Raw genomic sequence first — 56,202 nt, forward strand, 5'->3', positions numbered from 1 at the left:
ATGGTGTCTGGTTCGGCGGCTTGATCGCCGACAAAGCCTTCGACAGCAACACCATCATTGCCGATCTGAATGAGCGCGGCGCCAAGATCGTTATTTCACAGCACTCACGTCGTACTTTTCCGCTGCCGCTCGACAAGGAACTCTACAAATGGCGCCACCTCATCGAGAACTTCTTCTGCAAACTCAAGGAATTCAAACGTATCGCCATGCGAGCTGACAAAACCGACCAGAGCTTCGCAGCCTTCATCAATCTCGCAGCCGCCGTCATAAATTCACGCTGAATCTCAACAAGCCTTAGAGCGACTGAGGTAGCGTCACTGTCATTCGGCTGCCTTCTGAAGCTTCCCGAACACAAACAGCTTTCCTCTGCGCACGCTGTCTTCAAGTGATCTCACATTCGCCAGATGCGCGGCGATCGCGCTGGCCAGCATGCACCCCGTCCCGCGCATCGACGCGGCAAGGCGGGGCATGTCGAGGCGGATTGGTTCTTGATCGTGGCGCAACAAAATATCCGTTGACCGAGGTCCCGCTGCATGGCCGCCCTTGAGCAGTAGCGCTTGTGGTCCGGCGGCAAGCAAACGCTTTCCCTGCCGCAACGTGTCTTTGTCATCCGAGGCCAAGGCAGAGCCGGTAAGGACCGCCAGCTCGATGAGATTTGGCGTGACGAGACGGCAAAGCGGCATCAGATCGCGAATCATAAGGCCGATTGCCCGCGCTTGCAGAAGCTGCCTGCCGGACGAGGCGGCGAGCACCGGGTCGAGAATTGCCGGCACGTGCGGATTTTCGCGCAGAACGCTGGCTACAGCAACGACGGTCTCAGCCGTCGCCAGCATGCCGATCTTGATCGCCGCCACCCTATTGGCCTGAAGTGCCGCCCGCATTTGATCGGCGACCAGCCTTGGTGACGAACGGTGGATTTCGGTCAGGCCATCGTGCGTCTGCACCGTCAGCGCCGTGATAGCCAGGCAGGCGCGCACGCCAAGGGAAGAAATCGTCTCGATATCGCGTGCTATTCCGGCACCCCCGCTGGAGTCCGACCCACCGACGACAAGCACATACGAGTCTCGCTTCAGCGCCATTGATCTGTCTTTTTGAGCCATTCTCGCGTGCGCGCTTCGGGGGCGTCGTTCAGCGTGATGTCGGTGACCACCGCCGCGCTGTCCGCGCCAGCCTCGAAGACACCGTCGAGCCGGTCAGGATTGAGGCCGCCAATAGCGACCAACGGGATCGGCGTGACCCGGCACCTCCACTCGCCGATCCGCTCAAGTCCTTGCGGCGCCCACTTCATCTTCTTCAGGATGGTGGGATAGACCGGTCCGAGCGCGATGTAGTCGGGTTTGGCCGCCATGGCCGTCTCCAGTTCGGCATGATCATGCGTGCTGAGCCCGAGCCTCACGCCGGCCGCCCGTATCCGCGCGAGGTCGGCGGTCTGCAAATCCTCCTGACCGAGATGAACGAAGTCGCAGCCTTCCTCGATTGCCAGGCGCCAATGGTCGTTGACGATGAGGTGGCATTGTTGCTCGGCGCACAGGGCCTTCGCCTTCCGGATTTCGGTGCGCAACCCGGCCTCGTCCATGGTCTTGATGCGCAGTTGCACCAGCCTGACGCCGAGCGGCGCCAACCGCCCAATCCAGGCGGTGCTGTCGACGATCAGGTAGAAGGGATCGAGCTTCATGAGAAAGCCGCCCTGCCGATCGTCGGCGTCGACGGCACGGCGACCTCGCGCGGTTCGAGCACTCCCGAGCTGAAAGCTTCACGGCCGGCATCGACCGCCTTGCCGAACGCACGCGCCATGCCGACCGGATCGGCCGCCTTGGCGACCGCCGTGTTCAGCAGCACGGCGTCAAAGCCGAGCTCCATGACGGTCGCCGCGTGCGATGGCCGCCCGAGGCCCGCATCCACAATCAGCGGGACGCCTGGGAAATGTCCGCGCATCGAGCGCAGCGCCGTAATGTTGACCGGCCCGAGGGCGGAACCGATTGGCGCGCACCACGGCATCAAGACCTTGCAGCCCGCTTCCAGCAGCCGCTCGGCCACAACAAGATCGTCGGTGGTGTAGGGGAATACCGCAAAACCGTCCTCGCACAGGTTGCGGGCGGCTTCGACCAAGCCGAACACGTCTGGCTGCAGCGTGTCATGGTTGCCGATCACTTCGAGCTTGATCCAGTTCGTGCCGAAGACCTCGCGCGCCATTTTCGCGGTGGTGACCGCCTCCTTGACGGAGTGGCAGCCAGCGGTATTGGGCAGGACTTTTACGCCCAGCGAGCGGATCAACGACCAGAATTGTTCGCCAGCCCTCCCGCCTGCCATCTCACGCCGCAACGAGACGGTGACCACCGAGGTGCCCGACGCCTTGACGGCATCGGCAAGCATGGCCGGCGAAGGATATTGAGCGGTGCCGAGAAGCAGGCGGGAGGCAAGCTTAGCTCCACAAAGCTCGAACATGGTCTAGCCTCCCTGCATGGGCGAGAGGATTTCGATCCGGTCGCCGTCGTTCAACCGGAATTCCGCCCGGTTGGCCTTGTGCACCAGGTCGCTGTTGACGGCCGTTGCCAGCCAATCGCCCTCATAGTCGAGCGCGGCAAGCAGCGCCGCCAGCGTTGTCGCGGCAATTTCAAGCGCCTCGCCGTTGACCATCAGTTTCATGAACGAGTTCCTTGGTTCTGTCCTGATTGAAGACAAGGTCGGCAGCCTGGCGCGCCATTGCTGGGGCGAGGAGAAAACCGTGACGATAGAGCCCGTTGATCGCGATGATCTCACCGTTCGTTTCGACACGCGGCAGGTTGTCGGGAAAGGCTGGACGAACACCGGCGCCGGTCTCGATGATGCCAGCCTCGCCGAAGGCCGGATGGAGGGCATAGGCAGCACCTAGAAGCTCCATCAACGAACGCGCCGTGACCGGTCCAGTGGACTGGCTCTCGATCATCGTCGCGCCAACCATGAAACGGTGGTCGTTGCGCGGCACTATGTAGATCGGAAACCGCGGATGAAGCAGCCGGACTGGGCGCGACAGCGAGATATCAGGCGTGCGCAGGATCAACATCTCGCCGCGAACGCCGCGCAGCCGATCATCGACCGCTGCCATTCCCGTGCAGTCGATCCGGCGATCGAAACCGGTAATCTGCCGGGCATCGGCCCCAAAGCGGAATTCGACGCCCATCGCCGCCAGTCTGTCATGAAGTGCCGCCATCGCCTGGCGCGGGTCGAGATGCGCCTCGTCTGGGAAATGCAATCCGCGGCGGAAGCGGCCGGCGAGGTCGGGCTCGAACAACGCGATTTCATCTTCATCGACACGCCGATGACCCGAGGTGCGGCTGGCGAACCGGTCGAGCTCGCCCGCATCGCGCGGCGCGGCCACGACCAGCGTTCCGGCCCGCGTCACTTGGCCGGGCGTTGCCGCCTCCCACCAGTCTGCGGCATTGCATCCGAGATCCAGCACCGGCTGCTCGGCGCTTTCACGCTCGCACCATGGCGCCAGCATGCCGCCGGCGAACCACGACGCATTGCCGCCGAGGGCATGTCTTGTCTCGGCAACTGTAACCGACGCGCCGCGTGTGGCGAGTTCGAAAGCGGCGGTGAGGCCGGCGACGCCGGCCCCTTTGACCAGCACCCTCATGATGACGTCTGCACCCTTGGCATAAGTGGTGCACCGGTCTCGTCCGCCGGCACATAGAGATCGCCGCCTTCGCGATATTTCGCCGCCATCGCCGCCATGCCTTCCTTCTGCGCCTCGGCGCGGATGTCGTGGGAGATACGCATGGAGCAGAATTTCGGTCCGCACATCGAGCAGAAATGCGCCACCTTGTGCGCCTCCTTGGGCAAGGTCTGGTCGTGGAAGGAACGCGCGGTTTCGGGATCGAGCGACAGGTTGAACTGGTCCTCCCAGCGGAACTCGAAGCGTGCGCGGGAAAGGGCATCATCCCTGACTTTCGCCGCCGGGTGACCCTTCGCCAGGTCGGCTGCATGGGCGGCGATCTTGTAGGTGATCACGCCGGTCTTGACATCGTTGCGATCGGGAAGGCCGAGATGTTCCTTCGGCGTGACGTAGCAGAGCATGGCGGTGCCGAACCACCCGATCATCGCCGCGCCGATGCCGGAGGTGATGTGGTCATAGCCCGGCGCAATGTCGGTCGTCAGCGGCCCCAGCGTATAGAACGGTGCTTCGCCGCAGACGGCGAGCTGCTTGTCCATGTTCTCCTTGATCTTGTGCATCGGCACGTGGCCAGGCCCCTCGATCATCACCTGGCAGTCCTTGGCCCAGGCGATTTTCGTCAGCTCGCCGAGCGTCTCCAGCTCGGCGAATTGCGCCGCGTCGTTGGCATCGGCGATCGAGCCCGGACGAAGGCCGTCGCCGAGCGAAAAGGACACATCATAGGCGCGGCAGATGTCGCAGATTTCCGCGAAATGCTCGTAGAGGAAGCTTTCCCGGTGATGGTGCAGGCACCATTTGGCCATGATCGAGCCGCCGCGCGAGACGATGCCCGTGACCCGGTCAACGGTCAGCGGGATGTAGTGCAGCCGCACGCCGGCGTGGATGGTAAAATAGTCGACGCCCTGTTCGGCCTGTTCGATCAGCGTGTCGCGGTAGACCTCCCAGGTCAGGTCCTCGGCAATGCCGTTGACCTTTTCGAGCGCCTGATAGAGCGGCACCGTGCCGATCGGCACCGGCGAGTTGCGCACGATCCAGTCGCGGATGTTGTGGATGTTGCGGCCGGTCGACAGGTCCATCACCGTATCGGCGCCCCAGCGGATCGCCCAGACCATCTTTTCGACCTCTTCGGCCATCGAGGAGGTGACGGCCGAGTTACCGATGTTGGCGTTGATCTTGACCAGGAAATTGCGACCGATAATCATCGGTTCGCTCTCGGGATGATTGATGTTGGCGGGAATGATCGCGCGGCCGCGCGCCACCTCGTCACGCACGAATTCCGGCGTGACAAAATCGGGAATAGCGGCGCCGAAGCTCTCACCGTCGCGTGGCGGCTTGCCGCGGGCAATCTCGCGTCCAAGGTTCTCGCGAATGGCGACGAACTCCATTTCGGGCGTGATGATGCCGGCGCGCGCATAGGCGAGCTGTGTCACCGCCTTGCCCGATTTGGCCCGGAGCGGCCGGTTGCGGACCGGAAATTCCGGCGTCAGGCGCTCGCCCGCCGCAAATCCGTTGTCTTCCGGCCGGACATGACGGCCGTCATAGGCTTCGACATCGCCACGCGCCGTAATCCATTCATGGCGAAGCCGGGCGAGGCCCTTTTCGATGCTGGTTTCGACCGTCGGGTCGGTATAGGGACCGGACGGATCGTAGACCGTCACGGGCGGTTCGCCTGCCGTCGGGTGGACGGAGATTTCGCGCATCGGCACCTTGATCTGCGGATGGAGGCCGCCGGACTTGTGGATTTTCCGTGAGGCAGGCAGCGGTCCCGTTGAGACGGCTGGGGTTTGGGCATTCATCGTGAGGCTCCTTTGCTCATTGCATTGGAGACCCAGTTCTGTGCCGGAAGGATGAAAAGACGCTTTGATATACCTGCTTGGAAACAGGTCTTCGGGCGTAAACTCCCGCAATGCGCTTGCACCGTCCCTACGCCAGTATGAACTGGATCAGGTTCAACGGGTCACTGCGCCGCGAAAGCCAGCAGTATCTCAGCCCCTTGCCGGGACTCCCCTGGTGAATGCGCCGAATTGAAAGGGCCGGCGCTGCTTTGTCAAGTGCCTTCGGCCGGCGTGACGACCGGCGGCTAATCAGAACCGGCCGCTGAGTTCGCGCAAGTATCGCGAGCAAGGTACGCCTAGCGGAGCGGCGAAGCGCCCAGGATAGGCGAGCCATCACGCGGATTCGAAACCTTTCCAGCACGGCATTTTCGGCTTGCCGAACCGACGTTGCTATCGCCCAGGGATGAGATTGCTTTAGATGTCTGTCTTGCTCGCCATCGGCAATCCTCCCGCGTGGACTAGACGCCCCGTTTGTTTCCCCAAAGCAGAACATGAAGCTGCGGCAGTACACGCGCCTCGAACCACCTGTCGCGGGTCACCTTTTCGACCAGCCATTCCATGCGTTTCATCACACCAGCCATGTCGATGAGCGCGTCTTCGTGACCGGGACGCGGCGGCGTGTGATTGCCGGGCTGTAGATAGACGAGCAATTGCGGGTAGCGCGCCGCGGCGTCCTTCGCGTAGGCATAGTCATCGTCATCGAAGACGACGAGCTTGAGCGCCATCTGCGGCTTGGCCTGCGCCGCCTCGATGCAGGCGTCGAACGCGGCCCAGTCTGTCGTCATTTCACTTGAGGGCGGCTTGGGGCTCAGCACCAGCACGTCGAGATCAGCGAACCATTGCTTCGGCACCGAGCCTTGGGTTTCCAATGCAAAACGGTAGCCCTCGCCATGCCCGCGGTCGATCAGCGGGCCAAGCGGCTGGATAGCCGGATTGCCGCCCGACAGCGACACCATCACGGGCTGACCGCCGGAAAGCGCAATGACCTTGTGCCAGACCGCGTCGGGAGACATCATCTCCCAATCATGGCGGAAGCGACTGTCCACCGCATGCAGACTGTCGCACCAGGAACAGCGATAATCGCACCCGCCCGTTCTTACGAACACTGTCGGCAAGCCGATCAGCATGCCTTCGCCTTGAATGGTCGGCCCAAAAATCTCGCTCACGCGGATTCCAGGATGCAAGGCGCTGGTCATGGCCGGTATTCCGCCCAGGTTTTCGGTGTCTCGCTCACCCACACGGCGGAGGTTTCGGGTAGCCGAACCTTGCACCAGTCGTGGAAGTGGCGGGCCAGACATTCCGCTGTGACACGGTCATGCCCCAGCACCTCGTTAAGATGCCGATGGTCGAACGTTCCATCGATGTAGTGCTTGAGCGCCGTTAGGTCTTGATAGTCGCGGACAAAGCCATGTTCGTCCAGTTCGCCACCTGAAAGCTCTACCACGACTATGTAGTTGTGGCCGTGTAGACGCGCGCACTGATGGTCTGGTGGCAAGGAGGTGAGCTGATGTGAGGCCGAGAAATGGAACTCTTTGGTAATGCGGAACATCACGCGCTCCTTGTCTGGACAGCGTGGAGCCAGAAGTCCGCGTCCTCATAGTCTGTCGGGTCGGCAATGCCGGCCAAATCGAATGCTTCGCGCCGTTCGACGCATGTCCCGCAGCGACCGCAGTGACGTGCGCCGCCCTTGTAGCAGGACCAAGTCGCCTCGAACGGCGTGGCATACTTTGCCCCCTCGCTGACAATGTCAGCCTTCGACATATTCACATAGGGTGCGTAAAGGCCGATATCGGCGTAGCCTGCGAGCGCATGGTTCTGCATCGTCTGAAAGGCGTCGATAAAAGCGGGCCGGCAATCGGGATAGATGAAATGGTCTCCGCCGTGGACTGCAGTGGCCACTGCATCAGCCTTCTGCGCGTCGGCAACCCCGAAGGCGATAGCCAGCATTATGGCGTTCCTATTCGGCACCACCGTGATCCTCATGGAGTCTTCGGCATAGTGCCCGTCGGGCACGTCCACATTATCAGTCAGTGCCGAGCCGCTGAGGCTCCGGCCGACATCGCGGATATCGATGATCTGGTGCGGAACACCCAGCCGTTTGGCGCAGATAGAGGCAAAGCCGAGTTCCTTTTTGTGCCTCTGGCCGTAATCGAACGAAAGCAGGCCAATGAGTTTCTGCTCGGTCGCCACCTTGTGAGCGAGCGAAACAGAGTCCAATCCGCCGGAGCAGATGACGAGGGCATTCATGGTTTGAGTCCTTGTTTTGACCGGGTAAGGCTGCGACCGGAGATTTCTCTGCGCTCCCAATACTCCACGAAGCTGGTTTTGTGAATGGGCTGGACGCGATTGAGATGCACGTACCTTGATGTCAGGGTCCCCAACATGGCTTGCACGCGATTTGCCGCGCATCTTCGACCGTTAGCGGCTGGGGCCGGCACTGCGTATAGGCGGAGAGACGATAGAGAAATCAGCCAACATGCGGTCCCGGAATGGGGCGATGCCGTTCAGCTCGCGCACTTCTCTGCCGATATCATCGAGGACTACAAGCGCTTGATCGCCACTCTGCAACGGATTGCGGACGGGCTGAAAAACCTCGGAACCAGCGAATGACACAGGCGTCGCGCCATAGGCCGAACTCCTACACGCGTGCCGCAATGCATTGGAGAAAGCCGCGTGCCGTCGAGATCCTTTGAGAAGGACGTTCAGATACCGCTACAGGATCTTGCTGCAGCGACCTTGGTGCATTGGCAGGAGATCCCGAAGCGGTGCGCAGCGCGATTGTCGAGACGGCGACAAGCGGTGCATTCCCCGACAAGCCGCGCACCACTTCATTGCACGAACAAATCGCGCGGCTTGTCCGCTACAGAGGGGAGAACCGCGCCTAGTGCCCAGTGCCGCTGATGCTTGTCCTAGAGAGTCGAAGATCGCACGCGGTTCGGACGCATGCAAACGTCACCCCAGCAAGACAAAACGCGGTCGGGACAATGGTGGTCTCCCGAGCGACGAACTCGAAGATCGCGAGGTCGACCCCTTCGAGTATGAGCCTGCTCATTGAACCAGCTTAGCCTATCAGGCGTCGAAACAGAGTCCGATTGCCAACCGCGACAATTGCGAAAACATAGATCACGTTAGGTCGGCGGTGTCCTAAGCGAGCATCGTGTTTTTCGCTACCTTCGAATTTCCGATTCCCAACTGGGCTGTCCAATTTTGCGGTTGAAATTTACTTTTTCCGAAGTGTTCGGTGTTAGGGGACCAACACGCAGCTACTACTCTAGCGTGGGGGGTGAAAGAGTGATGCAGCGTCTGTATGCCGCAAGGTTTGGTGACCTTCTGGCGGGAGATCTGCGCGTTTTTGGCGGGCCCTCGACAATCGAACCACTTGCCGGTCGCATTAGGGCGGAGCAGGTCAGTATCGTGCTTCGCAACACGCCTCTTGGCATGGTTGCGAACATCCTCAATGCTGCCACTTTTGTTATGGCGGTTTGGGGCTCGCCCGACCAAACGAAAGCCATCTTCTGGGCGAGTGTAATCATCGTCGCCTCTGGTTTCGTCGGCCTAAGAGCGAGATCATCGTTTAAGTCGGTCAAACCAAGGACAGTGTCTCGCCGGACAACGCAAAACCTGGTGCGCAACGCCTTCCTGTTCGGTACCTGGTGGGGCGCGCTTCCCGTTCTGTTCTTCAGCGGGGCAACAAGTGCCGCCCAGGTCGTCATTACCTGCCTGAGCGCCGGGATGATCGCAGGCGGCGCCGCTTCCTTTTACACGATTCCTATTGCGGCCATCGCGTATACGCTACCGATTTTCGTCGGCTCAGCGGTCGCGATTGTGTGGGTGCAAGACGCAGTCAACCTGCCCGTCGCGATCCTGATAGTGAGTTACGCCATCACGCTGTTTCGTGCAGTGCTTGCTCACGCGGTCGAATTTACCCAACGCTTCATTCTGCAAGCAGAAAGCGAAAATGCCATTCGCAGGGATGTTCTAACCAGTTTGCCAAACCGGTTCAGCTTCAACGAGCGGCTGGAGAACGCGTTGGTGGACGCACGGCAATTTGACCAGCACTTTGCGCTGCTTTTGTTCGATCTTAGCAATTTTGACGAGGTGAATGATCACTTTGGCCGAGCCATGGCGGATGCCGTTCTGGTCGAAGTCGCTGCGCGACTTCGCAAATCGACACGGGAGAGCGACGGCATTGCGAGATTGGAGGGCGGCGAATTTGCAATAATCGCTGCGCGCGAAATCAGGCCAGATCAAATCAGGTCCTTGGCCAAGCAGATCATAGATGCCATGCGCGGCCCCTTCTTGATCGAAGGGCGCGAGATATACTGCAGGCCCTCTCTCGGCATCGCTTTGGCGCCCACTGACGGTTTGGATGCCAACCAACTCCTACGGTGCGTCGACACCGCGCTACACAGGGCGAAGACGCTGGGGGCGGGCTCCATCCAGTTTTTCAGCCCAGGCGACGATGAAGCAGCTGCAAGGCGCCATGCTCTTGAACGCGATCTGGCTTCTGCGCTGGCCAATGACCAGCTTTCGCTCGCTTTTCAACCCTTTCTCGATCTCGCCAGCGATCGCATTCGAGGTTTTGAAGCCCTGCTGCGGTGGCAGCATCCGACCCTTGGCGCGATCCCTCCGTCGGAGTTCATACCCATCGCTGAAGAAACGGGTTTGGTTCACTCCATCGGACACTGGGTCGTCAAAACGGCTTGTTTGGCGGCTGCGCGCTGGCCGCGCGACTTGCGGGTCTCCGTCAATTTGTCGGTAGTGCAGCTTAAGGACAAGGCCTTGCTGGATGGAATTGAAGTGGCCTTGGCTGAAGCCGGGTTGGAGCCCCGAAGACTGGAGGTAGAGATCACAGAAACTGTGCTGATTTCGAATTTTGAGGAAACGATTTCATTATTACAATCGTTAATTTCGCTATCCGTCACAGTGGCTCTTGACGATTTTGGCACCGGCTATTCGTCGCTCACTTACCTTCGTAAACTGCCTCTTTCGCGGCTCAAGATCGACCGATCTTTTGTCCAGGACATGCTGACCGATGCCGACTGCGCCGCGATTGTAAGCTCATTGATTGAGCTGGCGCATGAGCTTCGAATTGAGGTAACAGCCGAAGGCGTGGAAACTCCCGAACAGCTCGACTATCTGCGCCGCGTCAGATGCGATGAAGCTCAAGGCTATTTGATCGGGAAACCTGTCCGGATAGACGACATTCTTGGCATTGCTGCGAAGACGCCTGGTCAGGAGCTGAATCCTTGAACTGCCGCCAGCGCGGGCGCAACGTCGAGTAGTCATCAAAACGAATAATGTAACTTGGTAATTAATTACGATAGAGGCGTTTTGCGACGGGCGGGCCCGCAAGCCGGTCGCCCCTCGTCCGGTACTACGCAACCAACTTGCCTGTTGTCTCCAGGCAGTCACGTGCGCCTGCGCGTCTGCGGCCAGCGCTGCTTGAAAAGGTGCTCTCAACCGAGCGTCGTCAGACGGCCGGCCTCGTGATTACAGCGCCGACGCACAGTCCGGCAGGGCCGCGCGGCAACGTCGAGAGCGGCGAGCTTCTGCTAACGCGAACATTTCTCCGCTATTGCGGCGATGCATTCCTCCAGACGCTCCAGGCGGAATTTCGCAATACGAAGTTCATTCCCCGCTTCGAAACGTCGATGGCGTCCCTGAGGTGTGGCCGCCATGAGGTTGCGCTCCAGTTCCGCAATGTGCGCACGCACTTGCCGGGCATCGTCCTGACGCAACCCCTTGATCCATCCACGCCCGCGCATCAATCTTCCTGCCAGGTACCCCGAAAGCCATGCCGAGTTATGCCACCGAGACCCTAATTTGCGGCAAGTCGAAACACTCGAAATTTAACTTCTGCTAATCCGAGGAAGACGAAAAACCCGGCAAGACGGTCAAGGAAGCGACACGGTCCTCTGAGGCGGCCATCTTCTCGCCAACAAGGCCGAGCCCGAACCGGAAAACCAACCGGATACATGTGCCAGGAGCGTGTCACGACACGAAACAGCGACCGGAGATGCTGGCGAGAAATCCGTGTCCGGTCGAATCCCTCCAAGAGAAAGCGTTCGATGCGAAGGTAGCTCAAGCGGTGGCCTTTTGCGGTTGGCTGAACGTATTGTCAGGGCGGGGCAGACCGAAATGGTCCCTCAGCGTTAGCCCCTCATAGTCGTGCCGGAAAAGTCCGCGCCTGCGCAGGATTGGCACCACCTCATCGGCGAATACGTCGAACCCGCCCTGCAGATAGGGCGGCATGACATTGAAGCCATCCGCTGCACCGTTGTCGAACCATTCCTGGATATTGTCGGCGATCTGTTCGGGCGTCCCGGCCTGGACCCAATGCCCGCGTGCCCCGGCGAGACGGTGGAGCAACTGGCGGATGGTTGGATTCTCGCGCTCGATGATGTCGAGTACGACGTGAAAGCGGCTGCTCGCACCGCGCTCGCCCTCGACACGGATGAGCTCCCGCGGAAATGGCCCGTCCAGATCGTAGCTCGAAAGGTCGGCGTCTACGATGCGGCGCAGCTGATCGAGAGAATATTCCGGCTGCGTCAACTCGTTGAACTCGTCGTGCAGCGCGCGGGCCTCCGCCTCGGTTGAACCGATGAACGGACTGATGCCGGGCAACACCTTGACGTGGTCAGGGTTGCGGCCAACCGATTTCACGCGCGCTTTGATGTCAGCATAAAATTCCTGCGCGTTGCCGAGTGTCTGATGGGCTGTGAATATCGCCTCGGCATAGCGGCTTGCGAGCGAACGTCCGTCTTCCGACGAACCCGCCTGGACATAGACCGGCCGCCCCTGCGGCGAGCGCGGAAGCGTGAGCGGTCCCTTCACCCGATGATATTTGCCGACGTGGTTGATTGGGTGGATCTTGTCGGTGTCGGCAAAAATTCCAGACTCCCTGTCCGCGACGAGCGCGTCGTCCTCCCAGCTGTCCCAGAGCTTGGTCACCACATCAACGAATTCGCTTGCCCGCTCGTAACGGTCTGCATGGGTTGGATGTCGGTCAAAGTCGAAATTCAACGCAGCGGACGCATCCCCCGTGGTGACGATATTCCAACCTGCACGCCCGCCGCTCAGATGATCAACAGAGGCAAACAGCCGGGCCAGGTTGTAGGGTTCGTTGTAGGTGGTGGAGGCGGTCGCGATGAAGCCTATTCTTTTCGTCACGGCGGCGAGCGCCGAAATCCATGTCAGCGGCTCCAGCCTGAAGCGGCTCGCGTAGCGGATGTTGTCGGCGAGAGCAGGCCCATCGGCAAAGAACAGTGCGTCGAACTTGCTCGCCTCGGCCTTTTTCGCCAGTTCCTGATAATAGGCGATGTCCAGCACTCTCTCAGGGGCAGAATCCTTGTAGCGCCAGCCGGCTTCATGATGGCCGCCGGGATAGATGAAGAGGTTGAGGTTCAACTGTCGTGATTGGGCGGGCATCTTATTGGTCCTCCTGTGGGTCTCCTGGGGGGTGACACTGAGCCACAAGTCTTCGGCCGCTCAGACGGGCAGCACGGGGCTTGTCTCGACGCCGAGATGGCGCAGAAGTTCGAAGCGGACCTCGCCGAACCGGCGGTTGCCATGATCGCGTGGCGTGGGGACATCGATGACGATGTCGGCGGCGATCGCGCCATTGTCGAGCACCAAAACCCGGTCCGCCAGCGTCACGGCTTCGTCCACATCATGGGTGACCAGCAGGACGGCCGGCTGGTGACGGGCGCAGAGCTGTCGCAGCAGATCGTGCATTCGCAGGCGGGTCAGCGCGTCGAGTGCGCCGAACGGCTCGTCCGCCAGCAGCAGCTCAGGATCACGAACCAGCGAGCGCGCCAATGCCACGCGCTGCTGCTCGCCACCCGAGAGTTCGACCGGCCATGCGGTCTCGCGGCCGCCCAAGCCAACCTCTTCGAGAGCTACCCGTCCGCGTTCGGCGGCGTCGGACAGGTTGAGACCGAGAACCACATTCTCCAGCACTCGTTTCCATGGCAACAGCCGGGCATCCTGGAAGACGACTGATTTCTTGTCGGGCGTTTCGAGTCGCCCTGACCCGGTGACTTTGTCATCGAGATCGGCGAGCGCGCGCAACAATGTACTCTTGCCCGACCCGCTACGGCCGAGAAGGGCGACGAACTCTCCCTTCTCGATGTCGAGACTGAGGCCGTCGAGGATGGTTCGCGGCCCGAAACGCCTCACGAGGCTTTCGACCCGCACCACGGGCGCGCCGCTCAATCCGCCAAGGTGCGACGCCATGACAGGGACCTTTCCTGGAAGAAGCGGACGATGCCGTCGGAGGCGAGACCGAGCAACGCGTAGACGGCAAGACCAACGATGACGATGTCAGTCTGGCCGTAGTTGCGTGCGAGATCGATCATGTAGCCGATGCCGCTGGTGGCATTGACCTGTTCGACCACCACCAGAGACAGCCAGGCGTAGGTCACCGCGAAACGCAGGCCGAGGAAGAAGCCCGGAAGGGCGCCCGGCAGGATGACCTCGCGAATGAATTCGCCATATCCCATGCGCAAGGTCTGGGCCAATTCGACATAACGGTTGTCTATGCCGCGCAAGCTGCTGTGGGTCTGGATATAGATCGGGATCAGGACGGCCAGCGCGATGGTCGTCACCTTCATGCCCTCGCCAATGCCGAACCACAGCATCAGCAGCGGGATCAGAGCCAGCGTCGGTATCGCCCTCTTGATCTGAACGGGACCGTCGATGATCGCCTCGCCCAGCCGGGATAAACCTGAAATGAGAGCAAGGGTGGTTCCGATCAGGATGCCGAACACCAGCCCCTGTGCTGCCCGCCAGGCAGACGTCATCAAGTGATCCTGAAGCTTCCCTGCGGCTATAAGATCGATGGCAGTGCCGACAACGGACCAAGGCGCCGGCAAGGTTCTTGGATCGATCAGGCCAGCGATGCTGCCGATGGACCAGAAGAGGAGAAGAAGTGCGGGGCCGATCAGTGCGCCAAACGGGATCGCCCGCCCAAGTGCGAGGCGACGCCTGGGAGCGGCCTTGCGGGCCTGTACAGCGGGCGCAATAAATCCCCTTTTATCCGATGCGTAGGGAATGGGGAGTGCAACCGCGGCGGTTTGTGAGAGTGCGTTCATCTGCATCGTCTCCACTGTTGCAGGGCGTCAGGACGCGTTCAGCGCATTTGCGGCGATCGTCTCGAAGCGCCTGTCGAAAAGATCCTCGGCCTTGATCGGGGGCTTGTTCAGTTCCCTGGCCAGAAGATCGATCGTCGCCTGCTGGCGCGCGATCACGTCGTTCCAGTCGGACGGGATGTCGAACTGGCCGTCGGCGTTAACGAGATACTGGCCATCTTCGCTGGTGAGACCCTGGGTGGCCACGTAGTAGCCGTCGATCCACTCTTTGGGATGTTCTTGCACCCAGCGGGTCGCAAGTGCCCAGTAGCGCACATACTCGCCGAGAGCGGCAGCCTTGGCCGGGTCGTCAAGCACGGCCTGCGGTGCATAGAGATGGTCAGGATCATCGCGCAAGCCATGCGGGATCGTGGTGGCGCCGTCGGCACCATACTGGCGCAGATAGTGCTTGACGAGGACGCCCCAGATCGGTGCGACATCGACTTGCTTGCTGGCAAGCGCCACCGGATAGGCATCGCCTTTGCTCGGCAGTTCGATGAGATTGACATCCTGCTTTGTCAGGCCGGCGGCCTGCAGGACCCTCAGCACCAGCGCGCCCTGCGCCTGACCAGGGCTGAAGGCGATCCGTTTGCCGCGCAAATCCGCGAGCGTCTTGACGTCGACGCCCGGCGCAATGCCGAGTTGATAAATCGGGTGCGCAACCGGTTCCTTACGGAACTTCGACGCAATGATCTTGACCTTCAGCCCCGTCCAGGTCGCGTGAATGGGCGGAATGTCGGCGACGGCCCCGACGTCCAATGCATCGGCGCGAAAAGCTTCGATTGTCTGCGGACCGCCGCTGATGTTGGCCCATTCGACCTTGAAGGGTAGTCGATCGATCAGCCCCGAGAGCTCGAGTGCCCTTTGGGTCTCGGGATCGCCGATGCGAAGCATGGTGCCCTCCGGGATCTGGGTCGGCAGTTTACCCGCGTCCGGACTGCCCGCCTGGGCACTGAAAGGGGAGGAAGAGGCCACCAAGGTTACCGCCAAAGCGGTGACCAATGCACCAAACTTCCGTCTCGAAAATCTCTCCACAGCCAACATCATTGTCTTCCTCCAGTTTGGGAAATGGCTCCTATTTGCGCTGTTCAGTATGTCTATCAATTCTGTAGACGATAAAGTAATGGATGCTGTTCTTTGACGCCCGAGGGAAACGCTGTTCGTCTCCAATGCTCATTTGGGGCAAGTATCCCTCATATGAGAGGGTCGGGTCGCGGCAGCGCAGGTGGCGCGGGTGCCAGCCTTGAAGCGGCGGCTGCCGCAATGGCGACGCTGATAGTGGCGCGCTGGTGCCGGAGAGGAAGAGGGCGGGCGGGTTGCGGTGGCGGGTGAAGGTCCGGGAGAGGGTCTCCCGGCGCCCGCCAAGGAGCAACACCCATGACCCAGATGGAAATTCTTGCGCCCAAGCGCAACGAACGTGCCGGTTACAAGGTCGACGTCGGCCGCGGCCAGCGTATTGGCCGCGTGTCGTCAGAATGGTTCAACCGGCCGGCGGACGAGCGATACCTGTCGCTCAACGAGCTCCGGAATTCGGTGAAGAGCCGGTCGGAGCGCAGCAAGACCCGCATCGTCGAAAGTGAGCTGATCCGCGTCGAGGCCAGCCGCGACGATCCGGAGCGTCTGAGGCTAATGCTACCCGACGCGCCTGCCCCTGTTGCCCCCACGCACTGGAGTTTCGGCCAACTCGCCAGCCTAATAGGCGCGCCAGCCACCTATCTGCGGCAGCTTCCAGCTCCGCTCGCGGCGATCAACCTTCAGCACGGTGTCCTCAACCACCGCGCCGAACAGGTTAAGACCCTGGAAATCGAGAACGGACGCCTTGAGTTGCGGGCGGTAACAGGCCCTGATTACGGCAGAATATTTGACTCAGAACTCGTCGACGCCGTGCAGAAGATCGCCGGCAACGGTACCGGCGACACGCGTTGGAAGGTGCCCGGTGTGCTCGACTGGTCGACAGGTATCTACAATCCGCACGTCGACATCTCCCGCGACACCACGACGCTCTACGCTTCTGATCGCGATATCTTTGTGTTCCTCGTCGACGATCTGAACCCGATCGAGGCCGGACGGCTGCCAAATGGGGAACCGGATCTCTATTTCCGCGGCTTCTATTGCTGGAATTCCGAAGTCGGAGCCCGCACGCTCGGCATCGCCAGCTTCTATCTGCGCGCAGTGTGCCAGAACCGTTGCCTGTGGGGCGTGGAAGATTTCGAGGAAATCACCATCCGCCACTCGAAATACGCGGCCTCCCGTTTTGCCCTGGAAGCCGAGCCGGCGCTGATCCAATTTGCCGATTCCTCGCCCATGCCGTTCGTCAACGGCATCAAGACGGCGCGGCAACGGATCGTTGCCAGAGACGACGAAGATCGCCAGGACTTCCTGCGCAAGCGGGGCTTTTCCAAGTCCGAGACCACGAAGATCATCGATACTGTGCTGCTTGAGGAAGGCCGCCCGCCAGAATCGATTTTTGATTTCGTGCAGGGCATCACGCGGGTCGCGCGCGACAAGCCGCATCAGGATGTCCGCCTGGAAATGGAAGGCAAAGCCAAGAAGCTTCTCGACTTCGCCGCCTGATCCTGCGCAGGCCGGCAGCGCAACTCGTGACGTTCGTTTGGATCACTGGCCCCAGTGATTCCCCAAGCTGGCCCGCTCCCGAAAGGTGGCGGGCTTTTTTGCGCCTCGCAAGGCGATCAGCCTGAAACCAGGGTTGGGCCCAGCGGTTTGTGCCCTGGCTCTTCATGCCAGATGACCTGCCGCAGATCACGCATGTCGACCTTTTGCCCGCAGTAGGGGCAATTGTAGAAATGATCGCGTTCGTCCTCTACGGGTGTGCCGTGCGGCTTGCCGGGGATGGGTGGTCCTAGGTCCCGTATGTTCGTCATCGCTACCAAACTTTCAATTCGTCTAAAACGTTCCGGAACTATTTCAGTGCATGCTAATTTACTCGCGGTCTGTGAGAGTTCCGTGCATGCGTTTGAAGTTCGTCGCGCCCTTGATGCCGACCCTTGTTGAGCAGCCTCCCGAGGGCGATGGTTGGAGTCACGAGGTCAAGTTCGACGGCTACCGTTCGCAGCTCATCATCGATGAAGACGGCACCAGGATCTACACGCGCAACGGGCACGACTGGACAGCAAAATATCGCGACCTGGTGAAAGAGCCCAGAGTCTCGGCGCCGAAAGCGCTATTGTCGACGGCGAGATCATCGTGCTCAACGATGCCGGCTTGTCGGACTTCGGCGAGCTTCGCAAGGCGATCACACGCCGCCAGCACGACCTCTATTTCGTCGCTTTCGATCTGCTGCATCTCAACGGCCACGATCTGCGCGACATGCGGCTGGAAGAGCGCCGCGAGATCCTCGCCGGCATGGTTGAGCCCGGCGGACGCATCCAGTTCAGCGAAGCGCTGCCGGGCGAAGCCAAGGCCATCTTTCATCTGCTGGACAAGGCCGGGTTAGAGGGCATGGTGTCGAAGCGGCGCGACAGCAAATACCGGAGCGGCCCGTCAACGAACTGGCTAAAGGCGAAATGCTACACAGTCGACGAGTATGAATTGCTGGGCGTCGAGCGCGAAGCAGGCAAGCCGGCCTTCGCGCTGATGGCCGATCTTGTGACTGGGCGATATGTGGGCTCGGCATTCATCAATTCGCGCGGCGCCATCCGAGACCGGCTGTGGAAGCGTGTCCAGGAACATGCCGGGCCGCCGCCCGAGGGCATGAAGCGGCCGGCGACGCAATGGGTCAAGCCGGGCCTGATCGGCCGCGTGAAGCACTTGCGCGGCGAGGAAGACTTGCGGCACGCTTCGCTGCAGGATTTCAGGGAGGTCGACCATGCCGATTCGACGAAAGGCAACTGACGCCGGAATCTTCGACGCATCCGAGTTGGCCTTGCTTGGGCGGGTTTTTGAACAACTGAAATGAAGCTAGACAGTCAGTCGCCAGATGCCCGCGAGGCAATCGCTTCCCGTATCATCGCGAACTATATGCCGGCGTGACAGATGAAGCTGAGCTGGTCTCGCTGTCCAGGCAGCCGTTGGGAAGGTAGGTGGCACATGGCCGTGGCTAAGAAGGATCAAGAGCGTGTCACCTACGCGTGGATGTATGGCGCCCAGGCCCGCAAGGATGGCAAAGAGCGCGATGTCCCGGCTGTTTGGGAGGAGTTTGCCGACGCGTGGCTGCAGGGCTTCGATGGCGAGCAATTGGCCGGTGCCAGCAAGGCCAGGCCGATCAGCGATCAACTGGAAGCGGAGGTCCACGAGGCAGGCGTTAGCAAATCCTAGAGCGGCTTGCCCGCGCGCATCATGGCCCGCGCTATGGCGAGCTGCGCTTCCGTCTTGGCATTCTCTTTCAGGGTCATGTTGTCGGCGGCAATGAGCCGCTTCAGAGCCCGCAGCGTCTCGCCTCGTGTCCAGCCCACTTCCAACATGCAATCGACAATCGCCTGAAAGCCGGGCTCCATGGCCTCCTGGCAATCAATGTGGCGGTCCTGATATTCTTCCAGTCCTTTCGGCGGGTTGATCATCTTGCCCCCTGCAAATAGCGGTCGCCGTGCTCCCGGTGCCCGAAACAAAACCAGTGCGGTTCTTGCCTTGGCTTGGCAAAGCCGAACGGAGCGCGCATCGCGCATCCGGCAAACTCGCAAAGGTGATTTTCGATCCGCGACCGCTCGCGCGTCGCTGGCGTCATGCCTTCGGCAAGCCTCAAGGGTTCGTCACTCATGACGAAAAGATTCCACAAGCTGACTTGACGAGCAAGGAAAATGTTCCCTATTCGTTCTCATGGCGCACGATCCGATAGACACGCTGGGCAAGGCGACCCGGCACAATATGCTCGTCAAGGCGGAATGCAGTTGCGGCAACGTTCGCTACTGCCGATCGGCCGACCTGATGATGGTCTATGGCGGTGGCGTCGATCCGCTGACATTGAAATTCGACTGCAGCCGCTGCAAGCCGCAGATCAAGATAACGCTGATCGAGGTCCATCCCGAGCATCTGCCGAAACGGCTGATGATCCATAAGCCCATGAAGATCGATGGCAAGATCCATTGGCACACCGAGCGGTTCCGGGGATAGATTGGCCTGCCGCGATGACCATGAAATATCAATTTGTAGAGGACACGCTCGGCAAGAAACTACGGGCCGGATCGGGTCTCTCGGTCGATTGCATGACGTGCCGCCGAAGTGTGACGCTCGACGTCCAAGCGCTCGTCGACCGATTGGGGGAAGATCACGGCTGCATGCACTGGGACCTGATCAAGGTGCTGTTCTGCCGGCCCTGCCGGGATGCGGGACGAGGCGACCGGAACCTCGCCTTCACCAACCATGCCGTGACGCCGGGCCAGCGGTGCTAAACGAATTAGGCCCGGCGCCAGGGTAAATGCGCCAGAAAATGGCCGACGCGGTTGCCGGTGAGAGCGCGTTGCTAAAACCGCGTCGGCCACTGCGGCACGGGATTGTCGCCCCGCGATCGAGTGCTCGCCAACACCCCGAGAACGATTGGTACGCATCCGTACAGGTTTTGCTCTTGATCGCCAAATTTCGGCGATCATATAAATTTGGTGATTTGTCCCATTGCGGGAGGCAATGCGATGGATGACGTGATGATGAATGGCAAGGTCCACCCTTGCATCGAAGTGGTCGAAGCCTGCGGCGAGTGGCACGTTCGCGTGGACCGAGAAAAAACCCTGACTTTCGAAATGGAAGCCTACGCCCTCGCCTTTGCAGAAGGCCAGCGGATACGCCTCGGGCTTGCCGACTTCAAACGGCTTTAGTGCGCCAACGAAGGCAACCGACCCCTTCGGCGCTCGTGGTTTCAGCGCACTCCGCGACTGCCCGTCTTCCCAAAGGCGGGTTTTTTCCTTTCGGTAGACAGCCTTCCATGAGTTGGCACTGGCTGGAGTGCGAGACAAGACAGGCGCCCGAAAGTTGGAAGTCGCGCCGAGATCCGCGAGCCAGGCCCGGGTCGGCGTGAGGCCTGGAGGCAGAGGGAGGAGGGGAGGATTTTTGACGGGCTTGGAGGTTCGGGGAGAGGCCCCGGGCCGCCCGTCATGGAGAACCTGACCATGGCAAAGAACGCCATTCAGAAGATCGCGATGAACGCCGCGGAGAATATTCCCTATGACAAGCTAATGCTGTCGCAGAAGAATGTCCGCCGCATCAAGGACGGCGTGTCGATCGAGCAGTTGGCCGAAGACATCGGACGGCGAAAGCTGATCCAGAGCCTGAACGTCCGTCCCGTGCTCGACGGCGAGGGCGAGGAGACCGGCACGTACGAGGTGCCCGCCGGCGGCCGGCGTTACCTCGCGCTCGGCATCCTCATCAAGCAAAAGCGCCTGGCGAAGAACGAGCCAATCCCCTGCATCGTCAACCGGGGGCAGGAGACCTCGGCCGAGGAGGATTCGCTTGCCGAAAACCTCCGGCGCGCCGACCTGCATCCGCTCGACCAGTTTCGTGCCTTCAAGACGCTCAGCGATCAGGGCCTCGATCCGGAAGAGATAGGTGCCCGCTTCTTCGTCTCGCCGGCGACGGTGAGACAGCGACTGCGGCTCGCATCGGTGTCGCCGAGGCTGCTCGAGCTCTATGAGAAGGATGAAATCCGGCTCGAGCAGATCATGGCGTTTTCGATCTCCGATGATCACGCGCGCCAGGAACAGGTCTGGGAGCGGATTGCCAGCTCGCACACGCAGGAACCCTATTACATCAGACGCCTGCTGACGGAGACCACGGTGCGGGCCGATGATCGCCGGGCGGTCTATGTCGGCGCCGATGCCTATGAAGCGGCCGGCGGCGTCATCCTGCGCGATCTGTTCGAGCAGGATTCCGGTGGCTGGTACCAGGATGCAGCTCTCCTAGAGCAGCTTGTCTTCGACCGGCTGAAGGTGGATGCCGAGGCGATCCGCGCCGAAGGCTGGAAATGGGTGGAGGCGGCGATCAGCTTTCCCTATGGCCACACCTCCGGCATGCGGCGCATCTACGCCGAGGCGCAGGAGCTCAGCGCCGAGGAGATCGAACGCTACGGCGCGGTGAAGGCCGAATATGACAAGCTGGATGCGGACTATGCCAAGGCCGAGGATGCCGACGAAACAATCGAGGCGAAGCTCGACCAGCTGGGTGCCGAGCTCGATGCGATCGATGATCGTCCTCAAAGCTACGATCCCGCCCAGAAGGCGATTGCCGGTGCGTTCCTTACGCTTGCCGCGAACGGCAAGCTCCAGATCGACGCCGGTTTCGTGCGGCCCGAGGACGAGCCGCGGACCGAGACCGGCGACGTCGATGAGGGCGAGGAAGGGAGCGCCGACCGCGGAACCGGATCCAATGGCGACGACGATGGCGATGGTGTTGTCGTCAACGGCCAGCCGATGAACGACAGCGCTAGCGACGACGGCGAGGACGATGGCATCAAGCCACTGCCTGATCGGCTCGTCTTCGACCTGACCGCGCAGCGCACGCTGGCACTGCGCAACGCGCTCGCCGGCGACGTCGACATCGCCTTCGTCGCCGCACTCCATGCCTTCGTCCTGCAGGTCTTCTATCGCTTCGCGCCGAACACCTGCCTGGAGATCAGCCTGAAGAGCGGCAGCTTCAGCCAGGTTGACGGTCTTGCCGAGACCTCCTGGGCCAAGGAGATCGCCGAGCGGCACGAAGCCTGGGACCGCGATTTGCCCGATGAGGCGGAAGGGCTGTGGGACTTCCTTCTCGGCCTCGATGAAGCAAGCCGCAAGGCGCTGTTCGCGCACTGCGTCTCGCTGACCCTCAATGCGGTGGTCGAACCCTGGAACAGGCGAGCGAAGGCGCTCGAGCATGCAGACGTGCTTGGCCACTCGCTCCAGTTCGACATGGTCGACGCCGGCTGGACGCCCACGGTCGAGTTCCTCGGGCGGCTCACCAAGGCACGGATTTTGCAGGCTGTCCGTGAAGCGCGTGGCGCAGACTCCGCGCAGCTGATCGACCACATGAAGAAGGACATCATGGCCCGTGAAGCCGCCCGTCTTCTCGAAGGCTCGAACTGGCTGCCAGAGCCGCTGCGCGCTGAGGTCGATGAAGTGTCTGCCGATGCTGCCGACGCGGCCGCCGGCGAGATGTCGGAGGAAGCGTCTGTCGACGGCGATGCCGCCGAGCTTCCGGCCTTCCTCGCCGACGATGCGGATCCGTCCTCCGATGCTCCGGTGACCATCGACGGCGACGAAACGGACCACCTCCAGGCCGCCGAATAGTCGGCCTCCCGGTCCCACCGGTCCGGCACCTTCGCCGGACCCTTTTCAGTTCCAACTCACTCTCAAGCCCGGGATCGCCATCGCGACCCGGGCGGTTTTTTTCATGGAGATCGACATGTTCGACTGGAACAGAAGCTGCTCCTACGACGAGCAGCAAAAGAGACGTTTCCACGCCACAGCCCGTTCACGCCTGAAGAAACTTGCCGCTGAATTAAACTTGCCATCGGGCAGCTTTGACCTGCGCTCAAACAAGGCAGGCATCGCCGTTTGCGGTGAAATTACCCTGCACCATGACCGTGCCTATATCCAGGTCGGCCAGTTCGGGCTGTCCTCTGGTCACGGCATCCTGATCAGGACCTGCAAGGGCCGTAAGGACTATACCGGCGGGGCCAACCACTTCGTCGCACTCGGCATGCTGGATGATGTTCCGGCGCTCGCCGCCGCCGTCCGTGCCATCACTGGGGTTGGTCGAGACGTTTCGCGTTCCTCCGAGCGACGCGCCGCCTGAACCCTGTAAACCCCATCATCGCCAGTGCACGTGCCGGCCGCAGGGCTCGGCCCGTCGCCAGCCACAACACAGCAAGCAGTTGCCATGGCGCGGCAATGCCGCGCGTGGCCGAGCTGCGTTCAGGAGAACCTCATGACCGCACATCCACCCTTCAGGAAGGTGCTCGACGGCGTCGCCACCCGCGAGCAGATGTTCCAACTGTTCAGCCGTCACAAAGACACTCCCGGCATCGATCCCAATTCCGGCACTCCCTATTCAGGCGAGTGGTTTGAGATCACCGCGTCCGAATATCACTTCATGCTCGATTTGTTGCCGCCCTCTTCATGCGCACCGGCATGTTCGGCATGTCGGAGTATAAGGCCGGCAACGTCACCAGCGTATTCTTCGCGATCCGAATCCGGGGCCGCGAGCGCTGGTTTCATGGCTTCTGCGATCTCACCGATCGGCAGTCGCCAGACCAGATGCGCGCTGCCATCATCGCCCACGAGACCGGCGCGAGCGACAGCATGACCCGCTCGGAAAAGCTCGAGGCGATCTGGAACATAACCCCTGTCGAACTCAGGGGGACCGCCCGCAATACAGATCCCGAGACCGGGTGGGCCGAACATCAAGGCAAACGCACGATTCTCGCCAACGCCGGAAGGCATGATGCCGGCTTCAAGCTGCTCGATGATCTGTCGGATCTCGAGATCGACGAATTCCTGTCCAAAGTGCGATCGCGTCGGAGCTCACGAAGGAAGGCGACGATGGATATCTATGAGAACCGCGCCTCGACGGCGAAACCTCTCCATCACGGTGACCGACTTTCGCTCAATGGATGCACCCTTCCATCCTCAAGCTGTTGAGACATGCGAGACTGTATGGCCAACTGCCCCGATACAAGCATCCGGCCCTCAGCAAAACTTGGGGTCAGCGCCTGCCACGCGGGAGGTACCCGGCATTGCGTAAAGCGCCGATGAACAGGCTGGCCGGGCCGGCGATACTCGTTTTGGCCTGCATTGCGAGGGGCAGCGTGTCCCAGTCCTCCAAGGGAGCGATAAAGCTGGAGAAAGTGCCATTGACCATGCAATGGCTGGTCAACAAGCCATGCTTATCCAGCACCAGAACCCCTGTCTGCTTGCTTGGATACCGGATGGCGGCGACGCGCTGAAGTTCCATGTCGCCATCGATGCGCAAATTGAAAAGCAGGACGCCGTGGCTTCTGTGGGCGACTTCCGCGACTTTTTCCGCGAAAGGAACAGAAAGCGCACGAACGCTGTCGACCGCCATCCCGAAAACAAGCGCGTCCAGCTCATCCGCCGCCATGAGAAGATTAGTTCCCAAGAATATAAGGATTGCAATCGCTCCAGCCGGATTGTGCACAGTCATCGCACTCCCCCGGCTAGACGCCTGAGCCATGGCATGTATGAGGCAGCTCTCTCTCGGTAGGCATGTTTGCCCCCGTTGATTGAGCCGGTTGCCCCAGGGCCCACGACACACCGCTTGCTCGTTGCGAGGCTTCTCCGATAAAGCACGGCGAGACCGATAGGATACGTCGGGACCCGCTAACCCAAACTGCGACTTGGCTTGCAAGTCATGCTCACATCAAGGAACAGACTATGAAGCGCCAGATCCGGCCATTCATCGTGGAAACGAAACAGAGGCGCGGTAAGCAGAAGCCAAGCCATTCGATCTGGGGCGATCTCGACCTGTCCAAGATTGCTACCGAGATGACGCAGCCGGCTCAAGCTGCTCCGCTCCCAAATTCGGAGGTCATTGACTTCAGTATAAGACCCCTTGATGCTGAAGAAGGGGATAAACCACAAGCGGAGTATATGATGGCCGATTTTCAGGACGCTCAGACTGTTCAGACGACAGTAGCGCCAGCCAAAGTGGAAGTGCCTGAATCCAAGAAGAAAGTTCCGCGAGCAAAGAAAGCGAAGGCGGAGCTCGTAAAGCCGGCCCGCAAGAACGGAGCGAAACCTGCGCCCCAGGCTGCGGAAGCTCCCGTGGCAGCGAAGGCCGCCCGCAAGACATATTCCGAGAAGGAACGCTCCCAGAAGCTTGCCCAGATCGAGAAATCGATCGCTGCCGGCGCGACCAGCAAGACTGCGGTCGGCCAGGCCGGCATATCCGAGCAGACCTACTATTATTGGAAGAGGGCTGCCGCACCTTCTTCAGACAGCGGCGATCTCCGTGATCTTGTCGCGCTCGAAGAAGAAAACAAGCGCCTTAAGAACCTGCTTGCCGACCGTTTGCGCAAGGAAAATGCCGAACTCAAGAAGAAGCTGGGCCTTGCCTAAGGCATAGTGAGCATCGCTGGAAATCCGGAACGACACTTAAGGCGGTAGCGGCGGCATATCGCCTTCGCCGACCCGCCACACCCAGGAGCCGATCTCCGGGCGCGCGGCGATCATTTCGTCGAGCGACACTTCGAAGTTCTGGTCCGCTCCGGCCGGAACGACAAACAGCGCGATCGGCTCGTCCCTGTTCTGAAGCAACGCATTGGCGATCGGCTGGTCGGGTTGCAGGTCAAAGCGCAATCCCTTCACGCTCTTCTCGCGAAGGCGGGCGAGCCCATCGACGAGCCTTTTCTCCGGGACCGTCTCGTAGGGAATCCAGTTCTCGGACACCACCATCAACGCGACCTCCTCGACAATGGCGAGGCCGGCCGGGTTCAGTCCGAACGTCGCGATCGTCATCAGATGTGAGCTGGAATCCGCTGCCCACAGGGACAATTCTTTTTCAAAACGCGCCTGCAAGCGGCGATGCAAGGCATCGTCGATGATGAAGGGAAAACCGGGCAAATGCCTGATGACGAGTTTCTGACCGGAGCGGGCGGGCACGATCTCCTTCACTTCGCCGACCACGACGAGCAACTTTCGTGGACCTGATTTCGGCGGGAGCGCCGTGCCGAGAACCGCGTTGCGACGCTGCTCGATGGCTTGCCTGTTCTCGGCCCGAAACGGCTCGGGCACGAACAGGATATCGGCGAGCGGTCCGCCTCTCACTGTCATTTGCCCGGCAGCCTCGAGAAGGTGCCAGCGGACATTCCACCAATGCCGTTTGCCGGCCCACCTCGAGGTCCAGACCGTCAGTTCGGCCTCGTGCCAGAGATAATGAAGCAGGCCACGCAGCGACATTCTCTTAGGATCGGCGGTTACGCTGGCGGAATTTTGCCCCGCAGGCACCGATGCCGCGCGGCTCCCTGTCTTCGACAGGCTGAAGCCCAACTTGAGGGCCGCCAAGCCGTTTTGCGGATCGAGCTGTATCGCGCTGCCCATCAAGGCGCCCAGCCCGGACAGTTCGTAAGGCGATTCATAGGAATCACAGGATGGATCATGCTCGCCACCGCTGAGTGGCATGCGCTTCATCAGATGAACATCGCCGATGCGGGCGATGTACATCGGGCAGCCCGGCTCGCGGCACAGGCATAGCGGACGCTCGGTGCGGACATAGGCGCTCGCCAGCGCCGCCTGCAGGTCAGGCGCTGCCTCCTCGTAGACCGCACTGCCAATTCTAAACCGTCGCATCACCTCGACAGCTCCAGGTCGCCGCCGCATCGCGCGCATTCAAGGCATGGCTTTGCACAGAGCGCAACCCCTTTGGTGCATCGGCGCCAGAGGCAGAGGGGAGCCGGGAGGAGTGTGGCCCGGCTGGCGCGCAGAGAGTGTCGGCGCGGGCGCCACTCCCCTCTTGCGAAGGACATTTCCATGAACATCGTTTCGACCACACCCGCCGTTGCGCGGACTGCCGCTCCCCTCGACGCGCCGACGCCGGCCTCCATCAACACTGCCGAGGCGATTCATCAAGCGGCAACGCTGCTCCTGCCTTTCCTCGAGCAGGGTAAGCCTGTCACCACCGCCGCACTGCGCACCGCCATGACGACAAGTTTTGGCGGCAGCGATGCGCAAGGGTTCTGGGTTTGGAAGGACGGCTATGAGGCGCTCGAAGTCGCCCAGGTGCTGTTTCTGCGCCGGTTCGGCCCTGCGATCCTGTCCCGGTCCACCTCGCCGCAGGCAACGCTGGCGATGATCAAGCGCATCGCCGATCTTCTTCCCACCCATACGCGACGGTCCGACGAGAGCCAGGCCCTGCAGCAGCTCTCCACGCCCTTGCCGCTGGCCTTCGTCACGGCCCACGCTGCGGCGATCGGATCTTGCGACCTCGTTCTGGAACCCTCGGCCGGCACCGGTCTGCTCGCCGTCCACGCCGAGATGGCGCGCGCCTCGATCGCCCTCAACGAGCTTGCCGCGACGCGGGCCGATCTCCTCGGCCTTTTGTTTCCACGGGTTTCCGTCTCGCGGCACGACGCCGCCCATATCGATGATCATCTCGACGCGGCCATAGAGCCGTCAGTCGTGCTGATGAATCCACCGTTCAGCGTCGGCGCCTATGTCGACGGCCATGTCACTGACGCGGCGTGGCGGCATCTTTCCTCCGCATTCGCACGCCTACGCGCCGGCGGGCGCCTGGTCGCCATCACCGGCAACGGACTGTCTCCCGAAAACCCCAAATGGCGGCCGGCCTTCGAACGCCTGCAGCAGCAGGGCACCGTCATCTTCACCGCGGCGATCGACGGCCGTGTCTACGCCCGCCATGGGACGACGGCCGAGACCCGCCTGACAATTATCGACAAGGTACCCGCCGCCGATCCAAAAAGCTTCGTCCGGTCGACCGGCAAGGCCACGGATGTCGAAACGCTGCTTACCTGGATCACGGATCTGCCCCGGACACCGGGCGGGTTTCCGGACTCGATCGGCGCGCTGTCCAGGGGCGTCCTGCGCAATGACGCCATACACATGGGCGGCCGATCGGGGGCGAGAGCCGCACCCCTCGCTGTCTCAAAGGCTGCTCCGAAGGCCATCCAACCGGTCCGTACGAATGCGCGGGCGAAACCCGCCCGCCAGGTCAAGGCAAACAGCACGCCTGCGGTCTCCCTCGCCTATGAGCTACGCGACTGGATGCCGGAAGAGGGCGGCCGGCTCACCGACACGATCTACGAACCCTACGCGCTTCAGTCGATGGACATTCCCCGCGCAAAGCCGCATCCGACGCCGCTCGTGCAGTCGGCCGCAATGGCCGCCGTTGCGCCACCAAAACCTTCCTATCGGCCGCTTCTTCCTGATGCGATCATCGACGAAGGCCTGCTGTCGGACGCCCAGCTCGAAAGCGTCATCTATGCCGGCGAAGCGCATTGCGGACATCTCGCCGGCACCTGGACGGTTGACGAGACCTGGGATGTCGCTTCGGCCGCCCCGGAAGGGGCTGCGAATGCTGTCCGCTTCCGCCGTGGTTGGTTTTTGGGTGACGGAACCGGCTGCGGCAAGGGACGGCAAGTCGCGGGCATCATCCTTGACAACTGGCTGCAGGGCCGCCGCCGTGCGATCTGGATTTCCAAGTCGGACAAGCTGCTGGAAGATGCCCAGCGCGATTGGGCGGCACTTGGCCAGGAAAAACTTCTCGTGCAGCCACTGTCGCGCTATCGGCAGGGCACGCCGATCCGCCTTGCCGAGGGCATCCTGTTCACAACCTACGCGACGCTGCGCTCGCAGCAACGGGAAGGCAAGAAATCCCGGATCGCCCAGATCCTCGACTGGGTGGGCCAAGAGTCAGGCAGGGTCGAAGGCCCGACGGCGATTAAAGAAAGCCCGACGAGGATTGGTGCAAACCCGTTGGCGGGGAAAAAATCTTTCGATGGCGTCATCGTCTTCGACGAGGCCCACGCGATGGCTAACGCCGCTGGGGGCAAAAGCGAGCGTGGCGACGTCGCCCCGTCGCAGCAGGGCAGGGCGGGACTGCGGCTGCAGCACGCCCTTCCTGACGCGCGGGTGGTCTACGTCTCGGCGACCGGTGCGACCGCGGTCGAGAACCTCGCCTATGCGCAGCGTCTCGGCATCTGGGGTAGCGAGGATTTTCCCTTCGCCAACCGCGCCGAATTCGTCGCCGCGATCGAGGATGGCGGTGTCGCGGCGATGGAAGTGCTCGCCCGCGATCTCAAATCGCTCGGCCTCTATGCGGCGCGTTCGCTGTCTTATGACGGGGTCGAATATGACCTGCTCGAGCATGCGCTGACCGAGGAACAGATCCGCATCTACGACGCCTATGCCGACGCCTTCCAGGTCATCCACAACAACCTGACCGCCGCGCTCGAGGCGACCAACATCACTAGTGAGGCCGGCACGCTGAACCGCGACGCAAAATCGGCCGCCCGTTCGGCCTTCGAAAGCACCAAGCAGCGCTTCTTCAGCCATCTCATCACCTCGATGATGACGCCAACGCTGATCGGCGCGATCGAGCAGGACCGCGCCCACGGTCATTCGGCGGTCGTGCAGATCGTCTCGACCGGCGAGGCGCTGATGGAACGGCGCCTTGCCGAGATCCCGACCGAGGAATGGTCGGATCTGCATGTCGACGTCACGCCGCGCGAGTACGTCGGCGGGTACTTGATGCACTCCTTCCCCACCCAGTTGTTCGAGGAATATTCGGACGCGGAGGGCAACGTCTGCTCGCGGCCTGCCCACGATGAAGATGGCAACCCGGTTCAATGCCGCGAGGCGGTTCGCCGGCGCGACGAGATGGTCGAGCGGCTTGGGTCGTTGCCGCCGGTCGGCAGCGCGCTCGACCAGATCATCCATCACTTCGGCACCGACACCGTCGCCGAGGTGACTGGCCGCGCGCGGCGTATCGTGAAAAAGACTGGCCGCGACGGCATAGACCGGCTGGCCGCGGAAAACCGCCCTGGCTCGGCCAATCTCGCCGAGACCCAGAGTTTCATGAATGACGACAAGCGCGTACTGATCTTTTCGGATGCCGGCGGCACAGGCCGCTCCTACCACGCCGATCTCGGCATCAGGAATCAGAGGCTTCGCAAGCATTATCTGCTCGAGGCCGGCTGGCGCGCCGACAACGCCATCCAGGGTCTCGGGCGGACCCACCGCACAAATCAGAAGCAACCGCCACTGTTCCGGCCCATGGCCGCGAACGTGAAAGCCGGCAAGCGCTTCCTGTCGACGATCGCCAGGCGTCTCGACACGCTAGGTGCGATCACGCGCGGCCAGCGCCAGACCGGCGGGGCAGGGCTGTTCCGCGCCGAGGACAATCTCGAAAGCCCCTACGCGCGGGCCGCGCTTCGCCAATTCTACATGCTGCTGCATCAGGGCAGGATCGAAGGTTGCTCGCTGACGACCTTCGAGACTGTGACCGGACTGTCGCTGACGACTGACGAGGGCGGGCTGCGCGACGAACTGCCGCCCATCACGACCTGGCTCAACCGCCTGCTGGCGCTGCGCATCGAAACCCAGAATCTGCTGTTCGAGGTGTTCGAGCAACTGATGACGGCGAAGGTCGAGGGCGCGATCGCTGCCGGCTCCTATGACAAAGGTCTGGAGACGATTACGGCGGAGAGCATCGTCGTCACCGATCGCCGCACCGTATACTCGCACCCGGTCTCGGGCGCGCAGTCGCATGTGCTGACCGTCGCGCGCAAGGATCGGATTCGGCCGCTCAGCCTCGTCGACGCGCTGGCTATCGTCCGGGCCGAGCCGCAAGCGGTTCTGCTGGTGAACACGCGGTCGAACCGCGCGGCGATACAGCTGCCGACGGCGAGCCTGATGCTCGACGACGGCGCGATAGAGCAGCGCGTGCGCCTGCTGCGGCCGACGGACGAACTGCGCTTCGGTCTCAACGCCCTTGCCGAAACCCACTGGCAGCCGGCCGAACGAAAATTGTTCTGCGACCTCTGGCAGGCAGAAGTCGCCGCCGTCCCGGAGTTCACCACCAGCACCTTTCACATCGTGACGGGTCTGCTGCTGCCGATCTGGCGGCGCTTGCCGGATCATGATTGCCAGGTCTATCGGATCCAGACCGATGCCGGCGAACGCATCATCGGGCGTCACATCGCGCCAACCCTTGTCGCGACCATGTTGCGCAATCTGGGTCTCGCCGATGCGCCGAGGCTCGCGCCGGAAGATGCCTGGACCGGACTCCTTGAAGGCAGAATCGGACTGCAGCTTGCCGACGGCCTGATCCTGCGCCGCAGCCGCGTCATGAACGACTACCGCGTCGAATTGATCGGCTTCACCGACGCTTTTGTTCCGCGGCTGAAGGCGCTGGGACTGATCTCCGAGATCATCTCCTGGAAGCTCCGGCTGTTCATCCCGACGGCCGCGCAAGGGCCGTCCATCCTCGCCTCGCTGCTCGATCGCCATACGCTGATCGGCGTCACCGACCGCGATAGGGCTTGAACGGAGGCGATCATGACCGGCTCGGCTTCCGAGCTGGCACGCCGCCTGGGCGAACATGCCGAGGCAGTGTGCCGCGAGTATCTCTTCAATGGCCATCGCTCCGGCAATCACTGGATCGTCGGAGATGTCCGCAACACGCGCGGCCGCTCCATGCATGTGCGGCTGAAGGTCAACGCGAAGGGCCCGGCGGGTCGATGGGTCGACGAGGCGACGTCTGAATTTGGCGATCTGCTCGATGTCATCCGAGAAAGCTGCGGCCTCGTCGACTTCCGCGAGGTCGCGGATGAAGCACGTCGCTTCCTCTCCCTGCCGCTGCCACCGCCCCAGCCCCTTGGCGCGCAGCGCCAGCCTGCCGCAGCCCGCGGCTCCCCCGATGCCGCGCGTCGCCTGTTCGCCATGTCGCAGCCGATCGCCGGCACCCTCGCCGAGCGATATCTTGCCGGGCGCGGCATTCTGCTCCCCACGCATGAGCGTGCCGTCCGCTTCCATCCCGGCTGCTACTACCGCAATCTCATCACCGGCGAGACGCAGACGCTTCCGGCGTTGATTGCCGCTGTCACCAGCTTCGACGGTCAGATCACCGGCCTGCAGCGCACCTGGCTCGATGCATCGGGCGATGGAAAGGCGCAGCTCGCCGATCCCCGTCGCTCGCTGGGTCATCTCTTGGGCAACGCCATCTGGCTAGGCCACGAGTCCGGTGCGCCTGTTCCTGTGATGGCCGCCGGTGAGGGGTTCGAGACGATGGCGTCGCTTAAGGTGGTGATGCCGGCGCTGCCGGTTGCCGCGGCCACCTCGGCCAATCACCTCGCCGGCCTGCTCTTCCCGCTTGGCTGTCGTCGCCTCTACATCGCGGCCGATGCCGACGCCGCCGGCCGGCACGGCATCGAGCGTCTCAGTCAGCGTGCAGGCGAGGCCGGGATCCTCGCCCTGGTGCTTCGTCCGCAGCTCGGCGATTTCAACGACGATCTGCGCCATCTCGGCCCGGCTCATCTTGCAGCATGGCTCGCCGATCAGCTCCTCCTGGAGGATGCCCGTCGCTTCCTGCCGTCCGGATGAACGGCCCGGACTGGCAAGCCGGCAGCGGACACGTAACCCGAAAGCTTGCAGGCCATGGCGCAATCCGCCGGAGAGGCCGCGCCCGCGGCCTGCCTGAGAGGCGACCCCTGCCACCCCCCGGTCACGGCCGCAACGGCTGCGCCGTCCTGCGCTCGCGCTCCGGCCTTCGGTGCGGCCGGGCCCGGGGCGCGGCCGGGATGCGCTGTCAGGCCGCGATTGGCGTGGCCACAGCCGACGGAGACATGCCATGACCTACGAGCTTCCTTTCGACGACGCCTACGAGCCCTACCACGCCTCCTCGCCGACCGACCGCGTCATCCTCGAACTGCAGATGTACGGCCATCGCCCGCATCAGGACGAACCTGATCCTCGACCACTTCCCGACGACGAGGTGATCCGGGTCGGCCTCGCCGGGATCGTCGAGACCTTCGCCGGCATGCTTGGCGACACCAGGCTCGAACCCGATCTCGACGACCTGCTCTGGTCCTTCGCGAACGTCTTCCACCGTGCCGCCGAGCGCGTCGCCCGCAGCCTCGACCGCAACGAGGAGGCGCAGCGTTCGAGCCAGCAGGAGCAGGACGGCTCGGAGGTGAAGTCCGTCGAGCTCGAGCGGCTGACCGCGGAAGGCATCAGCTATATCGAGCGCCGCAACGTGCTCGAAATCATGCGCGATGAGGCCGCCGACCTCTACGAGGCGCAGACCGGATCGGCATGGCGACCGCGCACTGGCTCCAAGGTCTCCCACCAGGCGATGACCGCGTCGGTGATCGACTCCAGAGACTTCCTCGCTGCCCGCCGTCGCGCCGAAACCGAGGTGCTCGTTCCAGCCGGCACCAAGATTGCCTTCGCCGGAGGTCTCGACTGCAACGATCACGACCGAATCTGGGACGCCCTCGACAAGGCCCGCGAAAAACATCCCGACATGGTCCTGCTCCACGGGGGCAGCCCGCGCGGCGCCGAACGTATCGCCGCCTGCTGGGCCGAAAACCGCAAGGTCACCCAGATCGCCTTCAAGCCGGACTGGAACAGGCACGCCAAGGCGGCGCCGTTCCGCCGCAACGACCAGCTGCTGTCGGTGGTGCCCTATGGCGTGATCGTCTTTCCCGGCTCCGGCATCACCGACAACCTTGCCGACAAGGCGCGTCGGCTGGGCATTCCCGTCTGGCGGTTCGTGGAGGGCGGCGCGTGAGCGCCGTTTTCTTGCAAATCAAGAAAATCTGGATAATATGGAGATCAACAAGGAGTCCAGCCATGCGTCAGTTCACGACGGGGGATCTCAACAAACAGGTTGGCGACGTCACCGACGTTGCCAGCCGCGAACCCGTTATTCTCACCAAGCACCGGAAACCCCGGTTCGTGTTGATGAGTTACGAGCACTACGAACGGATGCGCACCGGCGGCGATCCCCGCCGCGCATACCATGTCTCCGAGATGCCGGAGGAACACGCGGAACTCTTCGCCGCCGAGATCGACCGACTGGCGCGCGGGGAGGGATACGATGATGAGCGGTAGATTTCTGCCCGGTCAGGTGATCTCCTACCCCTATCTTTGGGCATGGCAACACGAGCGCGGCGAAACCGAAGGCCGCAAGAGCCGGCCGACCTGCGTGGTCATTGCTGTTCGCGGCACGAGAGACCGCCTGACCCATCTCGCGCTCCTGGCGATAACCACCCAGCCACCGCCCGCCGATCGGGTCAGTTTGGAAGTCTCCACCATCGAGTGCCGCCGCGCTGGTCTGACCGATCTCAAACGGTGCTGGATCGTGGTTGACGAATACAACTACGATATTGCCGAACGCTCCTGGTACATCGAATCCGACGGCAAGCCCCTCGGTCGTTTCAGCAAGGCATTCATGATGAAGATCGCAGGCGCCTTTATCGAAGCGCGCAGCGAGGGCCGCCGCGTCAGCCGTCTGGATTGATGTTCTCTTTTCGCGGCCACGTGAGCCCCTGGCTGGCCAACAAAGACCACTAGCCCCAAGCGCGTAGCGCCACTAGCCAGATGCGCGAAGCGCCTCCGGCAGCGGCAGGGTCCGGGCGCGCCGGCCTTCGCCCGGCCGGGCTCTCGTCGCGGCGTCCCGCCGCTCCCCGAGCCGGCTTTGCCGTCTCGGCCTTCGGGTGACGATCCCTCGCGCAAGGCCAGGGGGAGAGGGCGGCCGGCGCGGGGCGGGGCGCTGGAGAGAAGGGAAAGTCACCATGTCGATGATATTCATAGGCGGATCATGCGAGATATTCGAGCTGCCGGAACCTGCGATCGCTCGCATCGGCGCAATCGTTGCTGCCGAGCACGGCGTGCTGGTTGGCGACGCGCCCGGAGCCGATGCCGAGGCGCAGGGCCTGCTCGCGGGCTACAAGTACGAGCATGTCGGGGTCTTCCATGCCGGCAAGGAACCCCGCAACAATCTGGGCGACTGGGCCGCCTACCATGTTCCTTCTCCTGAAGGAGTTCACGAGCACTGGTTCCACGCCGCAAAGGACCGGGAGATGGCGCGGCGCGCCGACTTTGGCATGATGGTCTGGGACGGCGCATCACCCGGTACGGCCGCCAACGTGCTTCGGCTCGCCATCGCTAACAAGCCGTGCGTCATTTACGATCTGGCCAGGGGCAGCATGGCGACGACGTACAATGTGGAGGACTGGTGCGCCATGCTCCGCCATGCCGGTCCGGACATTCGACGCCAAGCCGAAGCCCGCATGACGCCGGACGAGCGTCTGGCGTTGCCAGGATGATGGATGCGGCCCCGCCGACAGCCCGGCGGGTTCAATCAGATATGTTGATCCGGCTCCTCGCCGCCTACTCCACTTGTGTGAGCGGAGGGATCCGGCCCCTTTCGCAACCGGGCCACGCGCAGGGCCGCAGGGCTTTGTGCGGATGATCATCTTTTCTCGCCTCTGAAGCGGGTGCAAGCGTGCCGAACAACATCCTGGCTTGCCGGGTCATCCAACCTGACTGCGCGGTATCATCCCCCGAGGGCGTGAAGGCCGCCGCCAACCGGCCCCGATCTCGAAACCGCTATGCCGCCATACCGAACACGCAAGGCGGTCACGCGCCGGGCTGCTGTTCGATGTGTTGGCAATGCCGACGGTATGACCCGAGAGGCCGCAGCATGTTCCTGCGATCCGGCAGCGTTGCGTCGGCGGTCTGGCGATGGCGGCCTGAGTTCTTTTCCTTCGGTCGCATCCGGGACCATTCCCGTTTCATGTCGCCTTTGTAGACGACCGCCTGCTTTGTGCGGTCAACCCCCGTTGGGGGTACACTCGGCGAATATTCAGGAAAATTCGATTTCTGTTTTTGTCTGCGGGCAGGCGAAGGGCCTGCCCGCAATTTTTCGGCAAATAGAATTTTCCAGAATTTTCGCCGAGATGACCGCAGCAGGACGGCCCTCTCCTTTGGCGCCATCGGGAATGGTCCCGATGCAACCGAAGGAGAACTACCATGGCCACCACGATCGCTAACCTCACCACCAAGGCCGACGGCTCGATGGAAGGCGTCTTTGCCACGCTCCGGGTCAATGCCCCGATCACCCTTATCCCGAACACCAACAAGTCGCGCGAGGACGCCCCCGACTACCGGATCGTCAACAAGCGCACAGGCTTCGAGATCGGAGCCGGCTGGCACCGCATCTCCCAGCGTTCGGGCGAGGAGTACCTCTCGGTCAAGCTGGAAGCCCCCGAGATTGGCGTCATCTTCGGCAATCTCGCTCCCGCCCCGGGTGGCGAGGAAAACAAGAAGGTCATCCTCTGGAACAACCCCCAGTGAGGCATCGGTGGCCGGCCCCGCAAGGGGCCGGCTCCCCACCGGCAAGAGGAGGTTGCAATGAGCCGCTACACCATCACTGTCACTGGCGCCGTCACCGGACAGGTCCGCTCGGATCCAGAAGCTGTCATCGGCTACGATCCACCACTTCGGACCTACTTCCTGCAGGCATTCCCGCACGAAGAAACCGACGAGCCCGGTCTTTGGCTCGGCACCCACGATCGAGCGTTCGAAACGCTTGAGGATCTTCACCGCGCAGCCATCTCACACGGCTACGACTTCATGCCGCTGTCGCCCAAACTGGCCGCAAAGCTGGCCGACGACAAACCGGCAGCCAGCGGGCGTCCGGTGCGAGACACAATCTTCGGCCAGGTGCTGAAACACCTCAACCAACCCAAGTAGGCAACACGTCTCAGGGCCCGCCACGGAGTGTTCCGTCGCGGGCCTTTTTTGCGCGTCGCAAAAGAGCCACGAATATCACCCGCTACAGCAAGAGACAGCGACTCCAAACCGCCGATTATTCCTTCGGTAGTTTGTGCTTATGAATGCGGATATAGTCCTGGACAGCCTTTCGCAGCAGTTCGGTCATGCTGTGCCCGTTGCTGATCGCCAGCAACTTGAACTGGCGCTGCTCCACGGCCGTCAGATAGTAGCCGCAGCGAACCATCTCCTCCTCGCGAATCTTCTTTCCGGCGACGGGGTCCTTTTTCTGACCCTGCCGCAGCAGCTTGCGGAAATCGGGCCCGACTGCCGGGGACGGCTTTGTTGGCTCCTGCATCGGTGGCGCAGCCTGCTGCTTGATCCCTGACGGCTCGGCCTTCGGCGGGATGAACATGCTCGGCAGCGCCGGCGGCTGCGTGGAGATCGCCTTCATCATGCGGGCTTTCTTGTCGTCACCGGGTTTCGGCACGGGTTCTTCACTCATGCCGCGTTCCTTGTGGCTTCGATGAAGGTTTGCAGAAGGTCGTCAAAGACGCCTTCGCTCTCGGCAACCGCCTTCGCGTCAGGCACCTCGGGGCTGTAAAGGGTCTGCCCCGTCTGAAGGTCGCGGTAGGCAACGCGATTGTGCAGGACGTGTTTTGCAATTGGCGTGCCGTTGGCCTGGATGATGGCGCGCAGTTCGGTCAGGGCTCGCGCCCTGCCATCGATGATGGTCTGCTTGGTCAGCACGAATATCGCGGGCAGCGGTCTACCCCGGCTCTCAACCGCCAGCGGGATGTAGTGGTCGGTGATCTGGATTGCGGCGGTCACATCGTCGAGGGCAAAATAGACCGGCACGACGACAATGTCGGCGGCGAAGAGCCCGGCCATGAGGTTGTCATTTGTGGTGCCTTCCGTATCGATCAAGACGACCGAGCGTTCCCCGTTGTGAGTGGCTGCCGCGCGAAGGATTTCCTGCGGCGTCATCGCGCTCACCATCGTGAGTCTGTCAGGACGATTGCCAGCTTCGCCCAGCATCTGGAACCAGCGGTTCATGTTCTGCCGCCGGTCGCCATCGATAAGAGTGACCGAATAGCCCCGATGCAGCGCGACGGATGCGAGGGTGCGTAGCATCGTCGATTTGCCAGTGCCGCCCTTTGGGATCGCAGCGGAGATGATCATGGGGCCTCCTTCCGGCGTTGTCTCCTTGTTTCCATGTCAACATCGAAACAAGTCATCATGGGCACATGAAACGAAATCACGGTCGCAACATGGTGACATTGTCGACGGGGAAGACTGGTTTGGCAACCCAGGCGCGCATCGATAAGGGCTCGCTAAAGGGGCAGTTTTTGCGCAGCTGCTGTCTTCAGCAAAAAACAGGTCCGGTGGCCCATCGACTGCGCATTTTCCGACAACGGTTTTCCGGCTGCGCATCAGAGGGCTGACTTGTTTCCATGTTAACATGGAAACAAGTCGTCAGCGCATCATAGACACATCGCATCAAATCACGATGGGAACATTTCGCCCGCGCCGCTGCCGCTGACGACTGGGCTGGTGAGAAGACGGGCCCATAATTTACTTTCCTCCTCACTTCTTATTTGGCAGGATAGCCTATTTTGTGATACACACAAAATAGGCGGCGCGGCCCTGGCGGGCCTTAGCGCCCGCAAGCGGGCTTGAGAGATGGATGCAGACGCCCATAAAGCAGCGGTGAAGAGCGCGTCACGACGCTATGGCGAGGTGACGCACATCCGTTTTTCGGCTGACGAGCTGGCCAACCTCAAAGCCATTGCGGAGCGGGACGGCGTTACCGTCAGCGAGGTCGTCCGGCGTCTCGTGCGGGCAGAGGTCGGGCACCTGCCTGTCGCGTCAGACGCGTTGCGGCCGGCGATCGTGGACATGACCGATCAGCTGCGGCGCGTCGGGGTCAATTTCAATCAGGCCGTGCGCGCCCTGAAAGACCGCCGAGTTGCCCATGATGAGGACCTTGAGCAGGCGCTGATCGCCGTGGGCGACCTCGTGCGGCAGTTTCGCGATGAACTGAAAACGATGACCGCCGGCTCTCGCAAGGCGAGGGAAGCCAGGCCATGAGCGGTCGTCTTGCTGGCTACGCGGCCGAAATCGAACGCTATCTACGGGGCGAGTCCGGCGTGAAGCGCGAGGAACTGGACGACGACAAGTCCGCGACGAGCGCCCGACGCGCGGCCAGCGAATTTCAGGCGATGAAGGGTTATGAGCGGACCGGTGGCGGCGGACGCCTCGGGCAAGGACAAGCCGGCTCGACCGTAGGTGGCGGCAGACGCGCCGCTCGTTCATCGCCGGCAGGATTGGGGGCGGCGGGGGGCTCCGTCTCCAGCGGTGCACCGAAGTCCACTGCTGCTGCGAGCTCGCACAAGGCCGCTAGCGCGCCGATCATGGTTTATGGCGCCACGCTCGCCGGTTTCCGGTCGGAAGAGGAGGAGGAAGACTGGAAGCGGCGCGGCGGCGGCGGCGGCCGTGGCGCTGGCCGCTCTGGCGCTACAGGGCGAGCGGCGCGGGCGGGCTATCAGGCGCGGGCCGTGGCGGCACGAGCAGGCTATGCGGCGGGTGCGCAGCCTGCGGTGTTCAAGGTCATGCCCAATCCGCCATCGACCAGGGAGGCCGCCGCGCGGCTGCTCAATTACATCGGCAAGCGCGAGGACGAAAAAGGCGAGAAACACGACATCGAGATTTTTGACGAGGACGGGCAGGTCCTGGCGACAGGCGGCGCAAGAAAGGCGTTCCTGGAGATATTTTGCGAGACGTTCGAACCGCCCCTGGAAAACACCAATTTTCTGGAGGTTCGTTTCGAGCTCGCCGGCGAGGTCACCGATGCCGCCTTGAGCGATGCGTTGAGCAAGGCCTTCGCGGCAAAACCGTTCATCTATGCGCAGGATGGACAGACGGTGGAGGTTTACGCGCACACCGATGAGAGGGCCGGACCGCTTGTCAAGGTGGTTGCCGGTGGTCGAGATAACTCGCGCAGCAAGGCGCTCGACAAGATCGAGGCGCGTTTGTCTGAGGCGATGGGCGCGGCTGGGGTGGTCGCCAAGGCAGAGGTGACTGCGGCCGTCAGCCGTGAACCCAAAGCGAGATATTTCCTTCAGAAGTTCATCCGCACCCACAGTCAAATCCGCCACGCCAATGGCGAGCCCGTGCCTGGGGTGAAGAATTCCACGAAGGCGGCGGCTTCGGTCTACGAACAATGGCGCCCGCAGTTTTCGGGGCGTGAGCGCCGCAATGCCTATCACCTGCTTTTCTCGGCAAGGGCCGGCACCGATGCCAACGCCGTCATGGCTGCGGCGCGCGCCGTGCTCGAGGAGCGCGCGCCAGGATACAAGTTCGTCCTGGCGCATCACAAGGACACCAAGCACATCCATATCCATGCGATGGTGCAGGCGCGCTCTGCCGACGGCGAGCGCCTGAAATTCTACAAGCCGGATCTCGCGGCCTGGCGCGAGACCTTTGCGGAAAAAGCACGCGAGAACGGCATTGCGATGGTGGCGACGCGGCGCATGGATCATGCGATGACGCGGCCATTCACGAAGGAGCATGCCGGAGCCTATAGCCGCGCCCAGAGCGATCCGCGCTACCAGGTCAGCGCCAGGACGATCGAGCGAGTGGAGGCCAAGCGGCAACGTCGTTTAGATGTGCAATCCCTCGTCGTGAACGGCGATGCAATCGCTGGCGCATGGCATAAGACTGTGACGACGATGCGGACCGCGGGCATAGTCGGTCAGGCTCTCACGGCAGCGGAGTCGATCGGCAACAATTTGCTGCGGGTCCGTCGCGATCGGACAGGCGAGGGGCAGCCAGGTACCGCGGATCGCGGAGCTGATCAATCGGGGCAGAAGTCTTTCCTGTCCCATCCCGGTATGCGAGAATTGAATGCACTGATAGGAGATTTGAACATGGCGCAAACCCCCTTGGAAATGCGGCGTCAGATGGCCCGCGTCAATCAGGCCCTGGACAACATACGCGAGACGCTGCCGCCGGCGCATCAAGGACAGTTCGAACAGTATCGTGAAGAGGTGAACGACAAGATGCACGATCGTCTGGCGCGGCTGCAGTTTGAACGGCAGCAACAGCGTCGTGGTGGTGGCGGTGAGGAGCCAATCCCCGAGCGCGAGGCGCGAGGGCGAGACCTCCCAACGCGGGACGATCCCCGCCAGCCGGTTGAGCCGCGCACCGGCACCGAGCAGGAGAAGGTGAGTGCCAAGCAGAAGGACGCCAACAAGCAGAAGGCACGGCAGTCGGAAGAGCAGGACCGCAAGACCCAGCGCTCAAACGATAACGATTACGAGCGTTGAGCAAGGGCCAACCCAGCGTCGTCGCGCGGCGGTCTATCGAAACGGCGCATTCGCCACAGAATGATCAGTCTAGATGGCAGCAATGCGCCTTTGTTTCAGCTACTCGGCCGATCAAATCGATTTCCTGAAAGCTGCCAGTATGCAAACAGATCGGGTCGTTTTCACTCGAGAGTATGAACTGCCGGCAGACCTGCGATGTACCGGTCGGGATCGAGCAGAGAGGAATACATCAAGATCTTGTTGCCGCCGTGCAGGGGTAGCTCGCGAGTTTCCCAAATCATCGCGTCGACGAAATTGGCAAGACCGGGGTGGCTCTCGAAAAGGTCTGGAATGGCATTCTCGCCTTCCTCCGCCGTTTGGTAAAGAACTCGAGTTGCGAAGCCGGTACGGCCTGGATTCTTGAAGTCCAAGGCAGCGGCTGAAACATACGAGCCTCCAGACAGGTAGAGTACCAGGAAGTGCTCGTCGATGACCACAGTGCTGCCGAACCGACAAGATGAGCCACTGCTCTGATTAACCACTACCAGCGGCACGAACCTAGGCGCCTCGAGAGCCGTCCGGCGGAGCATGGCAGGGATTCTGAAGTGATCTTCGCTGAGCCATTGCGCCTTGCGTCGTGCCTGTTCACATGCGCTTTCTAGCTTGTGGACATAGTTGTGTCGCTCCACGGGTTCGGCTGGGGCCAGAAAACATTTCACCTCCATAACGAGGATGGTCTTCCCGATTCGCACGAGCGCATCGATATCCTCGCCCTCCTTGACTGACACCAAGGTGACGTCGCTGGATACCTCGCTCAACAAGGGATTTGAGCGCAAAGCTGACTGGATTCGTTCGCGCACCGAGATTTCGTGCGCCTTTCCGGTTGGCGTTTCAGACAGGTCGGCGTCCTGCTCGGCACCCTTCAGCCACCTTTCCACGCGTCTTACAGGCGCACCCCAGAGCAAGGAACCAAGGAGCATGTATAGTTCCGTGCCGTCCTGGTTCGAGATAAGCGGACGGTGCCACAACCCATCACGGAACAGTGGGTTCAGTGGACCGAAAGCATCCGAGGTCAATTGCGTTAAGCATCCGGAAGCGAGTCCTTCGTCGATCTCTAGGGCTCGGCTAATGAATGACTCCAGATCAGCGGCTGCAAATGCACAGCGGAGCCGATCGATATCGGCTTGACTGCGGTACTCGACATCAGCCCGCTCAGGAAGCGCGAATTCCGCAAGGTCCTGAAGAACACCAAGTACCAAGGTCAGCAGCCGCGGCGTCATTCCAGGGTTGTTGGGAGACAGTGCTTGGTCCAGAAATGAACCGAGGTAAGACCGATCGAGCAATTCTATTGCACTCAGGTGTCCCTTGGTCTGCCACAATGTGGGATCGCCGAGCACAGGTCGCATCCGCTCCTCCATCGTTTCGATCCCTGTGGCTGTCTGGCGAACCAGTGGGGCCGGTGTCTTCCGTAGTGCCTCCTCGTCATGACGTGACAGCATCGTGCGCTGGACCAGATTGACTTGATCGCGAAGTGCCCAAGCCCGCCATAAGGAATGCGATCGCTGGTCCGGTGGGCCGACCTTCCAATCGGCCTGTTCAGAGGACAGTACCCAAGGCTCCCAGAGCACCTGCTGCCACACGTCGGTCAACGCGTGCTCGAGAGACATCCCCCATTGTGCCCGGGCGCCTGCTAGGTTGAAATTGTAGTTCGAATGATCAGGCGCTCCCGACTGCTTTCTAGCTTGAGCGAACCAATGAGGGATCGTGTCGACTACCGTCGTGTTCATGTCCTCGGCAGTCGTCGGAGCCGTGCTTGGGCCTAGGTCTAATTTGCGAAGGGTGGTACCCGGGCCGTGGAACACGCCCCCGGCGGCGCCAGTGCGTTCGATCATCTCGAAATTCTTCTCTCGAAGGATCGAGAAAGCTCTGTTCGCATCGGCCACAGCGAAGGATACGATTTGCGCTTCCGAGAGCTCGTCGAACAAACCGTCGATGATCTTTTGGCGCAGCAAAGATATGTTGGTGCCGACGATGAGGGCAGTCGTCGCGATGGTAACATCCCGGGTCGTCAAACGCGTATCGTCGTCGAGCAAGGACCTCCATTCCCCCACATTGAATGCAAGTGCGGAGGGGCTGCTGAGCTTCGGCTTTTGCTTCCCGGTAGCGCGTCGAAATATCTCAGAATCTGTTGCGGAAGTACTCAGCATTGCGCCGTCCATAATGTTACCGAACCCGCCATGGGCGAACAAGCTTTCGATCGCGTTGGCGGCGATAAGTTGCTCATTTCCGTCCGGCGGAGAAGGTTACGCGTGATGCAGGTCCGACCTCGATAGTCAACAGAGATCAAGTGAGGCGGCCCGCAAGACAAGGCTAGCCCAGTATTGGGGTCAAACATAGAACTTGAACGGCTGGCGCTCCTGACCCTTGGCCGAACCCATTGTCAGGACATCGCCGACCATACGGGCAAAACGGACCGTGACAGGCAGCCCATCGTTGAAGTTGCACGAATTGTAGTTGATCTTGGTCAGCCCCATGATGTCTTCGAGGACGGTGCTGATTTTCGGTTTGGGATTCTTGGATCGCATCACCGTGATGTGCAGCGGATTCGGCGTTTCGGGCCCAATGTAAGTGTCGAGCTGCGGTACGTAGCCTGTTGTCCACAGGTAGGCCGTCTGATCGTCGAGCACCAGCGCTGTGCCACGGAGCACCGGGTAGTCGCCATCGCGAAACAGTTTGGTCTCGCCACCCGTGGGTCGGATCCTCACGCCGACGACATTTGTCCCCCTCGGCGCGGCTGCGACGAAGGCATCCCACTCTTCATCGTTGAAATAGGTCTGTCCGTGAATGAACAGCTCCTTCGGCGGGCCGCCATGCTCTTCGCTGTAGGTTTTTAGCACGAATTCAAGCAAGTCCTTCGCCGCTGGCGCCTTGAGATGATACTCGTAGTCCCCAGTCTTCCACGGCCCATTGGCGCCGCGGAAAACGACGCCGTCACCCTCATTGAGGAACATCTGCGCCGCGCAGCACGCGTGCCCGTCAGGATCGTTTGGCAGGCTCTTGTAGACCATGCCGATGTAGCAAACGCCAGGCCGCACATCGGCCAGTCGCCATGGCGGTTTCGGCTGCGTTTTATAGTAGAGCCCCGTTGCGAGATTCCATGCGACCGTCGCCGCATCTTGAGTTTTGCGAACGGGATAGTTGGCCTTGTTAAGGAAGGCACCAGGCGCGAGCGTCGTCTCACGCACCAACTGGGTCGGCGCGATCTTGAGGAACTCGGCCTTGATCCTGCGATGAAAGTCCGGGACGTCCTCAAAGATCGCCTCATCGGACTGATCGATCGCACCCATGGCAGACAACAGCGGCAGATTTTCTTTTGCCTTCTGCCGCTTCTTGAAATCCCCCAGCTCCATCGCAAGGCCAGCCCGCTTAGATTGGGGCCGGCAGCGCTCATAGACGATATCCGGCAGGACAAGGACCCAGACATCGACCGATCGCTCGTCGTTGCGGCGATGCTGCTCGACCCGATCGATGTAGAGTTGTGCGACCTTGTCGACGGCTTCGTTCAGATTGAGCATGCGCGTGGCGCGGTCGATATCCTTCAACTGGATGGATAGCGCACTGCATTCATCCGGATCGAAAGTTATCCCGAAGGCCTCCTCGAGACCGGGGAAGTTCGCAAGGTGCAGGCGATCGGCCTTCTCACCCTTCACGGGCGGTGGAACCAGAACGACGGTCTTCATTTTGCGCGCCCAGGTGCGGAAATGCGCAATGCCATCGCTTGTGCCGACCACCCCGACGCGGATTTCGCGAGTCCTCTTCGCCTTGGCATGGGGTCCGTAGAGAAACAGACCGTCTTTCGGATGAGGACTGCGCTGCGCGTATGCAAACTCCAGCAACGGCTCGTTGAAGTGTTCGACCTGGAGCGATTTCTCGGGAAACTTCATGCGTCGGCCTCGTCATCATTTTCCGGACGACCGAAGGTGCTGATGTCGGCTTCCTCTTCCTCGGCATCGAGAATATCAGGAAGTGCTGTACTCACCGGGGAGGTGAACAGCATCGGCGCTGCATCGATCGCGAGCTCGGCATCCCGCGCGAGCGTCAGGCGGATATTCGGACTTTCGGCAGACAGGAGTTCGAGAAACGCAAGCATGCGGCCGTGCCATTGCTTGTTGCGCCATCCTTTGCAGACGCTACGGCGCAATCGGTGCAGTTTCTTGGCATCTTCAATATCAAGCCCGGCCGGCGTGTTGTTGTTTACGGAGAACAACACCCGCGCCTTTAGCTTCAGATGCCAGAACGGCCAGAAATAGGGCATCGCGGTGACGCCAAACTGCCAGATATGTCCCTTCGCCACATTGCGCAGCATCGAGGATCGTTGATCCCCTTGCCTGCCCCAGGGGATGCGTTGACCGGTCCGCACCTGCGCCGCCGACGCGTGGAAACCAATCGCGTTGGAATAGTGATACTCGACGAAGCCCTTCTCCCTGCAGAACGCGAACCAAGCCTGCTTGATCATCGCAATGACGACGTTGGATGCCACCTGACGCTCGATGCCAAGCTTCGGGAAACCGGTGTTGACGAAATCCAGCAACGGAATTTCGTGCTTCATCCGAAAACGGCCAGCGGATGCGAACGCGATGTCGACTTCGGCCTGGTCCGTGAAGGTGATGAAGCCGGCGCTCTGCAGGGTGCATGGATACTTGAACTGCTCGACCGCTCGATCAAGCGATCGGCTGTCGATCGCTCCAATGCTCTCGTAGTAGCGGATGACGTCGGGCGCCTCCACGGCACGAAGCCAGTTCGATGTCAGGCGCTCGGCTTGGTTGACAAGCGGGACCGCGCCGCGCCGACGAAAGATTTCCCAGTTCGGATCGATCACGGCTGGACCACCGGATCGCGGAACCTTCTGTCTTTGAAGGGCATCCAGAAGACCGTCGACGCCTTCTCCCCACCCACGGACGAAATCGATGGGCATCGCGTCGCCGAGACCCTTCACCTTTTTCCCCTGTTCGAGACGCAACGGGATGATGAAGCGTGGATCGTCGATTTCCTTCGCCACTTCCAGCGCGATGTCGAGATCGTCCTGCAAGTGCTGGTCGGCGAGGGTCGCGTCGCGCCACACGAGGAGGGCTTTCACTGCTCGATACTGCAGGGCCTGATTCACCTGCCGCCGCCATTTGTCGCCCGGCTGCAGCGTCAAGATGTCGGCGAAAACCCGATAGCCTTCTGCTTCAAGCTTTGGAGCCAGCCACAGCGCAAATTCGTCGTCGATTGGCGAGGCCTTGAGCAGAAATATCGTGTCGCGCTTCGCTGGCTCGGCAGCCGCGCGTAGTGCGGGCCCTTGCACTGTCGGCAGCAGATTAGCGAGGACCGGAGGGACAGGTCCCGGCTTTGCTAGCGCTTCGTCGAACGCTTCCTTGATCACCAATTTCAGAACAGGCGTGCTTTGCGCCCAAAGCTTCTGATGAGCTTTCTCGACATCCGAATATTTGCGTAGCAGCGCATTGAGGTCGCCAGGCCCGAATATGTCGCCAGGGCTTTGCAGCGCAGGCCCGATGATCTCAGCCAAGACCGTCTTGTTTTTCGGCGTGAGCGAGGCGGACGTGACGAGGATGTAACGCGTGGGTGCCAGCCCGTCGATGGCCGCGCGCTCGTTCTTCATCTTCAATTTCAGCGCTGAAAAGCCCGATCGGCAATAATGCTTCGCCTGCAGCACAATATCGCCGTCGGCGAGGGCGTGGCGTCCGTCCATCGCGTCGTCCGGCCCCTCCGCAAAGGCCTCGAAACGCTTGTCGATCTCGCGACCTATAAGATCGCGGGCCAGATCCTCAAACTCATTGTGGGACAAACTAGAGAAGTCGTAAGCCATGCGTCCAAATGAGTGCCCATTTCATGGGCAGTCAAGCAATCGCAAGCACAATTGAGTAGCGCGTAAGCCTTACCAACAGATAACGTGCCTTCCGGTCGAACAGACAGTGTTGCTTCTACGAATCCACCTAGCCACGTGAACGGCTGGCAACAGATGCGCGACGGAGTCGGGATCGTTGGCAACGTTTCGAGCCGTAAGTAATCGTCGTAACTTTCGCGCCGCTTGGGGAGTGTCTGCAGTCCCAGAGGGGACATGCGCGCCGGGCCTTTCACCCTCATCCTTCAGTTAGGTTCCGGTTTTGGCAGTCGGCGAACGGTCTGCGGTGAAATGCCATTTTCGAAGCTCGTGCCCCAACAGCTCGCGGGCCGAACCTAATGCCGACCTTGCGACTATCCCGGAGCGCGGCACCCGGATCGAGAGATGGCAAAACAGAGGTAGTGACTGAGAGAATATTCCAGTAGGGCTGGTTCGGCTCGCAGGGCGGGGCCGGGAGGAATCTGTCGCGCCGATGGGCAGTTACCAACGACTGCTTCAGGCGCACAACCTCGGCGACAGATAAGAGGAATGAGATGACCTACGTAAAGGTTAGAGATGCCGCTGACAAAGCTGAACGCTTGTTAGAGATCTTTCGCGAACTAGGATTCGGCGCAGCTCCGTTAGAGGGCGTTGAGGCCGGAGTTATCTCCCTATGGGAGGTTATTCAGAACTTGGCAACTCCCGGCGATCCGAACGATCCGCGCATCTCTGAAATGTATGTCGCTGGAGCAGGTATCCACGACTTGGCTGCCAAAGTTGTAATGGTGTGGGACAACATCCCGCAGGCGCGGCCTTCCATTCAAGCGCACCTCAGGCTCCTTGCATCGGTCTACTACACAGGACAGAATGCGGCCAACGCGCGTTGGGACCGGAAAGACGATGTCCCTCGCGAGCATGGTTCTGCCGACAAGGTAATTGAGCTCTACTGGGGCTGCCTTTGCATATTGGCCGGCATGGAAGTGGAACTCGACGATCCATTCGAATCATCTGGTGGGCAGAACCCTGATGTCATTGCCACTGCGACAGACGGGACTCGATGGGCATTTGCGATCAAGACACTCGCTGACGTTGCTAAGCCGACAACTGCCGCAAAGAATCTTCGCGCAAATATTGAGAAGGCCTGCCAACAGATCGAGCGAGCCAGTTGCGACAAAGCTATGGTGGTCGTGAACATGAAGAATGTTCTTGATCATCCTCTCCTCCGATCCACGGGAGCTTTCCCAAATTCAACGGTTGCGCAGTGGGCCGTGAACGCCCAGATTGGGCAAATCTTGCTACCATTCTACGACAACGAGGCGATAGCTTTAGAGCCAATCTTCGCCGCTAAACATAAGGCAGCGCCGGTAGTGGCGCTGGTGGCTCACACTACCGTAGTGGTTCATACCCCTGCTCACAGCCGAATGTTCACCGAGATAAAATCCATGTTTGGTGCATCAGTTCCGACCGCGCGTGAGCCAGGAATTGGCACCTATGGTCGCGAGGCCCTGGCCCTGGCCGAGAATCTCAATCATTTGGTTCAGACTGTAGTCTTAGTCCTTGCGGCGGCGCAGGGGGCTGGAGAGCCCAACGGCAGCTTGGTGATACTCAAACCCCGAAACCGGACGGACCGCTGACGGCCTCAAACACGACATTTGGCGATCGGCATAGCGAAGGCTGCCCTGCCAGCACGCGATGACCATCGCAGGCAACAAAAGCTCGGGCCCCGTTCGTCTGATTTTCGGGGCGTATTGCTATAGCCAGTGATCCAGGCTTTCCACGCTGGATAGAAATAGTTGGACGTCGTGATCCGCCGCCATCGGTTCAGGCGCCGCACCGTCATGCTTTCTTCTAGGGGCCGGCGTCTGATGGCCTTGCGCTAACGTTCGTTAGGTTCAGGAGGGATATCGAGCCGGGCTGAGAATGCTGCGAACGCTTCCGGGCTGGCTGCAATGATAGGCTGGTCAAGCCAGGCCTCTTCTGCTGCTATAAGCGCGGCATCAAGGACGAAATCCGTTCGGTTCTTCCCTCGCGCCTTGGCACGGTTAATCAGGCTCCGTTCCTCGGCCTTGACACGGGTAGCCTATCCATCGACTACATCAGGCAAAGTATCTTCGACGACGCTCAAGTTTCGATCGAAAGCCTCGGTGTCGGATGCGTGGGCTCGGAGAGATCGCACCTTGTTCAGCATCGCCGCAACCGCAACTTCTTTTTCGGGCGCTATGCGTGTTGTCACCGCTTTGGCGGCCAAAGCGGAAAAATCTATGGCGGCATAAGCTGGTATGGCTGAGGCGTCTGTTGCTTTCAGCCGTTCTTTTACGATTGCGCGCCGGCCCGGTGGCGGAGCTTTACGGCCTGCTTTTGCGGAAAATGTCGCGCCGCGCCGCAGGCGGGTCTGCAAGAGGCCTGAGCGGTACGCTGGTGCCGTCGGCACAATCGTCGGGATCGCAGGAGATGGAACCGCCGCAGCGGGGCCTAACGAATGGCTTTTCGTTCGCGAAACGTCGGTAGAGGCGGGGACGGGCATGAACGCGCGTTTGGCGAGTTGGACGTCGGCGAAATAGAAATTGCGCGTACCAAGGATCGGCAGTTCGCCGCGCGGCAATATGATGACCTTGTTCTTGTCGAGCGTACGGATTTCATCCGGCCGCATGAGGGGCCGCCGCACTTCCTTTCGGTGCTCCGAGCGCGTGTAGTAAGTGTCGAATAACGTCGCCTTGGTGCGCGTCACGTCTTTTTGCACGTCCGACGTTTCGCCGAGCTGTTCGGAAACGTAGCGCAGATCGTCAACGTCCTGCGCACCGAAAAAGATCTGCACGCGAGCGGCATTGATGAGCGTCTTGCGTCCTTCCTGCCGATAGATCTCGTCAACAGCCTTCAGCGACTGCACGAAAAACCACATCGAAACACCGTTGCCGCCGAGCACGCTCGCCATTTCGGTCACGTTCTCGAGCTTGCCGAGGTTCTGGAACTCGTCGAGCAGCACAAGCGCCGGATGCTCGTCCGCACGCGGGAGACTTTCCGACATGAAGTTCATCATTTGCGTAAGCAGGACGTTGAACAACGGTCCAAGCGACGAAATCTGCTCACGCCGCACGTCGAGATACAGAGACATCCGGTCACGCTTGAGCTTGCGAATATCGAACGTGCTGCGCGACGTAGCCCGCATCAGGCGCTCGTTGAGAAACGGGGCCATGCCGGTGCGAACGCCGGCGTAGATCCCGGAGAACTGTCGCTCGGACATCTCGAAATAGGGCAGCAGGGTTTGCAGCGTGAAATGCGAACACTCGCGGCGGCGTTCCTCGCGCAGCGAGCCGAGAAATTCCAAGAGCGGCTGCTCGGCACCGTTCATGATCTCGAGGATTGTGGCAAAGGTCTTCTTCTCGTTTGGAATTGCCGGCGATTCCATGACGAAGGACGCAATGCCGGTAAAAAGGAGGCGGGCGTCGTTGACCCAATAGGGATCTGCATTTGAGGGCGGTCGCGGAAACAGCGCCGCAGCGATGTTGCGAAGATCGATGTCGCGCTGCGCCGAATCCAGCGAGATGAAGTCCATCGGATTATAGCAGGCGGTATTGCCGCCCGGATCAGCCGGCGCGAAACGAACCACGAGGCTCATGGTTGAGCGGTAGCCGGCCGTCGCCGCATAGGTCTCGCCCCGCAGATCGAGAACCACTAGCGAATGCGGCCAGGTCAAAGCGTTCGGGATGATGAGAGACGTGCCTTTACCCGAGCGCGGCGGTCCAATGACGAAGCCGCCGACGTCATCGCCATCAATCCACAATTTCTTGCCGCCGACCAACTTGCGCTGCGTCAAGCGGATCTTGCCTGAGCGCTGATCGCGGCCCGGCGACAAAATTTCGGCAAGCTTGCCGCCGGCTCGACCGATGAAGACGCCGCCCACTTTCGTCAGGCCGGTTTTCGATACGTCGCTCATGGTCATGAAGCGAGAGTCATTGCGCTTTCTCGGTCGCATAACAAACAGGCTGACCAGGGGCGCAAGAAACCCTAGTGCTCCCGCGGCAACGGCGTATTGGACCCGGCCAAAATCCCTGGCCATCGTGTCGCCCCACGCCTGACGAACGACCGGCAAGGGATTGGCGTTCAGTTGGTCGAACAGGACGTGGGAGCCGGTCCGGTACCAATCAGTCCCGGCATAGGCGACCGTGAAGAGCAGGGCACCCAGGGCCATCGCCATGAGCATCATGAAAATTCCTGTTGCGACTTTCTGCATGGATAACCCGCTAGATCGTCTCCGCCTTGGTGAACTTGATCTCGCTGATGCCGCGCCGTCCACCTTCGGTGCGGACCATCTGGACGACCACCGGAATGACCTCGCGCAGGTAGTCGAGGATTTCACTCCGTGAGAGCCCCGTACTGCCCTGCATGACCATCAGCGCCAGCCGCTCGTAGGCGGACCGGGCCGAATTGGCATGAACGGTCGTCAGCGAACCAGGATGGCCGGTGTTGATGGCCTGGAGGAACGCGAAGGTTTCAGCGCCGCGCAACTCGCCCAGCAGCAGACGGTCGGGCCGCATGCGAAGCGAGGCCTCGAGCAGCTGTTGCGCGGAGACCTTGGCCAGGCCCTGGTCGCCCTTCGAGGCTATGAGGGTGACGTTGTTGGGGGCAGGCAGCCTCAGTTCGCGGGTGTCTTCGATCGTGATGATCCGTTCATGGGCAGGGATCTCCTTCAGGAGCGCATTCAAAAACGTCGTCTTGCCGGTCGACGTGCCGCCTGAAACAACGATGGAGACGCGGTTGCGCACAGCATATTGCAGGAAGTCCATCGGCGACGTGTCGTGCAGCATTTCGACAAGTCGCTTTTCCTCGGTTGACAGCGCCAGTCCACTGCCCATCGCGGTGTTTTCGAATGCGCCGAGGTCCTTGTAGGCATCAAGGCTCATATCCATGATGACCTGCTTGCGGATCGAGATCGCCCCGCCTTCGGGAGCCGCCGGCGGCAAGATGCATTGGATACGCTCACCCGAGGGTAGCGCGGCCGACAGCACCGGCTTTTCTTCGTTGATGACTTGATTTGTCGCCGAGGCAACGCCAGTCGAGATGTTTCGGATCCAGCCGGGCGTGACCTCGCGCTTGACGACGTGCTCCATTTCCCTCGCGCCGAGGCGTTCGATGAACAATTCACCGGGCCTGTTGATCGCAATCTCGGACACCGCATCTTCGTTCAAATAGGGCCATATCGGCTCCAGATGAGCGCGCAGGACCGGGGCTCTCGCCCAAGGGTCGGGAAGGGGATGCACGGCACTCATTTCACCGGGCTCCCATAGCCGGGATAAAAATGATCCTTTGGCGTCGCGTAGAGAGGCGTCGGATCGATCGCCGTCTTCGGCCCACCACCCGCCTTCAGGCGCGCCACTTCTTCCTGGACGGGATCGGCATATAAGTCCGAGAAATCGAGATCTCGCCGCACCAGCACGACAATCGATGTGCCCTGGTCGACGTAGACTGTCGGGCCAATGTTCTGCGTGTCGCGAAACGCCTCCTGCGCGAGTTGCTGCAAGGCGGTCGATGACTTGTCGAAGGCGATGCCGCGGGCGTCGCGCTGCGAGCCGTTGCCACCATATGTCACGGTCGTGGTCTCACCGGTCACGGGATCGATCGTAGATACCTGGCGCTGTTGTCCATCCTGCCCGCTATCGCCAAGCGAGGACAGGTATTCAGAGACGCCGCCAACGACGGAAAGCATGATGGCGTTGCCGTAACGTTCAACCCAGTGCGTATCGACACGGCCGCCCATGCCGCCGCGGCCGAGCGCGTCTGCACCAGGCGATTTGATATCGACGGAAATGCCGTCCGAGCGGATGACCCTGCTCCAGACGATGAAAACACGCTTCTGACCACGCGCAAGCCCTGAGCGGTATTCTCCGGTCAGGCGCGAGCCCTTCGGGATGAGGATCCGCCGGCCGTCGAGAGAGAAGACATCTTCACGCACGACAGCGCGTACGGCGCCGGGAAGGTCGGTATTAACAGCGGTTTCCAAATAGCCGCGAATGATCGTTCCTTCAGGGATCAACGCATCGGTACGCCGGAAGGCCCTGGCTTTGACGATGCCGGAAGAACTTCCCTCAGACTGCGCCAGGAATGCCTTGTTGGGATCGCTGTCGGCGCCGGGCACCGGGACGATCTGACCGTCGGGCGCGATTTCGACCTGCGCTGCCTGGGCGCCGGCATCTGTCGAGCCGGTTTGATCATTCGTCACCATCTGGTTCGACCGCAGGCGTTCCCACACCGCCTTTTCGCGCTCGGCGGCCTCCGCCTTGAGGCGAGCCTCGTCCTCAGCCGCGGCCTTGCGGCGGGCTTCTTCCGCCTCGGCCTTGCGGTGTGCCTCCTCGGCTGCCATTTGCGCCTCCAGCGCGCGCCGCTGCGCATCGAGATCGGCGCCTTGCTGCACGGTCTGATCGACATTATCGGCTTGCTGCGTGCCATTCTTGTCGTCAGCCGGTGGCGGCACCACGATCTGGTCGATCGTGCCGTCGGCAGGTTGAGGCGGGTCGTTCACCGCCGGCGGGCGGAACTCTGGCGGATTGAAGTTTTCCTCGCCATCACTGCGAACATCGCGCGATACAGGCTCCCGGGGCCAGTTGAGCCATATCAGGGCGCCTACCAGCACCACGCCGAGGCTGACCAGGGCGATCCTGGTACCCACGCCCGCACCACGGCGCGCGATCGTTGGGCTGCCGTCCAGTTGGTTATAATCGATCTGGGACATCAGCGCCCTCCGCTGGATCCGAACAGGGTGGAACCGCCTGTCAGTTTCGTTGGACCGTAGACTTGCTCGACGGGATCGATGGCGTTGGGTCGCGCCCGGTTGTAGAGGCAGAGCGTCTTGCCATCGGCCCGCAGGGTGAACTGCCGTGCGACCTTGTCGATGACGGTGTATTTGCCCTGCGTGCGAACGTTGACCAGCGACTCCTGACGCTTGTCGTCGACAACGAAAATCGCCGGAATGTCGCCCTTGAACTCCAGAAACACCTTGGTGCCGTCGTCGAACACGGTGCGCGGCTTCAGGCTGTCGTCGCCCTTGTAGGCGTAGTCGTAATTGAGATCGGCATAATTCAGATCCTTCAGATCCGGATCGGCGGCGCTCTCCTTGGCCTGCGAGAGCAGGCGCGCATTGATATCCTCGTCCGGGTATTTGAACCGGACCTGGAAGGACGCCCGGTCACGGCTATTGTCAGTCGCCTGCAGCAGCAGGGAATAGACGCGCCGGTTGGTGACCACGTTGACGTTGGTCCACGCATCGCGCTCCAGCGGCTTGACGAACAGAAACCGCGATCCGCGTTTGGGGATGATTGACCAGCCTTTCGTGTCGCCAGCCGACACGGTTTCGATGACTTCGGTCGGACTGAGCTCGACCATGGTCGAAATCCCAAGAGCGGCGCGCACCGACGTCACATCGTCATTGTTGAAGGTGACATATCGGATGCGGCCGTCGCGTGCGGCCGCAGCGTGGATCGCGCCGAGCAGAAGGGCGGCCGATAGGGCGAGGCCCGCGCGCCATCTCATTGCAGGCTCCCCGCGGCCGGGGCCGATTCCTGGTCGCGGCGGTAATCCGTAACCTGAAATCCCAGTGGATTGTCGAAACGCCATTCGTTCTTGAGCGGCGTTGAGGTGTAGCGGAATTTTATCACCGCCACCCAATTGTCGGCCGTGGACGAATTGTCCCGCCGCGTCGTCGTGGCAAAGCGCACCGAGGCTGTGTTGCGATTGAGCAGAGAAACCGATTTGATCTCGACCGAGACAGTGACATTGCGGCCAAAAATCTTGTCAAGCGATTGCGGGTTTGCAGGCGTGAAAAGCCAGGTCAAATCCTTGGACGCGGCGTCGGTCGAATAGAGCTGCGCCAAGTCGTAATGCTGTTTCAGTTCACGCGAATCGTAGGTTTCGCGGGCCCTGATGTAGCGCACCAGATTTGCTGCGGTGACGGCCTCGTTCTGCGATAAATCGCCAGGCTTCAGCGCGCGCATGATCTCGAGGTAGCCCGTCGATTTGTCGACCTCCACAACATACGGCTCGAACTGACGGAGTGGCAGGATCAGCACGAGCGCCAGCAGCGAGAGCACCGCAACCAGCCCTGAAATGCCGCTGACGATCCAGGCCAATGTACGCGATCGGCGCATTGACCTGTGCGTGTCGTCTTCCCAGGTCGCGCCTGCCCTGTAATAGCGCTTGTCGACGAGTTCGCGGCTGCTGCTGGCAGGTGTTTCCATTGAGATTGACACTTTAATACTGCCTCGTTTGCGCGACGATTCCCTTCCGATCCGGGCCGCGAGCCGTGATCGTTCTTGAGTTCTAGGCCAGGGGCCTGGAGTTATCGCGCGCACCTTGCTGGATGGCGGTCCGGGTTGCGGCCTCGGCCCTTGCTGCTCGCGAAGATCGAAAACTGTTTGTCGCAAGCTGCCGCGCGCCCCGAGCGGCGCGGCCTGCGGCCCATCGCGCGCCGGAATAGCGCACGGCATTCCTGCCGAAGTTTCTATAAGGGTTGTATGCGCCCACGGTGCTGAGATACCCGCCGCCATTCAGGATCGAAGCTATCGAGGGTATCTGCATGAGAACATAGATGCCGATGATCGTCACCAGCACCAAGGGCAGCACCAGCGACATTTTGCTGTCCATGGTCGCTCCGCCGGACGTGGCGGTGTTCAGCGCCGCATTGACGAGCGAGAAATAGAAACCGAGAAAGCCGTAGATCAGGATTTGCTGGATCATCAGGAAGGTGGTCAGCGAAAGAAAGCCTTCGCTCATGCGCGAGGACCATCGGTAAAGCCAAAGGATGATCCATATCGGCGCCAAGGCCAGCGTGATGAACAACATCACTTTGGCGGCGATGATCGCGGCAATGGCAAGGGCTGCGAATATGATGGCCGACAGCAGGACGAGCAGCGACAAGAGCGCACCAAAAATGTCATAGAAGGATCCGCTGTAGACCTGATTGGCGACGTCCTGAGCCCCTTGGTAGAGGTTGTCGATGAGCGCCGGAATTGCCGCCTGGTCGCTGAGCTGATTGCCGGTGGCCCGCGACACGGCACCGACGATCACCTTACCGACCTCGTCTGGAATGCTTTGTACGAGCTGATAGATCGTTGACGAAAATGTGCCCCATCCGGTCAGCAGCAGATAGATGATGACGGCGCGGCCGAGGCGAAAGGCCGCTTCGATTGGTGAAATCGACTCGCGCCCGCTCAGGATCGAATAGCCCCACC

The 56,202-nt window shown here is 61.3% G+C and carries 49 protein-coding genes, 4 pseudogenes and 1 riboswitch (1 of these 54 only partly in view); of the genes and pseudogenes, 24 read left to right on the forward strand and 29 right to left on the reverse strand.

Annotation, left to right across the window (positions count from 1 at the left end; all coding sequences use genetic code 11):
• Positions 1 to 281 (forward strand): annotated as a pseudogene (locus tag AC0ZT5_RS31875) (IS5/IS1182 family transposase); the annotation flags it as partial.
• A gap of 39 nt (positions 282 to 320) precedes the next feature.
• Here AC0ZT5_RS31875 and AC0ZT5_RS31880 read toward each other — a convergent pair.
• From AC0ZT5_RS31880 to queC, 9 genes are all read right to left on the reverse strand, one after another.
• Entirely contained in the window at positions 321 to 1,079 is a 759-nt protein-coding gene (locus AC0ZT5_RS31880; protein WP_488499651.1) for a hydroxymethylpyrimidine/phosphomethylpyrimidine kinase, read from the reverse strand.
• Positions 1,070 to 1,675 carry a thiamine phosphate synthase gene (locus AC0ZT5_RS31885; protein WP_488499652.1) on the reverse strand — a complete coding sequence of 202 codons (606 nt, stop codon included), beginning with the start codon at positions 1,673 to 1,675 and terminating at the stop codon, positions 1,070 to 1,072. The genes AC0ZT5_RS31880 and AC0ZT5_RS31885 overlap by 10 nt, the downstream gene beginning before the upstream one ends.
• The gene (locus tag AC0ZT5_RS31890) at positions 1,672 to 2,445 is read right to left on the reverse strand and encodes a thiazole synthase (protein WP_488499653.1); all 774 of its coding nucleotides are present in this window, start codon (positions 2,443 to 2,445) and stop codon (positions 1,672 to 1,674) included. The genes AC0ZT5_RS31885 and AC0ZT5_RS31890 overlap by 4 nt, the downstream gene beginning before the upstream one ends.
• A 3-nt stretch (positions 2,446 to 2,448) precedes the next feature.
• A complete protein-coding gene (gene thiS / locus AC0ZT5_RS31895; RefSeq protein WP_488499654.1) occupies positions 2,449 to 2,646 on the reverse strand; it encodes a sulfur carrier protein ThiS in 198 nt (65 codons plus the stop codon).
• Positions 2,615 to 3,616 carry a glycine oxidase ThiO gene (gene thiO / locus AC0ZT5_RS31900; RefSeq protein WP_488499655.1) on the reverse strand — a complete coding sequence of 334 codons (1,002 nt, stop codon included), beginning with the start codon at positions 3,614 to 3,616 and terminating at the stop codon, positions 2,615 to 2,617. Before thiO ends, thiS begins: the two co-directional genes overlap by 32 nt.
• Positions 3,613 to 5,448: a phosphomethylpyrimidine synthase ThiC gene (gene thiC, locus AC0ZT5_RS31905; RefSeq protein WP_488499656.1), complete on the reverse strand. Its 1,836-nt coding sequence runs from the start codon at positions 5,446 to 5,448 to the stop codon at positions 3,613 to 3,615. Before thiC ends, thiO begins: the two co-directional genes overlap by 4 nt.
• Positions 5,449 to 5,554: 106 nt before the next feature.
• A riboswitch (TPP riboswitch) is annotated at positions 5,555 to 5,671 on the reverse strand.
• A 274-nt stretch (positions 5,672 to 5,945) separates the two neighbouring features.
• Positions 5,946 to 6,683 (reverse strand): 7-carboxy-7-deazaguanine synthase QueE, encoded by a 738-nt coding sequence (queE, locus tag AC0ZT5_RS31910; RefSeq protein ID WP_488499657.1) that lies wholly within the window; start codon positions 6,681 to 6,683, stop codon positions 5,946 to 5,948.
• Positions 6,680 to 7,036 (reverse strand): 6-carboxytetrahydropterin synthase QueD, encoded by a 357-nt coding sequence (queD, locus tag AC0ZT5_RS31915; protein ID WP_488499658.1) that lies wholly within the window; start codon positions 7,034 to 7,036, stop codon positions 6,680 to 6,682. Before queD ends, queE begins: the two co-directional genes overlap by 4 nt.
• Positions 7,036 to 7,734 (reverse strand): 7-cyano-7-deazaguanine synthase QueC, encoded by a 699-nt coding sequence (gene queC, locus AC0ZT5_RS31920; protein ID WP_488499724.1) that lies wholly within the window; start codon positions 7,732 to 7,734, stop codon positions 7,036 to 7,038. The genes queD and queC overlap by 1 nt, the downstream gene beginning before the upstream one ends.
• A 1,047-nt stretch (positions 7,735 to 8,781) precedes the next feature.
• Here queC and AC0ZT5_RS31925 point away from each other — a divergent pair.
• Positions 8,782 to 10,740, forward strand: coding sequence for a putative bifunctional diguanylate cyclase/phosphodiesterase (locus tag AC0ZT5_RS31925; RefSeq protein ID WP_488499659.1), 1,959 nt, complete (start codon positions 8,782 to 8,784; stop codon positions 10,738 to 10,740).
• Between the two features lie 302 nt (positions 10,741 to 11,042).
• Here AC0ZT5_RS31925 and AC0ZT5_RS31930 read toward each other — a convergent pair whose 3' ends face one another.
• The 5 genes from AC0ZT5_RS31930 to AC0ZT5_RS31950 all read right to left on the reverse strand — a co-directional run bounded on the left by AC0ZT5_RS31930 (position 11,043) and on the right by AC0ZT5_RS31950 (position 15,593).
• Positions 11,043 to 11,255 (reverse strand): hypothetical protein, encoded by a 213-nt coding sequence (locus tag AC0ZT5_RS31930; protein ID WP_488499660.1) that lies wholly within the window; start codon positions 11,253 to 11,255, stop codon positions 11,043 to 11,045.
• A gap of 316 nt (positions 11,256 to 11,571) precedes the next feature.
• The gene (locus AC0ZT5_RS31935; RefSeq protein WP_488499661.1) at positions 11,572 to 12,918 is read right to left on the reverse strand and encodes an LLM class flavin-dependent oxidoreductase; all 1,347 of its coding nucleotides are present in this window, start codon (positions 12,916 to 12,918) and stop codon (positions 11,572 to 11,574) included.
• Positions 12,919 to 12,978: 60 nt separating this feature from the next.
• Positions 12,979 to 13,725, reverse strand: coding sequence for an ABC transporter ATP-binding protein (locus AC0ZT5_RS31940; RefSeq protein ID WP_488499662.1), 747 nt, complete (start codon positions 13,723 to 13,725; stop codon positions 12,979 to 12,981).
• A complete protein-coding gene (locus AC0ZT5_RS31945; RefSeq protein WP_488499663.1) occupies positions 13,701 to 14,582 on the reverse strand; it encodes an ABC transporter permease in 882 nt (293 codons plus the stop codon). Before AC0ZT5_RS31945 ends, AC0ZT5_RS31940 begins: the two co-directional genes overlap by 25 nt.
• 27 nt (positions 14,583 to 14,609) lie before the next feature.
• A complete protein-coding gene (locus AC0ZT5_RS31950; RefSeq protein WP_488499664.1) occupies positions 14,610 to 15,593 on the reverse strand; it encodes an ABC transporter substrate-binding protein in 984 nt (327 codons plus the stop codon).
• Between AC0ZT5_RS31950 and AC0ZT5_RS31955 the strand changes: the two genes are divergently transcribed.
• The 4 genes and pseudogenes from AC0ZT5_RS31955 to AC0ZT5_RS31970 all read left to right on the forward strand — a co-directional run bounded on the left by AC0ZT5_RS31955 (position 15,502) and on the right by AC0ZT5_RS31970 (position 18,893).
• Positions 15,502 to 15,759: a hypothetical protein gene (locus AC0ZT5_RS31955; RefSeq protein WP_488499726.1), complete on the forward strand. Its 258-nt coding sequence runs from the start codon at positions 15,502 to 15,504 to the stop codon at positions 15,757 to 15,759. The two genes, AC0ZT5_RS31950 and AC0ZT5_RS31955, sit on opposite strands and share 92 nt — an antisense overlap.
• 236 nt (positions 15,760 to 15,995) lie before the next feature.
• Positions 15,996 to 17,192 (forward strand): DUF932 domain-containing protein, encoded by a 1,197-nt coding sequence (locus AC0ZT5_RS31960; RefSeq protein WP_488499665.1) that lies wholly within the window; start codon positions 15,996 to 15,998, stop codon positions 17,190 to 17,192.
• Positions 17,193 to 17,586: 394 nt separating this feature from the next.
• Positions 17,587 to 18,470, forward strand: a pseudogene (locus AC0ZT5_RS31965) (ATP-dependent DNA ligase).
• Between the two features lie 195 nt (positions 18,471 to 18,665).
• Complete coding sequence (locus tag AC0ZT5_RS31970; protein WP_488499666.1) at positions 18,666 to 18,893, forward strand: hypothetical protein; 228 nt, start codon at positions 18,666 to 18,668, stop codon at positions 18,891 to 18,893.
• On the opposite strand, the gene AC0ZT5_RS31975 is transcribed toward AC0ZT5_RS31970, so the two are convergent.
• Positions 18,890 to 19,135: a hypothetical protein gene (locus AC0ZT5_RS31975; RefSeq protein WP_488499667.1), complete on the reverse strand. Its 246-nt coding sequence runs from the start codon at positions 19,133 to 19,135 to the stop codon at positions 18,890 to 18,892. The two genes, AC0ZT5_RS31970 and AC0ZT5_RS31975, sit on opposite strands and share 4 nt — an antisense overlap.
• A gap of 256 nt (positions 19,136 to 19,391) precedes the next feature.
• Here AC0ZT5_RS31975 and AC0ZT5_RS31980 point away from each other — a divergent pair, with 256 nt between their 5' ends.
• The 6 genes and pseudogenes from AC0ZT5_RS31980 to AC0ZT5_RS32005 all read left to right on the forward strand — a co-directional run bounded on the left by AC0ZT5_RS31980 (position 19,392) and on the right by AC0ZT5_RS32005 (position 24,178).
• Positions 19,392 to 19,685: a hypothetical protein gene (locus tag AC0ZT5_RS31980; RefSeq protein WP_024927378.1), complete on the forward strand. Its 294-nt coding sequence runs from the start codon at positions 19,392 to 19,394 to the stop codon at positions 19,683 to 19,685.
• A 14-nt stretch (positions 19,686 to 19,699) separates the two neighbouring features.
• On the forward strand, positions 19,700 to 19,963 hold the full coding sequence (locus AC0ZT5_RS31985; protein WP_488499668.1) for a hypothetical protein: 264 nt from the start codon (positions 19,700 to 19,702) through the stop codon (positions 19,961 to 19,963).
• 237 nt (positions 19,964 to 20,200) lie between these two features.
• A complete protein-coding gene (locus AC0ZT5_RS31990) occupies positions 20,201 to 20,383 on the forward strand; it encodes a hypothetical protein (RefSeq protein WP_488499669.1) in 183 nt (60 codons plus the stop codon).
• A gap of 291 nt (positions 20,384 to 20,674) precedes the next feature.
• Positions 20,675 to 22,825: a ParB/RepB/Spo0J family partition protein gene (locus AC0ZT5_RS31995; protein WP_488499670.1), complete on the forward strand. Its 2,151-nt coding sequence runs from the start codon at positions 20,675 to 20,677 to the stop codon at positions 22,823 to 22,825.
• Positions 22,826 to 22,928: 103 nt separating this feature from the next.
• Positions 22,929 to 23,333: a hypothetical protein gene (locus AC0ZT5_RS32000; RefSeq protein ID WP_488499671.1), complete on the forward strand. Its 405-nt coding sequence runs from the start codon at positions 22,929 to 22,931 to the stop codon at positions 23,331 to 23,333.
• Positions 23,334 to 23,522: 189 nt separating this feature from the next.
• Positions 23,523 to 24,178, forward strand: a pseudogene (locus tag AC0ZT5_RS32005) (DUF1419 domain-containing protein).
• 64 nt (positions 24,179 to 24,242) lie between these two features.
• Here AC0ZT5_RS32005 and AC0ZT5_RS32010 read toward each other — a convergent pair.
• Entirely contained in the window at positions 24,243 to 24,701 is a 459-nt protein-coding gene (locus AC0ZT5_RS32010) for a hypothetical protein (RefSeq protein WP_488499672.1), read from the reverse strand.
• A gap of 230 nt (positions 24,702 to 24,931) precedes the next feature.
• Between AC0ZT5_RS32010 and AC0ZT5_RS32015 the strand changes: the two genes are divergently transcribed.
• Positions 24,932 to 25,615: a transposase gene (locus AC0ZT5_RS32015; RefSeq protein WP_488499673.1), complete on the forward strand. Its 684-nt coding sequence runs from the start codon at positions 24,932 to 24,934 to the stop codon at positions 25,613 to 25,615.
• A gap of 36 nt (positions 25,616 to 25,651) precedes the next feature.
• Here AC0ZT5_RS32015 and AC0ZT5_RS32020 read toward each other — a convergent pair whose 3' ends face one another.
• Entirely contained in the window at positions 25,652 to 26,845 is a 1,194-nt protein-coding gene (locus AC0ZT5_RS32020; RefSeq protein ID WP_488499674.1) for a DUF1173 domain-containing protein, read from the reverse strand.
• Between the two features lie 180 nt (positions 26,846 to 27,025).
• On the opposite strand from AC0ZT5_RS32020, the gene AC0ZT5_RS32025 reads away from it, so the two are divergent.
• From AC0ZT5_RS32025 to AC0ZT5_RS32060, 8 genes are all read left to right on the forward strand, one after another.
• Positions 27,026 to 31,558, forward strand: a complete 4,533-nt coding sequence (locus tag AC0ZT5_RS32025; RefSeq protein ID WP_488499675.1) for a strawberry notch-like NTP hydrolase domain-containing protein — start codon at positions 27,026 to 27,028, stop codon at positions 31,556 to 31,558.
• A gap of 12 nt (positions 31,559 to 31,570) precedes the next feature.
• The gene (locus tag AC0ZT5_RS32030) at positions 31,571 to 32,614 is read left to right on the forward strand and encodes a DUF7146 domain-containing protein (RefSeq protein ID WP_488499676.1); all 1,044 of its coding nucleotides are present in this window, start codon (positions 31,571 to 31,573) and stop codon (positions 32,612 to 32,614) included.
• 247 nt (positions 32,615 to 32,861) lie between these two features.
• A complete protein-coding gene (locus tag AC0ZT5_RS32035; protein WP_488499677.1) occupies positions 32,862 to 33,803 on the forward strand; it encodes a DUF2493 domain-containing protein in 942 nt (313 codons plus the stop codon).
• 62 nt (positions 33,804 to 33,865) lie between these two features.
• Positions 33,866 to 34,126, forward strand: coding sequence for a type II toxin-antitoxin system prevent-host-death family antitoxin (locus AC0ZT5_RS32040; RefSeq protein WP_488499678.1), 261 nt, complete (start codon positions 33,866 to 33,868; stop codon positions 34,124 to 34,126).
• Entirely contained in the window at positions 34,116 to 34,535 is a 420-nt protein-coding gene (locus AC0ZT5_RS32045) for a hypothetical protein (protein WP_488499679.1), read from the forward strand. The genes AC0ZT5_RS32040 and AC0ZT5_RS32045 overlap by 11 nt, the downstream gene beginning before the upstream one ends.
• A gap of 274 nt (positions 34,536 to 34,809) precedes the next feature.
• Positions 34,810 to 35,343 (forward strand): hypothetical protein, encoded by a 534-nt coding sequence (locus tag AC0ZT5_RS32050; RefSeq protein ID WP_488499680.1) that lies wholly within the window; start codon positions 34,810 to 34,812, stop codon positions 35,341 to 35,343.
• Positions 35,344 to 36,049: 706 nt separating this feature from the next.
• Positions 36,050 to 36,373, forward strand: a complete 324-nt coding sequence (locus tag AC0ZT5_RS32055; RefSeq protein WP_006205585.1) for a DUF736 domain-containing protein — start codon at positions 36,050 to 36,052, stop codon at positions 36,371 to 36,373.
• Between the two features lie 57 nt (positions 36,374 to 36,430).
• Complete coding sequence (locus AC0ZT5_RS32060) at positions 36,431 to 36,772, forward strand: hypothetical protein (protein ID WP_488499681.1); 342 nt, start codon at positions 36,431 to 36,433, stop codon at positions 36,770 to 36,772.
• A 115-nt stretch (positions 36,773 to 36,887) separates the two neighbouring features.
• Here the strand turns inward: AC0ZT5_RS32060 and AC0ZT5_RS32065 are convergent, their stop codons facing one another.
• Together AC0ZT5_RS32065 and AC0ZT5_RS32070 are read right to left on the reverse strand one after the other, a co-directional pair.
• Positions 36,888 to 37,295 (reverse strand): hypothetical protein, encoded by a 408-nt coding sequence (locus AC0ZT5_RS32065; protein ID WP_488499682.1) that lies wholly within the window; start codon positions 37,293 to 37,295, stop codon positions 36,888 to 36,890.
• Entirely contained in the window at positions 37,292 to 37,972 is a 681-nt protein-coding gene (locus tag AC0ZT5_RS32070) for a nucleotide-binding protein (protein WP_488499683.1), read from the reverse strand. Before AC0ZT5_RS32070 ends, AC0ZT5_RS32065 begins: the two co-directional genes overlap by 4 nt.
• A gap of 501 nt (positions 37,973 to 38,473) precedes the next feature.
• Between AC0ZT5_RS32070 and AC0ZT5_RS32075 the strand changes: the two genes are divergently transcribed.
• Positions 38,474 to 38,881 (forward strand): plasmid mobilization protein, encoded by a 408-nt coding sequence (locus tag AC0ZT5_RS32075; protein WP_488499684.1) that lies wholly within the window; start codon positions 38,474 to 38,476, stop codon positions 38,879 to 38,881.
• Positions 38,878 to 41,118 (forward strand): relaxase/mobilization nuclease domain-containing protein, encoded by a 2,241-nt coding sequence (locus tag AC0ZT5_RS32080; protein WP_488499685.1) that lies wholly within the window; start codon positions 38,878 to 38,880, stop codon positions 41,116 to 41,118. The genes AC0ZT5_RS32075 and AC0ZT5_RS32080 overlap by 4 nt, the downstream gene beginning before the upstream one ends.
• Positions 41,119 to 41,279: 161 nt before the next feature.
• On the opposite strand, the gene AC0ZT5_RS32085 is transcribed toward AC0ZT5_RS32080, so the two are convergent.
• From AC0ZT5_RS32085 to AC0ZT5_RS32095, 3 genes are all read right to left on the reverse strand, one after another.
• Entirely contained in the window at positions 41,280 to 43,190 is a 1,911-nt protein-coding gene (locus AC0ZT5_RS32085) for a hypothetical protein (protein ID WP_488499686.1), read from the reverse strand.
• 294 nt (positions 43,191 to 43,484) lie between these two features.
• The gene (locus tag AC0ZT5_RS32090) at positions 43,485 to 45,041 is read right to left on the reverse strand and encodes an argonaute/piwi family protein (protein ID WP_488499687.1); all 1,557 of its coding nucleotides are present in this window, start codon (positions 45,039 to 45,041) and stop codon (positions 43,485 to 43,487) included.
• Positions 45,038 to 46,966, reverse strand: a complete 1,929-nt coding sequence (locus AC0ZT5_RS32095; protein ID WP_488499688.1) for a toll/interleukin-1 receptor domain-containing protein — start codon at positions 46,964 to 46,966, stop codon at positions 45,038 to 45,040. The genes AC0ZT5_RS32090 and AC0ZT5_RS32095 overlap by 4 nt, the downstream gene beginning before the upstream one ends.
• Positions 46,967 to 47,535: 569 nt before the next feature.
• Here AC0ZT5_RS32095 and AC0ZT5_RS32100 point away from each other — a divergent pair.
• Positions 47,536 to 48,615 (forward strand): hypothetical protein, encoded by a 1,080-nt coding sequence (locus AC0ZT5_RS32100; RefSeq protein WP_488499689.1) that lies wholly within the window; start codon positions 47,536 to 47,538, stop codon positions 48,613 to 48,615.
• Positions 48,616 to 48,857: 242 nt separating this feature from the next.
• Here the strand turns inward: AC0ZT5_RS32100 and AC0ZT5_RS32105 are convergent.
• The 7 genes and pseudogenes from AC0ZT5_RS32105 to AC0ZT5_RS32135 form a co-directional block, all read right to left on the reverse strand.
• Positions 48,858 to 49,046, reverse strand: a pseudogene (locus AC0ZT5_RS32105) (type II toxin-antitoxin system TacA family antitoxin); the annotation flags it as partial.
• A 15-nt stretch (positions 49,047 to 49,061) separates the two neighbouring features.
• The gene (locus tag AC0ZT5_RS32110) at positions 49,062 to 51,212 is read right to left on the reverse strand and encodes a type IV secretory system conjugative DNA transfer family protein (RefSeq protein WP_488499690.1); all 2,151 of its coding nucleotides are present in this window, start codon (positions 51,210 to 51,212) and stop codon (positions 49,062 to 49,064) included.
• A gap of 10 nt (positions 51,213 to 51,222) precedes the next feature.
• A complete protein-coding gene (gene virB11, locus AC0ZT5_RS32115) occupies positions 51,223 to 52,248 on the reverse strand; it encodes a P-type DNA transfer ATPase VirB11 (protein WP_488499691.1) in 1,026 nt (341 codons plus the stop codon).
• Complete coding sequence (virB10, locus tag AC0ZT5_RS32120; RefSeq protein WP_488499692.1) at positions 52,245 to 53,708, reverse strand: type IV secretion system protein VirB10; 1,464 nt, start codon at positions 53,706 to 53,708, stop codon at positions 52,245 to 52,247. Before virB10 ends, virB11 begins: the two co-directional genes overlap by 4 nt.
• Positions 53,708 to 54,505, reverse strand: a complete 798-nt coding sequence (locus AC0ZT5_RS32125) for a TrbG/VirB9 family P-type conjugative transfer protein (RefSeq protein WP_488499693.1) — start codon at positions 54,503 to 54,505, stop codon at positions 53,708 to 53,710. The genes virB10 and AC0ZT5_RS32125 overlap by 1 nt, the downstream gene beginning before the upstream one ends.
• Positions 54,502 to 55,323: a VirB8 family type IV secretion system protein gene (locus AC0ZT5_RS32130; RefSeq protein ID WP_488499694.1), complete on the reverse strand. Its 822-nt coding sequence runs from the start codon at positions 55,321 to 55,323 to the stop codon at positions 54,502 to 54,504. The genes AC0ZT5_RS32125 and AC0ZT5_RS32130 overlap by 4 nt, the downstream gene beginning before the upstream one ends.
• On the reverse strand, positions 55,292 to 56,202 hold the 3' portion of the coding sequence (locus AC0ZT5_RS32135; protein ID WP_488499695.1) for a TrbL/VirB6 family protein. 133 nt of this gene lie beyond the right edge of the window; the window shows 911 of its 1,044 coding nt (coding positions 134-1,044); its start codon lies off the right edge, out of view — the gene reads right to left on this strand; the stop codon is at positions 55,292 to 55,294. Before AC0ZT5_RS32135 ends, AC0ZT5_RS32130 begins: the two co-directional genes overlap by 32 nt.

It is taken from the genome of Mesorhizobium sp. CNPSo 4670, from assembly GCF_057784235.1.

What these genes read in the sequence shown, in the direction of transcription:
- AC0ZT5_RS32075 (WP_488499684.1), top strand. Translation starts at nt 38,474, where the DNA reads ATGGATGCAGACGCCCATAAAGCAGCGGTGAAGAGCGCGTCACGACGC.
- AC0ZT5_RS31955 (WP_488499726.1), top strand. Translation starts at nt 15,502, where the DNA reads ATGCGAAGCATGGTGCCCTCCGGGATCTGGGTCGGCAGTTTACCCGCG.
- AC0ZT5_RS32070 (WP_488499683.1), bottom strand. Translation starts at nt 37,972, where the DNA reads ATGATCATCTCCGCTGCGATCCCAAAGGGCGGCACTGGCAAATCGACG.
- AC0ZT5_RS32050 (WP_488499680.1), top strand. Translation starts at nt 34,810, where the DNA reads ATGTCGATGATATTCATAGGCGGATCATGCGAGATATTCGAGCTGCCG.
- queC (WP_488499724.1), bottom strand. Translation starts at nt 7,734, where the DNA reads ATGAATGCCCTCGTCATCTGCTCCGGCGGATTGGACTCTGTTTCGCTC.
- AC0ZT5_RS32020 (WP_488499674.1), bottom strand. Translation starts at nt 26,845, where the DNA reads ATGCGACGGTTTAGAATTGGCAGTGCGGTCTACGAGGAGGCAGCGCCT.
- AC0ZT5_RS31960 (WP_488499665.1), top strand. Translation starts at nt 15,996, where the DNA reads ATGACCCAGATGGAAATTCTTGCGCCCAAGCGCAACGAACGTGCCGGT.
- AC0ZT5_RS32090 (WP_488499687.1), bottom strand. Translation starts at nt 45,041, where the DNA reads ATGAAGTTTCCCGAGAAATCGCTCCAGGTCGAACACTTCAACGAGCCG.
- AC0ZT5_RS31970 (WP_488499666.1), top strand. Translation starts at nt 18,666, where the DNA reads ATGGCCGTGGCTAAGAAGGATCAAGAGCGTGTCACCTACGCGTGGATG.
- AC0ZT5_RS32080 (WP_488499685.1), top strand. Translation starts at nt 38,878, where the DNA reads ATGAGCGGTCGTCTTGCTGGCTACGCGGCCGAAATCGAACGCTATCTA.
- AC0ZT5_RS32055 (WP_006205585.1), top strand. Translation starts at nt 36,050, where the DNA reads ATGGCCACCACGATCGCTAACCTCACCACCAAGGCCGACGGCTCGATG.
- AC0ZT5_RS32010 (WP_488499672.1), bottom strand. Translation starts at nt 24,701, where the DNA reads ATGACTGTGCACAATCCGGCTGGAGCGATTGCAATCCTTATATTCTTG.
- AC0ZT5_RS31990 (WP_488499669.1), top strand. Translation starts at nt 20,201, where the DNA reads ATGGATGACGTGATGATGAATGGCAAGGTCCACCCTTGCATCGAAGTG.
- AC0ZT5_RS32000 (WP_488499671.1), top strand. Translation starts at nt 22,929, where the DNA reads ATGGAGATCGACATGTTCGACTGGAACAGAAGCTGCTCCTACGACGAG.
- AC0ZT5_RS32095 (WP_488499688.1), bottom strand. Translation starts at nt 46,966, where the DNA reads ATGGCTTACGACTTCTCTAGTTTGTCCCACAATGAGTTTGAGGATCTG.
- AC0ZT5_RS32060 (WP_488499681.1), top strand. Translation starts at nt 36,431, where the DNA reads ATGAGCCGCTACACCATCACTGTCACTGGCGCCGTCACCGGACAGGTC.
- AC0ZT5_RS31945 (WP_488499663.1), bottom strand. Translation starts at nt 14,582, where the DNA reads ATGAACGCACTCTCACAAACCGCCGCGGTTGCACTCCCCATTCCCTAC.
- AC0ZT5_RS32125 (WP_488499693.1), bottom strand. Translation starts at nt 54,505, where the DNA reads ATGAGATGGCGCGCGGGCCTCGCCCTATCGGCCGCCCTTCTGCTCGGC.
- AC0ZT5_RS32110 (WP_488499690.1), bottom strand. Translation starts at nt 51,212, where the DNA reads ATGCAGAAAGTCGCAACAGGAATTTTCATGATGCTCATGGCGATGGCC.
- AC0ZT5_RS31980 (WP_024927378.1), top strand. Translation starts at nt 19,392, where the DNA reads ATGGCGCACGATCCGATAGACACGCTGGGCAAGGCGACCCGGCACAAT.
- virB10 (WP_488499692.1), bottom strand. Translation starts at nt 53,708, where the DNA reads ATGTCCCAGATCGATTATAACCAACTGGACGGCAGCCCAACGATCGCG.
- queE (WP_488499657.1), bottom strand. Translation starts at nt 6,683, where the DNA reads ATGACCAGCGCCTTGCATCCTGGAATCCGCGTGAGCGAGATTTTTGGG.
- AC0ZT5_RS31985 (WP_488499668.1), top strand. Translation starts at nt 19,700, where the DNA reads ATGACCATGAAATATCAATTTGTAGAGGACACGCTCGGCAAGAAACTA.
- AC0ZT5_RS32100 (WP_488499689.1), top strand. Translation starts at nt 47,536, where the DNA reads ATGACCTACGTAAAGGTTAGAGATGCCGCTGACAAAGCTGAACGCTTG.
- AC0ZT5_RS31995 (WP_488499670.1), top strand. Translation starts at nt 20,675, where the DNA reads ATGGCAAAGAACGCCATTCAGAAGATCGCGATGAACGCCGCGGAGAAT.
- thiC (WP_488499656.1), bottom strand. Translation starts at nt 5,448, where the DNA reads ATGAATGCCCAAACCCCAGCCGTCTCAACGGGACCGCTGCCTGCCTCA.
- AC0ZT5_RS31885 (WP_488499652.1), bottom strand. Translation starts at nt 1,675, where the DNA reads ATGAAGCTCGATCCCTTCTACCTGATCGTCGACAGCACCGCCTGGATT.
- AC0ZT5_RS32040 (WP_488499678.1), top strand. Translation starts at nt 33,866, where the DNA reads ATGCGTCAGTTCACGACGGGGGATCTCAACAAACAGGTTGGCGACGTC.
- AC0ZT5_RS32045 (WP_488499679.1), top strand. Translation starts at nt 34,116, where the DNA reads ATGAGCGGTAGATTTCTGCCCGGTCAGGTGATCTCCTACCCCTATCTT.
- AC0ZT5_RS31935 (WP_488499661.1), bottom strand. Translation starts at nt 12,918, where the DNA reads ATGCCCGCCCAATCACGACAGTTGAACCTCAACCTCTTCATCTATCCC.
- AC0ZT5_RS31890 (WP_488499653.1), bottom strand. Translation starts at nt 2,445, where the DNA reads ATGTTCGAGCTTTGTGGAGCTAAGCTTGCCTCCCGCCTGCTTCTCGGC.
- virB11 (WP_488499691.1), bottom strand. Translation starts at nt 52,248, where the DNA reads ATGAGTGCCGTGCATCCCCTTCCCGACCCTTGGGCGAGAGCCCCGGTC.
- AC0ZT5_RS31930 (WP_488499660.1), bottom strand. Translation starts at nt 11,255, where the DNA reads ATGCGCGGGCGTGGATGGATCAAGGGGTTGCGTCAGGACGATGCCCGG.
- AC0ZT5_RS31975 (WP_488499667.1), bottom strand. Translation starts at nt 19,135, where the DNA reads ATGATCAACCCGCCGAAAGGACTGGAAGAATATCAGGACCGCCACATT.
- AC0ZT5_RS32035 (WP_488499677.1), top strand. Translation starts at nt 32,862, where the DNA reads ATGACCTACGAGCTTCCTTTCGACGACGCCTACGAGCCCTACCACGCC.
- AC0ZT5_RS32025 (WP_488499675.1), top strand. Translation starts at nt 27,026, where the DNA reads ATGAACATCGTTTCGACCACACCCGCCGTTGCGCGGACTGCCGCTCCC.
- AC0ZT5_RS31940 (WP_488499662.1), bottom strand. Translation starts at nt 13,725, where the DNA reads ATGGCGTCGCACCTTGGCGGATTGAGCGGCGCGCCCGTGGTGCGGGTC.
- AC0ZT5_RS31880 (WP_488499651.1), bottom strand. Translation starts at nt 1,079, where the DNA reads ATGGCGCTGAAGCGAGACTCGTATGTGCTTGTCGTCGGTGGGTCGGAC.
- AC0ZT5_RS32065 (WP_488499682.1), bottom strand. Translation starts at nt 37,295, where the DNA reads ATGAGTGAAGAACCCGTGCCGAAACCCGGTGACGACAAGAAAGCCCGC.
- queD (WP_488499658.1), bottom strand. Translation starts at nt 7,036, where the DNA reads ATGTTCCGCATTACCAAAGAGTTCCATTTCTCGGCCTCACATCAGCTC.
- AC0ZT5_RS31925 (WP_488499659.1), top strand. Translation starts at nt 8,782, where the DNA reads ATGCAGCGTCTGTATGCCGCAAGGTTTGGTGACCTTCTGGCGGGAGAT.
- thiO (WP_488499655.1), bottom strand. Translation starts at nt 3,616, where the DNA reads ATGAGGGTGCTGGTCAAAGGGGCCGGCGTCGCCGGCCTCACCGCCGCT.
- AC0ZT5_RS32015 (WP_488499673.1), top strand. Translation starts at nt 24,932, where the DNA reads ATGAAGCGCCAGATCCGGCCATTCATCGTGGAAACGAAACAGAGGCGC.
- thiS (WP_488499654.1), bottom strand. Translation starts at nt 2,646, where the DNA reads ATGAAACTGATGGTCAACGGCGAGGCGCTTGAAATTGCCGCGACAACG.
- AC0ZT5_RS32030 (WP_488499676.1), top strand. Translation starts at nt 31,571, where the DNA reads ATGACCGGCTCGGCTTCCGAGCTGGCACGCCGCCTGGGCGAACATGCC.